The sequence below is a fragment of the Aldersonia kunmingensis genome (assembly GCF_001646865.1).
In the GTDB taxonomy this organism is placed as follows: domain Bacteria; phylum Actinomycetota; class Actinomycetes; order Mycobacteriales; family Mycobacteriaceae; genus Aldersonia; species Aldersonia kunmingensis.
The window spans coordinates 1-47,410 of sequence record NZ_LRRB01000269.1 but is presented as its reverse complement, the minus strand read 5'-3'; the positions used below and the strand labels follow the sequence as shown (position 1 = coordinate 47,410).

Sequence of the window (47,410 nt, the reverse complement as noted above, 5' to 3'; positions counted from 1 at the left end):
ATGCCTCGACTTATTTGCTGCGCGTACGTGCGCANCGAGGGGGTCCGACATCGCGGTTGGGTGCGTCGAGGTCGGTGGTGTACATGAGGATTCCGTCGAAGTCCTGGTCGAAGCTGACATGGGTGCTGAACATCCGATGATGGGTGGTGACGTCGTGGGGTGCCGAGTGGGCGAAGCGGACTTCCAGCGGGTGCCATGTGGGTTCGAGGAATCCACGCAGGAGTCCGTGCCAGATCCCGACGGCCAGTTCGATCGATTGCCGTGTTTCCCCCGGCCCGCCGAGGTCGAGGCTCGGGCGGATGGTGGCGATGGCGGCGTGTTCGGTGACTCGGGTGTGCAGCGCTTCGTTGTACATGTGCTCGTAACGGGTCATCGTCCGGATCGCGCTGCGGACGTCGGGTTCCTCGCGGACGACCAAGCTGAGCGGACCGAGATTGGCCAGGCGGCGACGTTCGGCCAGGCGTAGGCCGATGTCCTCACGCCCGGAGCTGATCGCGCACTGTTCGAGTAGATCGGCGACTGCGGCGGCGGGAACCCAACGGTCCTGCACGCTCAACCCGGCGGGGTCCAGTCCGCTCGCGCGCATCATCGCGGCCGGATCCAGGCCGAGCGAGCGGCCGAGTTCGATGAATCCGTGTACTGACGCATAGCGGGCGAGTGGTTTCACAGACGTCTTCCAATGTCCCGAGATGAACAGTATGTCGTCCCCGCAGGATAAGCATAGGCCAGTGACCGCAATTACAGTGGGTCGCATCACATTGATGGTGATCAGTGGTTAGGGACACGCGATCGGTGAGCGCACCCGGTTCGCCCTTCCGCTGAAAGCACACGATCGATGGTTAGCAGTGTGTATGCCGCAGCACGCCGCGGCATATTTGTACGCCCATTCATCGAGAACAACTGTCGATCGCACCGGAGATCCCGGTGGACCGAATAGGAGATTTGTTGTGGCACAAGCTGTTCGCTTCTACGAGACCGGTGGCCCGGACGTTCTGCGCTGGGAGGACGTCGAGGTAGGCGATCCGGGGCTCGGTGAAGTGCGCGTGCGGCACGAGGCCGTCGGACTGAATTTCGCCGATACCTACTTCCGTACGGGCCTGTACCCCGCGCCGCTGCCCGCGGGCATGGGTGTCGAGGCGGCCGGCGTGATCGAGGCGGTCGGCCCGGGCGTCGACGGCTTCAAGGCGGGGGATCGGGTCACCTACACCGGTAGCCCGCTCGGCGCGTACAGCACCGAACGCGTGATGCCGGCCGAGCACCTGATCGCCTTGCCGGACGGGATCGACTTCGACACCGCTGCATCGATGACGATGCGTGGACTGACTTCGGCCTACCTGCTTCGCCGCATCGCTCCGCTGCGCGAGGGCGACACCGTCCTGCTGCACGCCGCTGCCGGTGGCGTCGGGTCGATCTTCACCCAGTGGGCAAAGCTGTTGGGTATCAACGTGATCGGTACCGTCTCCACGGAGGAGAAGGCCGAAATCGCCCGCGCCAACGGCTGCGATCACGTGGTGATCTACACCCGCGAGGATGTCGCCGCACGCGTGCGTGAGATTACCGATGGCAAGGGCGTCCCGGTGGTGTACGACAGCATCGGAAAGACGACGTTCGATACGTCGCTGGATTCGCTTGCGCGCCGCGGAATGCTGGTGTGCTTCGGCACCGCGTCTGGACCGACTCCGCTGATCAATGCCATGCAACTGGCGATCAAGGGCTCGCTGTACGTGACCCGCCCCGCGCTCGCCGACTACATCGCCGATCCCGCGGAGCGAGCCGAGCTCGCCGATGAGCTCTTCTCGCATGTCGCCGCCGGTCGCATCCGGATCGAGATCAACCAGAGCTACAAGCTTTCCGATGCGGCGCAGGCCCACCGTGACCTGGAATCGGGCCGGAGCGTCGGCTCGTCGGTCTTCACTCTCTGATTTTCGTCGCCACCGCTGGAGGACAACCGTGACAACCTTTGCCCCATACCAAGATTCGGTGATCCGCGGCGCGATCACCGCACAGCCGCTCACCTGCTCGATCGGTGCGGAACTGATCGATGTCGACCTCGCGCAGATCGCACACGACGATGCACTGTTCGCCGAGTTGCGCGCCCTGCTACTCGAATACAAGGTGCTGTTCGTGCGCGACCAGGACATCAGTCGCGCCGATCACGTCGCGCTGGCGGAGCGGTTCGGCCCGCTGGAAGACCACCCGGTCCTGGGCAGCGACCCGGAGAACCCCGGACTCGTGCGCATCTACAAGGACCTCGACAGCCCTCCCGAGCACTACGAGAACGCCTTTCACTGCGATGCCACCTGGCGGGTCAACCCGCCGATGGGTTCGGTCCTGCGGTGCGTGGAGACTCCGCCGGTCGGCGGGGACACCATCTGGGTGAACATGGGCGAGGCGTATCGGCGTCTGCCCGAGCGGGTGAAGGATCAGATCGCGGGACTGCGTGCGCGGCACAGCATCGAAGCCAGTTTCGGCGCGGCGATGCCATACGAACGGCGTCGCGAGCTCGCGCATCGTTTTCCCGACGCCGAGCACCCCGTGGTCCGCACGCACCCCGAGACGGGCGAGCAGATTCTGTTCGTCAACTCCTTCACCACCCACCTGGTGAATTACCACACGCCGCAGAACGTGCGGTTCGGCGCGGACTACGCACCGGGTGCGGCCGAGTTGCTGCATTACCTGATGCGGCAGGCCACCATCCCGGAATTCCAGGTGCGCTGGCGGTGGACGAAGAACAGCTTCGCCATCTGGGACAACCGGTCCACCCAGCATTACGCCGTTCAGGACTACTGGCCTGCAGTCCGAAAGATGGAGCGCGCCGGGATCGTCGGCGACGCAACCTTCTGACGGTCATTCACCCACCTCTTCTAGATCCAATTCAGATCGGAGCATTCCCATGCATTTCCACGACGATTCGTTTTTCCCGGAGAACCAGGAAAAGCTGGTCATCACCGTCGCCCCTTACGGCCCGGAATGGGAACTGGACGATTTCCGCGAGGACCTGCCCCTGACCATGGACGAGCACGTCCAGGCCGCGGTGGACTGCTACGAGGCCGGCGCGACCGTGCTGCACATCCACGTGCGTGAACTCGACGGCAAGGGCTCGAAGCGACTGTCGAAGTTCAACGAGCTGCTCGGCCGCCTGCGTGAGGCCGTGCCGGAGATGATCCTGCAGGTCGGCGGTTCCATCTCCTTCGCGCCGGAAGGCGATGGCGCGGACGCGAAGTGGCTCTCCGATGACGCCCGGCACATGCTCGCGGAACTGGATCCGAAGCCGGACCAGGTGACCATCGCGATCAACACCAGCCAGATGAACATCGTCGAGCTGATGACCGAGAGCGACATCGCCGGCACCTCGTTCATGCGTCCGGAGGTGTACGACGCCTACCGCGAGATGGTCGTTCCGGCCGGCCCCGAGTGGGTCGAGGAGCACCTGAAGCGACTGCAGGCCAAGGGGATTCAGGCGCACTTCCAGCTGTCCAGCATCCCGCAGCTCGAGACCGTCGAGCGACTGATCCGTCGCGGGGTATACACCGGACCGCTCAACCTCACCTGGGTCGGCATCGGCGGCGGCTTCGACGGGCCGAACCCGTACAACATCATGAACTTCGTTCAGCGCGTGCCGGACGGCGCCGGGCTGACGCTCGAGACCCTGATGCGTAGCACCCTGCCGGTCAACACCATGGCCATCGCTATGGGCCTGCACGCCCGCTGCGGCAACGAGGACACCCTCTGGGGCCGCAAGGGCGAGAAGATGACCTCGGTGGAGCAGGTCAAGCAGCTCGTGCGCATCGCAGGCGAACTCGGCCGCGAGGTTGCGACCGGCAAGGAAGCGCGCGAGATCTACAAGCTGGACGAGTGGTACGCCGACGCCGACGAGACCTTGGCGAAGCTCGGCTACGCGCCCAACCGCCGTCCCGGCCAGGTCGGTTTCACTCAGCACGCCTGAGTGTCCGACGACGGGCGGGGGTACCCCTCCCCCCGCCGTCCCCTGGACGTAGCCGAGAGGTGAACGTCTTTCGAACTCCCCAGCCCCGACACCCTCTCGACGCATCCGATCTGTAGGAGCATCAATGTCGTTGCAAATGACCATCACCCGGGCGGACGAACACATGGACGCCGCCCCGGTCCAGGCGGACGGAAACTCCCAACGCAGTCGCCGGTACCCGTGGGTCGTCTTCGCCTTGGCGTTCGGTCTGCTGCTGGCCGATTACATGTCCCGGCAGGTGCTCAGCGCCGTCTTTCCCTTCCTGAAAGAGGACTGGGCGCTGTCTGATTCGCAGTTGGCGTCGCTCACCAGCGTCGTCGCGCTCATGGTCGGTGTACTCACCCTCCCGCTGTCGATCCTGGCCGACAGGTGGGGCCGCGTGAAGAGCCTGGTGCTGATGGCGGTGCTGTGGAGCCTGGCGACCCTGCTGTGCGCCATCGCGGCGAGTTACGAGCAGATGCTGGCCGCTCGCTTCCTGGTCGGCGTGGGCGAAGCTGCCTACGGCAGCGTCGGAATCGCCGTCGTGATCAGTGTTTTCGCACCCCGGCTGCACGCCGCGTTGAGTGGCGCGTTCATGGCCGGCGGATCGTTCGGATCGGTTCTCGGTGTCGGCCTTGGTGGCGTCATCGCAACGCACTTCGGATGGCGTTCGTCGTTTGCCGTCATGGCGATCTTCGGTCTGGTGCTTGCGGCACTGTTCAGCTTCATCGTGAGTGAGGCAAAGCTTCGCCGGAACGCTGCCGACCAGCACACCGAAACCGGCCCGCATGTCGAAGGTTTCCGCGCGCCCGTTTCGACGCTCTTCACCAACCCCGCCGTTGTGTGCGCCTACATCGGTAGTGCCCTGCAGATCTTCACGGCCGCCGTGCTGCTGTCGTGGTTGCCGAGCTTCTTCAACCGCGCCTACGGTCTGGCCCCGGACCGGGCGGCCGGCGTTGCCGCAGTGTTCGTGCTGCTCATCGGTGCCGGGATGGTCGTCTGCGGCATGATCACCGACCGCGTCGGGCGCGTCGATATGTCCCGGAAGTGGTCCGCAGCGATCGCGTTCTGTTGCATCTCGCTGGTGTGCCTGGTTGCCGGGTTCAGCCTCGGAAACGGTCCGCTGCAGTTGCTGCTGATCGGTATCGGCGCATTCTTCTCCGGCGGTTCCTCCGGACCGACTGCGGCCATGGTCGCAAACCTGACCCATCAGTCGGTGCGGGCATCCGCGTTCGGCACGTTGACGCTGGCCAACAGCCTGCTCGGGCTCGCTCTCGGTCCGTTCGTCGTCGGCGTCCTCGCCGATCACATCGGGTTGGTGTCCGCACTGAAGCTGGCGCCCCTGGCCTACCTGGGTGCGATCGCAGCACTGCTGCTCGGCAAGCGTGTCTACCCCGCAGGGATCCGGAAGCTCGCCACCGTCGCCCCGCAGCCCGCGAACTGAACACCTAGCACCGCAGCGCGAACCGACCGCGAAAGGAACCAGTGCACACCATGTCTGACACCGTCGAACCCACCATCGTGATCGTGCCGGGATTGCGCGACCATGTCGCCGACCACTGGCAGACCCTGCTGGCCGAGCGCCTGGACAAGGTCCGCACGGTCCCGCCGCTCGAGTGCGACAAGCTCAGCCTCGCTGCCCGCATTGCCGCACTCGATGCGGTGATCGCGGATATCGACGGTCCGGTTGTACTGGTCGCCCACAGCGCCGGTGTCATGATCACGGTGCACTGGGCGCAGCAGACACGGCGACCCGTGCGTGGGGCGCTGCTGGCGGCGCCGGCCGACGTGGAAACACCGATGCCGAGCGGCTATCCGACTCTTGCAGAACTGGACGCGAACGGCTGGAACCCGATTCCCCGTGGTCGACTGCCGTTCCCGGGCATCGTGGCTGCCTCCACCACCGACCCGCTCGCGTCGTTCCGGCGAGTGGCGGGGATGGCCGAGGGCTGGGGCAGCCGCCTCGTGGATGTGGGCGACGTCGGGCACCTCAATCCGGCAGCCGGCTACGGCGAGTGGCCGCGCGCGGAGGAGCTGCTCAACGAGTTGCTCGCCGCCACCGCGCCCGACCTGGCGGCAGTCCGGTGAGCAAGCTCTGCTCCTCGGCCGCGGACGCTGTCGCTGATGTGGTCTCGGGGTCGAGCCTGGCTGTCGGTGGGTTCGGAGTATGCGGTATCCCCGACGCGCTGATCGAGGCGTTGGCCGACCGCGACATCACCGACCTCGAGGTCATCTCGAACAACTGCGGCATTGAAGGTGTTGGCCTGGGGATTCTGCTGAACAACAAGCAGATTCGACGGGTTGTTGCCTCCTACGTCGGGGAGAATGCTGAGTTCGCCCGGCAGTATCTGGGCGGAGAGATCGAAGTCGAGCTCACGCCGCAGGGCACCCTCGCCGAGAAGCTGCGTGCGGGCGGAGCCGGTATCCCGGCGTTCTTCATCCCCGCCGGTGTCGGTACTCCCGTCGCCGAGGGCGGCCTGCCCTGGCGGTACGCGGCCAACGGTTCGGTCGCTGTGGCCTCGCCGGCCAAGGAGGTGCGCACCTTCGGCGGCACGTGGGGCGACCGCCGCTACGTGCTCGAGGAAGCGATCACGGCCGACTACGCCCTGGTGCACGCCCTCATCGGCGATACCGACGGCAACCTGGTGTTCGACAAGTCGGCCCGCAACTTCAATCCGCTTGCCGCCACGGCCGGACGCATCTGCGTCGCGCAGGTGGAAGAACTCGTCCCTTCGGGGGAGATCGACCCGGGCGCCGTCCACCTGCCGGGCATCTTCGTCGACCGCATCGTGCACACCGGCCGGCAGACCAAGCACATCGAGAAGCGCACTATCGCCCAGGAGAGCTGATATGAATACTGCGACAACGGTTCTCGGATGGTCCCGCTCCGCCATGGCCGCCCGCGCCGCGCGTGAACTGCGGTCCGGCGAGTATGTGAACCTCGGTATCGGTCTGCCGACCCTCATTCCCAACTACCTGCCCGAGGGCGTGCACGTCACCCTGCACTCCGAGAACGGCATCCTCGGCACCGGTCCCTACCCGGATGCGGCCGACGTCGATGCCGATCTGATCAATGCCGGGAAGGAAACCGTCACGGTGTTGGCAGGGGCGTCGTTCTTCGACTCCGCAACCAGCTTCGGCATGATCCGCGGCGGCCATATCGACACTGCTGTCCTTGGCGGAATGCAGGTCTCTGCCACCGGCGATCTGGCCAACTGGATGGTTCCGGGGCACATGGTCAAAGGCATGGGTGGGGCGATGGATCTGGTGCACGGCGCACGACGGGTCATCGTTCTGATGGAGCACACCGACAAGAACGGTGCGCCGAAAATCGTCTCCCGCTGCACGCTTCCGCTCACCGGCGAGCGGGTTGTGCATCGCATCATCACCAATCTGGCCGTCATCGACGTCACCCCAGCCGGGCTGGCGTTGCGTGAATGCGCGCCCGGAGTCACCGAGGCCGAGGTCCAGGCGGCAACCGCTGCGCCGCTGATCGTCGCCGGCTGATTCAGCCGAGCATCCCTCAACGCCGGTGCGATATCGGCTCGGACAATCCCGAAAGGTCAATCGTGTTCAATCTCGCTGTTCTGCTGGAGGATTCGGCGCGCCGGCTTCCGGGCAACGATGCGATCGTGCTCGGCGCCGAGCGCCAGAGCTACGCCGAACTCGACGCCCGGGCCAATCAGGTAGCGAACATGCTCACCGCACGCGGCGTGCAGCCCGGCGACAAGGTGGCGCTGTCGTGCCCGAACGTGCCGGAGTTCGTCTATGCGTACTACGGCATTCTCAAGGCAGGCGCGGTCGTCGTTCCGCTCAATATTCAGCTGCGGTCGAGCGAAATCGCCTACCACCTCGACGATTCCGATGCGAGTGTGTACGTCTGCTACGAGGGCACCGACGAGCTCCCGATGGGGGAGTTCGGCCACGAGGGGTTCGTGGCGGCGCCAGGGTGCCGGGACATGGTTCTGATCACCGACGATAAGCGAACCCGCGCACCGTACGCCGGGGTCGACACCCTGTCACAGGCCGTGGCTGGAGCACCGAGCACTTTCGACACCATTCCTCGCAATCCCGATGACACCGCGGTCATCCTGTACTCCAGCGGTACCACCGATCGCCCCAAGGGTGCCGAACTCACCCACGCCAACATGGTGATGAACGCGCATGCTGCGAATCGGCTGTTCGACAACCGTTCCGACCGCCATGACACCCACCTGGTGAGCCTGCCGCTGTTCCATTCATTCGGCCAGACCATCAACATGAACGCCGGTCTCTCGGTCGGTGCCACCCTGGTGCTCCTGCCACGCTTCGATGCGGTTACGGCACTGCGGACGTTCGAAGACGAGGGCATCACGTTCTTCGCCGGAATGCCGACCAGCTACTGGGGACTGCTGAACGTGCTCGACGACACCGTCGACATCGACCGGATCGCCGGCACACTCCGCAAGGCCGTTTCCGGCGGCACAGCGCTTCCCGTTGAGATGCTGTCGCGGTTCAAGGAGCGTTTCGGGGTTCAGATCCTGGAAGGCTATGGACTGTCGGAGACCTCCCCGCTGGCGATCTTCGCCGATCCCGGCCGCGAGCCGCGGCCCGGATCCATCGGAATTCCGGTGTGGGGCATCGAGGCTCGCCTGATCGACCACGAGTGGAACACGGTCAGCGCGGTCGGGGAGGTCGGCGAGATCGCGCTGCGCGGGCACAACGTCATGAAGGGCTACTACAACCGAGCCGCCGCGACCGCCGAGGTCATGCGCGACGGATGGGTCCGCACCGGCGACCTCGCTCGCCGGGACGTGGACGGGTTCTATTACATCGTCGACCGGGCCACGGACATGATCGTGCGGGGCGGGTTCAACGTGTACCCCCGCGAGATCGAGGAAGTGCTGCTCGCCCATCCGGCGGTATCGCTGGCCGCGGTCATCGGAGTTCCCGACTCGCTCTACGGCGAGGAGATCAAGGCTTTCGTCGTGCGGGAGCGGGAAACAGCCGCCACCGAGGACGATCTCATCGCCTGGTGCCGGGCCCTGATGCCGTCCTACAAATACCCGCGCGACATCGAATTCGCCACGGCACTGCCGATGACCGCCAGCGGCAAGATCCTGAAACGCGAACTCGCCACGCGAGCCGAGCTCGCGACGACAGGTGGCGGGATCACAGTCTCCGGTAGCTGATCGAGCGCCGGCACCGGGGTGCTCCGAGCCCCCGGCAGAACGAACGCGGCCGCCCGGGTGGTGGCCGGATTTCAACCAATGAGAATGAGGATCCAAAATGCGTATCAAGTCAGCGGCTGCGACCGCCGTGTTGGCCGCTGTGGCGGTTGCCGTCACTGCGGGGACGGCGAATGCCGCTCCGTCGCCGGCCGTGCCGGCTCAGTCAGCGCAGCCGGCCCCCCAGGCGTCCGAGGTCTCCTACGAGGTCACCAAGAGCGGCGACGCGGCGGTGCTGAATATCTTCGGCGGCAAGATCCAGCAGCTCGATTCGCAGCTGGTGATCAGTGACGCCGCCGACCACCAGATCGCCGTGCTTCCGTTGCGCGTTCAGATCGACGACATGGCGTACCCCGTTGCCGCACAGGTCGACGGTTCGACGGCAACCCTGACCCCGTCCAAGGTCGCCGGTGAGCGCGTGGCCGCTCCGGTGTCGCAGAACCAGGTCATCCCAGTCCAGCAGGCCGCGGCGCAGGGGGGCGAGTCGTTCATGCCGCGTGACGCTCAGGCGCTGGGTGCCTTCGCGCAGCGTGCCGGCGTCGGCACGGCTGTCAGCGCCGTGCTCGGCGCCGTGCTCGGCGCCGGTACCGGTTGCCTGATGGGCGCAGCGGTCGGCGCCACTCTCACCAGCCCGCTCATTCCGTTGCTCGTACCGTTTGTCGGCGGTGCAATCGCGGGCTGCCTGGTTGGCATGGCCTTGATGGGTCCCGTGGGCTCGATCGTCGGAACGGTGTTCGCGGGCGGTCCGATCATCGCGTTCTCGGCCTTCCAGTACTTCTCCACCATCCTTGCTCCGTGCCCGCCGCAGCTGGCGTACTGCAAGGATCCCGCCACGGTTCCGGCCCCCGCGGCGCCGGCCCAGCCCGCGGCCAAGTAGTCGAAGCCTCTTCAGCACAAAATGCGGATCCCTCGGGATCCGCATTTTGCGTTTCCGGACAGCGAGTTGAAGAGCGTGCGCCGCACTGTCGGGGTATCAAGAAGCGCATGACCGCTACCCAGTCCGTTCCGCTGCCCACCACCCGGCCAAGGACGTTCGCTCGGCTCGCGCTTGCCGGGGCGATGATCTTCGCCGGCTTCAGTCACTTGTTCTGGGGGCGCGAGGAGTTTCAGGCGCAGGTCCCGGAGTCGGTCCCGCTCGATGCCGACGGCGTCGTGATGGCCTCGGGCGGCGTGGAGATCATGCTCGGCCTCGGACTGGCGACGCTGAGCCGCGATCGGGTCCGCATGGGCAGGTTCCTCGCGGCATTCTTCGTCGCGGTCTTCCCGGGCAATATCGCGCAGTTCCTCAACAAGCGCGACGCGTTCGGGCTGAACACCGATCAGAAGCGTCTCGCGCGGCTGTTCTTCCAGCCGGTGCTCATCGCTTGGGCGCTGTGGTCGACGGCTGTCCCGCGCGCGAAGAACTGACCCGTACCCCACCTTTCAACCGAGCAAATTGTGTTCGTGGGGGCGAAGTTTTGCGCCCACGGAGAAGGTTCGCACCCGTGAGCGTGGTGTTCGGGCTCGTGTTTGTGTGCGCCCGGACCCGCGCTGGCAACTGCCGACGATTCGGAGAACACTGGATCCGTACATCGAGGGAGAAATCCGGGGCGCGTTCGATCCCATGACCGTCCCGTCGAGTACGGAGATGTCGAGATGATCATCGAAGGCGCGATCGAGCGATACAACTTCGACTGCCGCAATTGCGGGCACTCCTGGGCGGACGATTACACCGTCCAATACGTCGAGGACACGGAGGGCGGCGTCTGGTCGTTCTACCGGTTCCAGGGATCGGCCGTCCCGTCCCCGGGCGCAGGCGACCTCATCTGCCCGCAATGCCATCACGCGACGGTGTCCGGGAAGCTTGTCGGCCGCCACGAAGTGCCGTTGGCGACCTTGGCGGGCGACGCGCCGAGGCAGCGGGTGAGTAGCACCGCCGAAGAGCGACGCGAAGCCGCACCGGACCTGCCCGGGACGGTCGGGTTGACCGGGACGGAGCCGAGCGAGCGGTGACAGCGCCGCGTTAGTGCGCCGCTAGTGCGTCCCGACACGATCGGATCACACCGAACGTGAAGGGAGGTCGACCATGAACGACACCGCATCGGCCGTTGCCGGACTCGGCACCATCCTCGGCATCTGGGCGCACCCGGACGACGAGGCGTATCTGTCCGGCGGCGTGATGGCACTCGCCCGCGACCTGGGATCGCGCGTCGTCTGCGTGACCGCGACGCACGGTGAACGCGGTACCGACGATCCGCAACAGTGGCCACCGGAACGGCTCGCGGCGCAGCGCACGCAGGAGCTCGCGGACTGCCTCGCGATTCTGGGTGTCACCGAACATGTGTGGCTCGGCTACCGCGACGGCGAGTGCGCATCCGTCGAGCCGTACGCACCCATCGAACAGCTGTCCAGGGTGATCGATCGGGTGCAGCCCGACACGGTGCTCACCTTCGGCCCCGACGGCGTTACCGGCCACCCCGATCACCGTGCGATATCGGCGTGGGCGACCGCGGCGTTCGGGCGTGCGGCACCGGCGCACGCACGCATGCTCTATCCGACGGCGGCGCCGCGCCGCGAACAGCGCTGGTCCGCACTCAACGACAGCCTCGGTATCTTCCCGCCCGGGCTGCCCGTCGTCACACCGGACAACCGACTCGCCTTAGACCTGGTACTCGATGGCGACATCCTGACCCGGAAGGTCGCGGCCCTCAGAGCGCAGGAAACGCAGACCCGCGGCGTGATCGAGGTCATGGGGCCGGATCGCTACAACGCGTGGGTGGCCGACGAGTCGTTCGTCGACCACAGCGACGTCCCGGCTGCGGTCAGTGTGTGGTGAGGTGCCGCGCGATCGCCTGCCGAGCCAGACCGAGCACTGCCGCCCGACCGATGTCCGGCCGCGGGGCGGCCGTGGATGGTCGCTCCGCAACGGCCGGCGCGTCGGGCGCGGCGTCGGCGGCCGCATCGATCCGGTCCGCCACCTCATGGTCGCCGAGTGTCCGCAGCAGTCCAGCAAGGTTGCGCAAGGTCGTCCACAAATGCGTCCAATTGCCGGTGCGCGCGAAAGAGTCGATCACCTCGCGGTAGCCGGCGAGCGCCTCGGAAACCCGGCCGCCCCCGGCGCGGACCGACAGCATCCCTACGGTGGCCACACCGACGAGGAACGTCGCGCCGCTGCCGCGGGCCAGCTCGATGGCGAACTGGTAGTGCCGCTCCGCATCGTCGAGATTGCCTGCCAGACTGTCGATCTCGCCGTAAACGTACGCGCCCCACGAGCGCATCGACGGTGACTGCGCCCCGGCGAGCCCGCGGTCGTTCAGGGCTCGGGCGCCGGTGAGATCACCGGCGTACGCAGTGGCGAGCGCGGCAATGCCCAGGTTCTCGCGGTTGGTGCGCACCGCGGCCGAAAGCGAATGTTCGACGACATCGTCGAATGCACCGCGGGCCAGATCGGCAACCGACAGCGCCATCAGGCAATGCCAGGACGTGGCAGCGTCCGGCATTGCCAGGCCGGATCGGGCCAGCTGATCGGCACGAAGATAGTCACCGCGGTGATAAACGGCCTCGGCGGCGATACCGAGCAAAGTGGCGGCCTGCGGATGCGTGGCCACGCGCGGATCGTCGGCCAATTCGATTGCCCAGTCCCGGAGTTCGACGAGATTGCGGTAGGCGACGGCATCGAAGAGTCCGATGATCATCGCGGCGGCGTCATCGAGCGCGCTCCCTGCGCGGGCGAGCCGCCAGGCCGTGCGCAGGTTCCCCAACTCGCGGCGCAACACCGCGTCGGCGTCCGGTTCGCGGTCGGTACTCATCTGCGCGCCGATCACCGTGCACAGGTCGACGGCCCAGTGCACCAGATTCCGTTCGGCCGCAGCCGATTCGTTGGCGGCAGCGAGCCGGTCGCGGCCGAACGCCCGCAGAGTCTCCAACATTCGGTAGCGGGTGGCGCTCGCGAACGTCACGTCGATCATCGACGTGTCGACCAAACGCGCCAGCATCCGGCCCGGGTCGTCGGCCGAGCCGAGATCGGCGGCGATCCGCTCGGCTGTGCCGAGGTCGAAGCCGTCGGTGAATACCGCGAGGTTGCGGAACAGTTGTCGCTCGTCCTCGTTCAGCAGCCGGTAAGACCATTCGACGGTGGAGCGCAGCGTTGCGTGCCGGGACCCTGCTGCCTCTGCACCGAGCAGATCGAGGGATCGGTCGAGGCGATCGCGCAGGTCGCTGAGCGAGAATGTCGACAGTCGCCCCGCGGCGAGCTCGATGGCCAGCGGCATGCCGTCGAGACGGCGGACGATATCGGCGATCATCGGCGTGTCGGTGGGCGTGGCTGAGCTACCGGGGCGCACCCGCCGGGCGCGCTCGACGAACAGCGCCACGGATGGAGCCGCGGAGGCGTCCCGGTCCGGTTCGGGCAGTGCCAACGGCGCGAGCCGATGGACGTATTCGACGGCGAGACCGAGCGGTTCGCGGCTTGTCGCCAGCACCGTGACCGCAGGGCAACCGGCGAGGATCGCCTCCACCATGCTGCGAGCACCGGCCAGCACGTGTTCGCAGTTGTCGACTACGAGCAGCCCGGGCCGATTGCCCAGCAGTGCAACGCAAGCCGCCAGCACATCACCCTGTTCGACTTCGAGTTCGAGTGCGCCGGCAACAGCGAGGGGGAGCGCGGCCGGATCGGTTATCGGTGCGAGTAACACGACCGTAGAGCCGTCGAGTGCGGCGGCGAGCTCGACGCCGATGCGGGTCTTGCCGACCCCGCCGGGCCCCACGATCGTGACGAGTCGTTCGTTCTCCAATAGTGAACGTAATAGGGCGATTTCGTCGTCGCGGCCGATCAGCAGCCCGGTCGGCGGCAGAGATCCCGAAAGCGCGGGCGCGGGAGCGGATGCCGTGCCAACGGCGATGTCGCGCTCGAGCGCAGCCAGCGCTGCGGTCGGGTCCAGGCCGGTTTCCTCGGCGAGCCGGCGGCGATACTCGCGGCCGATCCGCAGTCCCTCAGCACCATCGCCGGTGGCGGCAAGCGCGCGCATGTGGAGCCGGACGGCGTTCTCGCGCAACGGGTCAGCCGCGGCGGAGGTGGCCGCCATGCCCACGATTTCATCGGCCTGACCAGCGACGACCGCCGCGTCGATGAGCGCGTCGACGACATCGCGATGCAGCCGCTCGTACTCCTCGGCGGCGTTGGCGACCGCATCGATCGTGACGAGGTCGGCGAGCACCGGCCCGCGCCACAGCTGGTGTGCTTCGCGCAGGGCGGTGAGCGCACGGTCCGAATCCCGTTGCGCCGCAGCGAGTGACATGCGTGCCTCCGTCACATCCAGCTCGGCGGGATCAAGTATCAGCCGATATCCCTCGTGTCCGGTCTCGAGTCGTTCCGCTGCCGGGCCCAGCTGGGCGCGCAGCCGGGAAACGTGATTGTGCAATGCTTGACGGCCCGAGTCGGGCACCTGCGCGGGCCACAGTGCGTCGATGAGGCGGTCGACCGTGACGACGCGTCCCTCGGCGATGGCGAGTAGTGCGAGGACCGCCCGGCGTTTGGTGCCCGAAACCTCGATGGCGGCACCATCGACGAGCAAACGAAGCGGGCCGAGCAGCTCCACCCGAATCGGTGGCGAATGGGCCATCACACCCCCGTGACGAGGTCGTACTCGTGCGCGTTAGCACGACGATAGCCGATGTCAGCGCCACGACAGCGGGCGAACGGACCCTTTCGACAGGACCGGGATTGCCGGTGGACGGAAGGAGAAGCAGGAGATGATTCAGGACAAGGTGACCGAGTTCCTCGGCCGATTCGCGGCTGATCTCGCGGCGACCGAAGCTGCCGGTTCGGTGGCTGTCGGGTACCGGCTGGGCCTTTATCAGGCACTCGCGCAAGGCCCGGCGACTCCTGCCGCATTCGCCGCGCGGACCGGCTGCAACGAGCGCTACCTGACCGAGTGGCTGCGCGGGCAGGCGGCGGGCGGGTACGCCAGCTATGACCCCGCCACCGAGGAGTTCTCGCTTACCGAGGAGCAGGCGTTCTGCCTCGCGGATCCGAATGGCCCCAACGTCTCGGCGGCATTCCTCGCCGCGCTGGGCATGTTGCGGGCAGAACCGAAGATCAGCGCGGCGTTCCGGACCGGCGAAGGGGTGGGCTGGCACGAGCACCACGAGGACGTATTCGTGGGCTGCGATGCGTTCTACCGGCCGGGATATGTCGCGGATCTGGTGCCGAACTGGATTCCCGCACTCGACGGTGTAGAGGCCAAGCTTGCGCGCGGCGCTCGGGTCGCGGACGTCGGCTGCGGGCTCGGCTCGTCGTCGCGGTTGTTGGCCGAGGCTTTTCCGAACAGCATCGTGACCGGTTTCGATTATCACGCGGAATCGATTGCGCTGGCTCGCAAGCAGGCTGCCGAGGATGGTCTCGCGGACCGGGTGGGCTTCGAGGTTGCCGCTGCGCAGGATTTCGCCGGAACGGGTTATGACCTGGTGGCGATGTTCGATTGCCTGCACGACATGGGTGACCCCCTCGGCGCTGCACGGCACATCCGCGACGCGCTATCTCCGGATGGCACCTGGCTGCTCGTCGAACCGAACTCCTCGGATCGCGTCGAGGAGAACTTCACCACTGTCGGCAGGCTGTACTACAGCGGGTCCACGTTCCTGTGCCTGCCCAACAGCCTGTCCCAGCCGGGCGGCTACGCCCTCGGCGCGCAGGCGGGCGAGTCCGCGGTCCGGGAACTCGCCACCGCGGCGGGATTCGGTTCGTTCCGGCGGGTCGCCGAGAGCGCGTTCAACGTGGTGTACGAAATTCGCCTGTGACAGGTGGCGGGGATCCGCATCGGGGCCGGAGCGCATGCTCCGGCCCTATCGCAGGTCCGACCCGAGTTGCCGCAGCAACTGGTCGATCCGCTGCCGCACTCCACCGGTCGAATCGTCGGGTGGCAGGACACTCGCAAACATCGCGGCGCCGGAGGCGATGACCAGGATCGCGAAGGCGTCGATCTCGGTCTCCGCGCTGTGCGTGTGGTCGAGATTGTCGGAGACGGCGTTCGTTGCCGGGCGCACCAGGTGATCCCACAGGCGGTGCCGTAGTTCGGGGTCGTGCTCGAGTGCGGTCAGGATGCCCGGCAGGGCCGAACGGATGTCGGGGCGCTCGAACAGTGCCCGGCTGACCGTGATGACGGAATCGACCCAGCCTGCCGAAGTGGTACCGACGACAGGGTCAACCGTCGCTAGATCGCCCAGCGCGGCATCAAGCACCAGTTCTGCCTTGGATGCCCAGCGGCGGCTGATGGTCGCCCGTCCGACGCCCGAACGCGCCGCGACGGCCCGCACGCTCAGCTCGTTCCAGCCCACGTCAGCCAGCATTTCTCGCACGACGGGCAGTACGCGTCCCTCAACCGTCTCGTCCCGGGGGCGACCGCCGCGTGCGCGCACGTCGGAGTCAGCGCTCCGCGCAAGCGCATCGATCGCCACGCTCCCGGATTTCGTCGTGCTCAACTCTTGACCTCCATTGTAGTGCCATTGGTATCGTAACCAATGGCACCGTTACTTAGCGGTGTACCGACGAAACGCATCCTCGAATGCGATCCGGCGAAGGTGACGACATGACGATAAGCGCCAGCGACGACGCCGTACGCGCGTCCACCAATCCCCAAGCGTGTCCTTTCATGCATGACGGATTCGATTTCACGGATCCGGACATGCTCCTGAACGGGATACCCCTCTCCGAGTTCGCGCAACTCCGCAAGGCCGCGCCGATCTGGTGGAACGCGCAGCCCGATCTGGACCTGTTCGACGATGACGGCTATTGGGTGATCAGCAAGCACGCCGACATCCGGGCTATCTCCAAGGATCCGCAGCTATGGTCGACGAACAAAAAGGGCGTCATCATGCGGTTCCCCGACGAGATGCTGAAAGAGCAGCTCGAGATGACGAAGGCCCTGCTGATCAACCACGACCCGCCGGAGCACACGCGGCTGCGCAAGCTCATCTCGAAGCTGTTCACCCCTAGGGGTGTCGCGGGGCTGCACGAAAAGCTCGACATCGCGGCCCGGAAGCTGGTCCAGGAGGCCGTCGAGCGCGGTGAGGGCAACTTTGTCGACGAGGTTGCCGCACAGCTCCCGCTTCTCGCGATCGCCGATCTGATCGGTGTTCCCGAGGAAGACCGCGAGAAGCTGTTCCACTGGTCGAACTCGATGATGAACACCGACGACCCGGATTGGGACGACGACCCGGCGCAGGCCAACGCGGAGGTCCTCGCCTACGCGTACAACATGGCCGAGCAACGTCGGAAGTGCCCGGCCGACGACATCGTCACCACACTGGTCAACGCCGATATCGACGGCGAGCATCTCGACGAGGCGGAATTCGGCTTCTTCGTCATCCTGCTCGCTGTGGCCGGCAACGAAACGACTCGAAATGCCATGGCGCAGGGCATGAATGCCTACTTCGAGAACCCGGACCAGTGGGAGTTGTTCAAGCGCAACCGCCCGAAGACTGCCGCCGACGAGATCGTTCGGTGGTCCACCCCGGTCAACGCGTTCCAGCGAACCGCGTTGCACGACACGGAACTCGGCGGCGTCACCATCAAGGAAGGCCAGCGGGTCGGACTGTTCTACGGATCGGCGAACTACGACGAGGATGTCTTCGATCGTCCGTTCGAATTCGATATCACCCGCGACCCGAACCCGCATTTGGGCTTCGGCGGCATGGGTACGCACTACTGCATCGGTGCGAACCTTGCCCGGATGGAGATCGACATCATGTTCAACGCGATCGCCGATATCGCGCCGGACATCTCGAAATTGGCTGAGCCGCAGCGCTTGCGGTCCGGCTGGATCAACGGCGTGAAGAACCTGCAGGTGCGGTATACGCCCTGAGCAGCTGAACGTCTTCGCCCACTTTTCGTGACTTCGCGCGGGATCCGGCGCACGGAAGCGAAAAGTGGGCGCTCGCGTCGGTGCGAAAAAGATGGACGCTCGCGTCCGCGCGCGGCGACCCAGAATTGTCGGACCCTTCCGCAATCATGTGCTGTTCACCACCCGGAAATTTCGGTGGTGCGGAAGGGAAGACGATGGGCGAGAGATTGCCCGAGGAGCGACCGAAGCCGCGGTGGCGCCCCGCGCGGATCGACGTGGTTCCGGCGACCGCGCGCCCGATCATGTCTATTGCGGTTGCCCTCAGCCCCGCCGATCTATCCGGACGGTTCCATTTCATTGCGCAGACAACCGGGGCGAGTCTGTCCGGTGTGATCGCCGCCAATTCCGCCGAGGACGCGGTCATCGAGTTGATTCACCGCGTGCGGCGCGGAGCACGCGTGCACCGGATCCGTTTCGTCGTCGCCCTCCCGCATCAAAGCCCGATGTGGCGGATTGCGGATGAGGTGCCGATCCTGTTGCCCGGTGTGACGGTCGATCGGCCGGCTCTGTTGGATCTACCGCTGATCGACGTGGCGAGGAGTCGGGTAGCGGCGGCCGCCGCTGCGAGTCGAGCACTGCCACAGGCGAAACCGATCGCGATTCTCCGTGCGGTCGACACCTCGCCGGTCACGGTCGCCACCGACGGATCGGTGCGCGGCAGCTACACGGGCTGGGGCTGGCTCGCATCCACCGGAGATTTCGGCCTTTTGGGTTTCCGGCACGACACCCGGCAGGTCGGAACGCGCGTCGTGCTGATCGCGGAACTGCGTGCGATCGGTGACGCGATCCGTCGCCTGAAAGGGCGGAAGCTGACCATTCTCACCGACAGCCGCCAGGCGTTGAACATGATCAGCGACTGGATGAACGGCTCCGACAGGCTCCCGAGCGGCTACACCACCGATCGCGCCAATGGCGAGTCCGGGCTGATCAAGATCCGCAGGCTCGTCATCTGCGAGCGGGACAATCTGACCCTGCGCTGGGTGCCCGGGCACGCCGGCGAGCCGCTGAACGAGGGCGCCGACGCGCTTGCTCGGCTCGCCTCGCGTTATGCGCGCGGCGACAGCGAACTCAACGGTATGGACTACCCCGTCCGCGCTGCCGGTCTGGCTCGGGCGTTCGCCGAGCACTACAACCGGCAGTGCGGCACCGCATAGTGCTCACTCCTCGCGCGGCGAGCGGGCCACCAGGACCGGGCAACGCGCATGCGCGACAAGAGCATTGGAGACCGAGCCGAGCAGCAGCCCGCGGAAGCCGCCACGACCGCGGCTGCCAACGACGAGCAGCTGTGCCTCGTCGGACAGTTCGAGCAGCCGATCGCGCGGCGCGTCCGCGTACACGCGACGCTCGACGTTGACATCGGGGTACTTCTCCTGCCATCCCGCAAGGCGCTCGGCCAGCATCGCGCGCTCGATGACCTCGTAGTCGATGGGCGGGGTCAAGTGCCCGGAATCGCCGGCGTACTTGGCGGTGGAAAGTCCGATATCGCTCCAGGTGTGCAGGGCGATCAGCGGCGCGTTGCGGCGCGATGCCTCGTCGAACGCGAGGGCGATGGCGTGATCGCTCAACGCGCTGCCATCGACGCCGACGACGACCGGGCCGGTGCGCGGCGGAAGGTCGGAACCGCGTGCGTTGCGCACCACCACGACCGGGGCATGCGCGTGGCTGGTGACTGCGACCGCGGTGGATCCGATCGCGCCCAGCCGGCCAGCTCCCGATTCTCCGATGACGACGAGTTGCGCCTCGTGCGATAGCTCGACGAGCACGCGGGCCGGCGGCTGCCGGGATACCTCCGCGCTGATCTCGAGTCCTCTGTCGACCTCTTGGGCCAGTTGCGCGGCGGCGCCGACGATGGTCTTGCCCTCGGCGAGTAATTGGTCCTCGAAGCCGGGGGCGGCGTCGAACGCATTGCCGTAAACCCAGGTCATGTCAGCCAATCCAATGGCGTACACGATCCGGAGAGGACGGTTGCGAGTCGAGGCGAGCTCGGCGGCATAACGCACGGCGGCGTTCGCGGCGGCCGAACCATCGGCTCCGACGAGGATGTGCGCTCCGCTGGTGGGCAGGTTCGCGGTCATCGTGCTCCTCCTCGAGCGGGTGATGGTCACGGTGATTGGTGACCGATCCGCTTCACCCGCTCCACCCACGATGTTTCGCCCGTCCGGTGCCGGCCGAAAGGGGCGGAAGACACCAGGAAAAGGGACCTTCGCCGACGCGCCGTTCCGTCGTTATCCTAATCGGACCGCAGGCGACGACAGGCGAATCCATGACAGTGCAGTTCGGGGTATTCGTTCCACAGATCCGCATCGACCTGGCCGGCATGCGTGCGCGGGCCGTGGCCGCCGAGGATGCCGGATTCGACTCGTTCTGGCTGGCGGACCACCTGTATTCGCCGGGGACCCGGCCGGTGGACGTGTTGGAGAGCTGGACTTTGCTCACCGCACTGGCGGGTGCGACCTCAAACGTACGGCTTGGACATATGGTGGCCTGCAACCCGTTCCGACACCCAGCCGTCATGGCGAAGACGGCTGCGACGCTCGATCAGGTCAGTGGTGGCCGATTCGAGCTCGGTATCGGCTGGGGTTCGGTCGAGCCGGAATTCGAAACGTTCGGTATTCCAGTGGGTTCGCGCCGCGAACGAGCCGAGCAACTCGGCGAGACGCTGGAGATTTTCCGGGCAATGTGCACGGGGGAGGTGTTCGACTACTCCGGCAAACACTTTCAACTTCGCGGCGCTTACGGCCTACCGGTACCTGTGCAGGAGCGGATTCCGGTGCATATTGGTGGTGGCGGTGCGCAATTGACGATGCCGCTCGTTGCGCAGCATGCGGACTGGTGGAACTGCGTCGGCTATGCGCGAGACCGGTTCGATGAGCTCGCCGCGCTGCGCGGCAGCGCGCGGATCTCCGGGCAGTATCCGGTCGGGCTGGCTGCCACCGCTGCGGAGGTCGACGAGGTACGCGCGGTTATCGACCGGCGGATGCCCGAGGGCGGCTGGGGCACACCGATTCTGGGCACAGCAGATGCCGTGATCGAGCAGTTGGTCGCAGAGCACGAGCGCGGCGTCGAGCTGTTCGTGCTGCGGTTCCACGATTTCGGTGAACCCGAGACACTCGGGCGGTTCGGCCGCGACGTCATCACGCCGTTGCGCGTAGCGCTCGCAGGCTGAGGCTCGGTCGGGTTACGCGTCGCCGCGCAGCCCAGGCATGACAAACCGGCGTAGGTGGCGGAGCACGGCCACCGGGTCATCTGGGTCGAGCGTGTGGCCGGGCACGGTGGCGAGGCTGATCAGGATGCGCGCAATCCACTCGCTCACCTCGGTGTCATCGCCGGTCGCATCGATCTCGCCGCGCTCACGCGCTGCCGTGACATACGGCAGCCAGAACAGGGCCAAGTCGGGCACCAGGCCCTGCACGCCTGCACCGGCGCACGCCGCGAATTCCTCCGGTTCGGTCATGCGCAACCGCATGACCAGCGCGCCGGGGGAGTCGTAGGCGGAACGCCCGAGTCGAACCCCTGCCGCGAGTTGCTCCTCGAAGTGCTCTACCTCGTCCAGTTCGCGATGCGAGCGCGCCCAGTACTCGTCGTTGAGGCGCACGATTGCCGCGCCGAGCAGCGCCTGCTTGTCGGGAAAGTGGCGGTAGAGCCAGGCCCGGGACACGCCGGCTTCCTCGGCGACCTGCAGCATCGTGGTGGCGCGGATTCCCTTGGTCGCGAGCAGCGTTTCGGCGGCATCGAGCAGGCGCTCGGTCACCGTCGGCGCAGTGGCGTCGGTGTGGCTGTCGGTTTCGGTCATCGCGGTCCTCGTCTGCCCTGTGGAAAGTGTCTTCGGCAGGTCCCCCGAGGGACTTTAACAGGTTCTAGACAGATTCTAGAAAGTGTGTACTGTCCTCGGTAGACAGATCTTGAACTCTGTGCACCGCGCTGGTCATCGGCCGTGCGGGCAGGCAAGGAGTGGGCATGGCACTTCCGGTCACCGCCGTCATCGGCGCGGGCATCAGCGGTTTGACGGCGGGCAAGATGCTCGCGGACTACGGCGTCCCGTACGTGTGCTTCGAATCGTCCGACCGGATCGGCGGCAACTGGGCCTTCGGCAACCCGAACGGGCACAGCAGCGCGTACCGGTCGCTGCACATCGACACCTCGAAGCATCAGCTTTCGTTCCGCGACTTCCCGATGCCGGACCACTTCCCGGACTTCCCGCATCACACGCAGATCAAGCAGTACCTCGATTCCTACGCCGAAGCGTTCGACCTCGAGCGGAATATCGAGTTCCGCAACGGCATCACCCACGCCCAGCGTCTCGAGGGTGGTGGATGGAAGCTGGAAACCGAGACCGGGCAGACCCGATTCGCCGACCTGCTCGTCGTTGCCAACGGCCACCACTGGGATCCGCGCTACGCCGATTTCCCGGGCGAGTTCACCGGCGAGAGCATTCACGCGCACCACTACATCGATCCGCAGACGCCACTCGACTTCTCCGACAAGCGAATTCTGGTTGTCGGGCTCGGCAACAGCGCCGCCGATATCGCGGTCGAGTTGTCCTCGAAGGCACTGCGCAACCACGTGACGCTGTCGACCCGGTCGGGCGCCTGGATCGTGCCCAAGTACATCGCAGGCCGTCCGGCGGACAAGTACTACAAGACCAACCCGCACATCCCGCTGGCGTGGCAACGGAAGTTCGTCCAGACGTTTCAGCCCCTGACCGCCGGGCGACCCGAGAACTTCGGGTTGCCGACGCCGAATCACAAGTTCTTCGAGGCGCATCCGACGCAGTCGGTGGAGTTGCCGTTGCGGCTCGGCTCGGGCGATGTCATTCCGAAGCCGAATGTCAGCCGACTCGACGGCGCCACAGTCCATTTCGATGACGGCACATCCTCCGACTTCGACGTCATCATCTACGCGACCGGGTACAACATCACGTTCCCGTTCTTCGACGAGGACTTCATCAGCGCGCCGGACAACCGGATCGATCTTTACAAGCGGATGTTCTCGCCGGGCATCGACGACCTGATCTTCGCCGGCTTCGCCCAGGCGACGCCCACGCTGTTCCCCTTTGTGGAGAGCCAGGCGCGGCTCATCGGCGCATACGCGGTTGGGCGCTACCAGTTGCCGTCCGTCGCGGAGATGCACGACACCATCGCGGCCGATATGCAGAAGTACACCGGGCACATGCTCGACCGCCCCCGGCACACCCAGCAGTTGGACTACTTTCTCTACGAACACGACATGCGGACCCGAGAGATTCCGACGGGTGTGCTCCGGGCCGAGAGGCAGGGACCACCGACCTGGGCTGGAGTCGCGGATGACGCCGAAGGCGAAGGCATGGAACTGAAGGCAGGTGCCCGCTGATGCGTAGGACAATCGAGTTCGTTGCCCAGGGTGTGCCGTGCGAGGCGTGGTTCTACCCGGCCGCCGACGGGGTGGCCCCGGAACTCGAGGGCCCCGCTGGTCGACCGGTGGTCGTGATGGCGCATGGCCTCGGCGGCACCAAGGATTCCGGGCTCGAGCCGTTCGCGGAGCGATTGGCTGCGGCCGGGCTGCCGGTGTTCGCATTCGACTACCGCGGTTTCGGTAGGTCGGCGGGTACCCCGCGTCAATCCGTCTCGGCGCGCGGTCAGATCGACGATTACCGCGCCGCAATGGTTGCGGCTGCCGAACAGCCCGGTGTTGACCCGAATCGTCTTGTGCTGTGGGGAGTTTCGCTTTCCGGCGGACACGTCCTGATGGCCGGCGCGGATCGGAACGACGTTGCCGCGGTTGTGTCCGTCACCCCATTGGTGAATGGGCTCTCCGCCGCGCGGCTGGCGTTACAACACCACAAGGTCGGTTCGATCGCTCGGTCCAGCTCGGCTGGGTTCGCGAGCTCGATCGCCAAGCGACTGCGCAAGCCCGCCGTGATGATGCCGCTCGTGGCTCGGCCGGGTGAGGTCGCGGCGCTCAGCCTCGACGGGTACTACGAGGGCTACCTCGCGATCGCGGGGCCCACTTGGCGCAACGAGGTCGATGCGAGCCTCGGCAGCCAGCTCGGCGCCTACCGCGCCGATAAGGCCGCTAGCCGGCTCGGCTGCCCCGTGCTCATGCAGATCGCCGATTTCGATCGCGGCGCCCCGCCGCAGGCCGCTGCGAAAGCGGCCTTCAAGGCGCGGGCCGAGGTGCGGCACTACCCGTGCGATCACTTCGGTGTGTACGCCGGCCAGCAGTTCTTCGAACCGGTGGTGAAGCACCAGATCGCCTTCCTGCTCCGCCATCTCGCCCGGTCCACCGCGTCCGCGACGCCTCGCTGAGGAGAACCACTTCATGGCCGACACAATTCAGCAGTTGTTGCGCGAGCGCGCCGAAAGCGATTCGACCGCAATCATTTACGGCGATCAGCGAACCACCTGGCGGGAGTATGTCGCCGACGCGTCGGCTGAGGCGGCCGCGCTGATCGCGATGGCCGACAAGGACCGGCCGCTGCATGTGGGCGCGCTGCTGTCCAACTCGCCCGACATGCTCGTCGCGATGGCCGCGGCGGGTCTCGGTGGGTTCGTGCTGTGCGGAATCAACAACACGCGTCGGGGTGAGAGCCTCGCCCGCGATATCGCCAAGGCGGACTGTCAGATCCTGCTTGTGGATGCCGCGCACCGTGACCTGCTCGACGGTCTCGACCTGCCCGGTGTCACGGTCATCGACACCGCGGATCCGGCTTGGCGGCAACGCAAGAGTGCTGCCGGACCGCTCGTGCCGCACGCCGAGACGACTGCCACCGACACGTACATGATGATCTTCACCTCGGGGACCAGCGGTGACCCCAAGGCCGTGCAGGTCGCAAACCTGATGATCATGTTCGCCGCCGACATGCTGGCCAACAGGTTCGGGCTGACACCCGACGATGTGTGCTACCTGTCGATGCCGTTGTTCCACTCCAATGCGGTCGTTGCGGGATACGGGGTGGCACTGGCCGCGGGCGCGGCGATGGTGCCGACGAAGTTCTCCGCGTCGCGCTTCCTCGACGATGTGCGCGGCTACGGGGTGACGTACATGAACTACGTCGGCAAGCCGCTCGCGTACATCCTGGCCACGCCGGAGCAGGACAACGACCAGGACAACACCCTGCGCGTGGCGTTCGGCAACGAGGCGTCCGACCGCGATATCGCCGAATTCTCGCGGCGATTCGATACGAACGTGGTCGACGGGTTCGGTTCCACAGAGAACGCCGTCATCATCGCGCGTGATGCCGACACGCCGCTCGGCTCGGTCGGCAGGGGCCTGCCCGACGTGGGCATCTACGATCCGGTCACAGTAACTGCTTGCGCAACAGCAGAATTCGATGAACACGGTGCGCTGACGAACGCGGACGAAGCGATCGGCGAGCTGGTCAACACGCAGGGCAGTGGGTTCTTCTCCGGCTACTACAACGACACCGCGGCCAACGATGACCGGCTGCGTGGCGGCATGTTCTGGTCCGGTGACCTCGCGTACCGCGATGCGGACGGCTGGATCTACCTCGCCGGCCGCACCGCCGACTGGATGCGGGTGGACGGTGAAAATCTCGCCGCGGCACCGATCGAACGGGTGCTGCAACGCCTCGGCGCGGTTAGCCGCGTCGCGATCTACGCGGTGCCGGACGCGAATATCGGCGATCAGGTGATGGCCGCAATCGTGTTGCGCGACAACACCACACTTCGGCCCGAAGAGCTGGAGCAGTTCCTTGCCGAGCAGGAGGATCTTTCGCCGAAGGCGTGGCCGCGCTACGTGCGGATCGACGCCGATCTGCCCACCACGGCGACCAACAAGATCCTCAAGCGCGAACTGGCTGCACAGGGTCCGACCGCCGGCGGCGGCGTGTTGTGGGTGCGCGAAGAGCGCGGAACCGCATATCGCCCGGACGATGTCGCGGCCGCGACAACGTAAGCGCCACAACACCGTAAACGAATAGCTCGGGCCGAATCGAAGAGGTGCAATGCCGGAGTCAACTTCGGAGGCGAAGTCTCCTGATGTGTCGGAGGCGAAGTCTCCTGCAGTCGTGTACCGCGAGATCGAGGCGGCGCTGACGGCCACCGGAGCGCCATTCGAGATGGTCGACGCGCAGGTGCGCGGCGACACCATCCGCACCTATCGGCATGCCGCGCCGACGCTGTACGAGGTCGTATCCGAGTTCGAGGACCGGTTCGCCGACAACGTGCTCACTGCTGGTGTCGGCGGCGAGCGCAGCTACCGGGACGTCTTCGAGGACGCTCGTCGATTCGGTGCCGCGCTGCGCGAGGACTTCGGTGTCGAGCCGGGCGATCGCGTCGGCATCATGATGAACAACCAGGCGGCGTACCTGATCGCCTTGTTCGCCATCACGCGGATCGGCGCGGTCGCAGTGCTCCTCAATAGCCGTTCGGTTGCCGCGGAGATTGCGGTCGCTCTCGACGAGGTGCCGTGCGCGGTTGTCGTCGCGGACGCGAAGTCGGCGAGCGTCCTGTCCGAGGCCGGTGTCGACGCGCCCATCGTGCTGACCGAGACCGACACGCCGGGAGTTGCGAGCCTTGCCGAACTCACTGCTACACCGCGCAGCGCGCCCGATCCGTATGCACCAGATACTGATTCGGTCTGTCTGATTCTGTTCACCTCCGGCACGTCCGGGCGACCGAAGGGTGTGCTGCTCACGCATCGCAATATCTGCAACGTCGTAATGAACATGCGCTACGTCGCGGATACGAACCTCGAATTCGCTTCGCGCACTTATGGGATCGCCGTCGATGACCTGCGGGCGATGATGCCGATGGTCTCCGCGCTGCTCATCTTCCCGTTGTTCCACGTTTCCGGCATTGCGGCGCTCATGGCAACGATGAACTCCGGCGGCCGCGTCGCGACGCTACCCCGCTGGGACGCGTCTGCGGCGGCGGACCTCATTGCCGAGTACCAGCTGAGCCTGATGGCCGGGCCGCCGATGACGGTGGACGACCTGCTCGCGTTGCCTGATGGCGCCGAGCGGCTCGGCACTCTGCTCAACGTCGTCCCGGGCGGTCAGGCGACACCTCCGAACGTCACTGCCCGCATTGCCGATCGCCTGCCGAATGCCCGGCGCAGCGCTGGTTGGGGCATGACCGAGGTAGGCGGCAGCGTGTGCACGGCGGGCGGGGACATCCTCGCCGCGCACCCGACCACCTCCGGTGCGATGAGCCCGACAATGGATGTGCGCGTGGCGGATCCGGACGGCACCGAGCTGCCCGCCGGGCAGGTGGGGGAGCTGCAACTGCGTGGTGCCCTGGTGATGGCGGGTTATGCGGGCCGCCCTGACGACACCGCCGATGCGTTCGATGGCGCCTGGCTGCACACCGGTGATCTCGGCTTCCTCGACGAGCACGGCCTGGTCTACATCGTGGATCGTGCGAAGGATCTGGTCATCTCGGCGGGCGAGAACATCTCGTGCGCAGAGGTGGAATCCGCGCTGTCGCGGTCCGATCGTTTCGTCGAGGTCGCGGCATTCGGAGTGCCCGATGAGCGCCGTGGCGAACGCCTGATCGCGGCAGTCACCGTTCGCGACGATGCGCCGGCCCTCGAGGCCGAAGATGTTCGGGAACTCGCACGCGAGGTGCTGCCCGAATACAAGTTGCCCGCCGAGATCGTGTTCGATCTCGGCCCGCTGCCGCGGACCGCGTCCGGCAAGGTCATCAAACGCCAACTGCGCGAACGTTATTTGGCGCGCTGATCCACCACCCAAAGGAGCACAGGATGTCGCAGCGGAAGGTCGCCGTGGTTACCGGCGGCGCCTCGGGAATCGGACTCGCCACGGTGGCGACGCTGTCACAGCAGGGCGACATCGTCGTGCTCGCCGACGTGAACGAGGCGGCTGCACGCGAGCGCGCGGCCGAGTTCGGTGACGCTGTGACGGCCGCGCACCTCGATGTCACCGTGGAGGACTCGGTCGCCGAGCTTTTCGCGCACACCCTCGCCGAGCACGGCCGCATTGACACGGTGGTGAACTGTGCGGGCCTGTCGATTCCGGGCGCGATCGCTGATCTCGAACTCGCGGACTGGGAAACGACGATCGGCGTGTGCCAGACCGGGACATTCCTGGTTCTGAAGTACGCCGCGCGGCATGTCTCCGATGGTGGTTCCGTGGTGTGCATCGCTTCGTTGAACGGCCGCCAGCCCGGAACAGGCCTGGCCGCCTACTGCGCGGCGAAGGCAGCGGTACTGATGCTGACCGAGGTCGCCGCAATGGAACTCGCGCTGCGCAAGATCCGCGTGAACGCCATCTCCCCGGGACTGGTGGAGACGCCGCTGGTCGCCGGAATCGCGTTCGTGCCGGGCCTGCACGACGAGTACGTCGAGAACACCCCCCTCGGCCGGGCCGGAACGGCGGAGGAGGTCGCCGACGTGGTCGCCTTCCTCGCGTCGGACAAGGCGGGCTGGATGACGGGTGCGGCTATCGACCTCAACGGTGGCGCACACACGAAGCGGTATCCGGATGTGCTCGGCCGCGTCCGGGCAATGGCCAATCAGTCATAGCTCCTTCTATGAAGGCAGTGACGGGGCGTGTGGACGGCTGGCTATGATCCGACGGTGGTAGTCAGCGCCAAGGGGACCCGTCTCAATCGGCGCGGTATGCAGACGCGGCTGCACATGATCGATGTCGCCATCCGTTGCCTTGCGGCCCCGCGCGAGGGTGAGCAGGTCAGTGCGAATCTCGTCGCGCGCGAGGCCGGGGTCACATGGGGCACCGTGCAGCATCAGTTCGGCGATGCCGACGGACTGTGGGCTGCGGTGCTCGAGCACATCCTCGATGAATGGCAACCAGTCAAGGCGCCCGCCGAGCAGAGCGAGTCGTTGGAAGAACGCGTCGAGACCATCGTGACGCGGTTCTGGCGATCGCTCGGGGCGCCGCAGGCCCGGGCCGTCGGCAACCTGCGCCAACTGCTCCCGGGCAACCGCACCGATCTCGAAGCCTCGTTTCCGCGCAGCGCTTCCGCGATCGCCGCCTGGGACCGTGCGTGGACCGACGCGTACGAGGGCGCGCTGGCCGATCTTGCCGTTGATGAGGTCAAGCTGCGGCGGGTGCGGATCTTCCTGCCGGGCGCCCTGCGCGGCATGCGGGCGGAATCGGAACTGACCACGTACTTCGATCTCGATGAAGGCCGCCGCGGCATGGTCGACGCGATCGTGGCCTACCTGCGCTGATTCGATTGACCGCCCCCACCGGTGTGGAGTACAAGGACTGGCGGCACCGACTGCGATCGGTATTGTCGGCGAAGGTTGTCACACGAGTAACGGCCATCCCGGCCGTCGCAAGGTGACGTGGAGGACGTGGTGACGATGACTGCCCGGCGCGATTCGGATGCAGGTCCGGTACCCGGCCTCGTCGGCGCGCCCACAGCCCATTGGGAGCAGTTGAACCTGCTGTTGGTCGAGGATGACCGAGCGGATGCTCTGCTCGTCGAAGAGTTGATCGTCGACGCAGGCACCAACCGCGGAATGACCTGGGCGCCGTCGATGGCACGCGCCGAACTTGCCGTGACGAGTTCTCGGCCGGACTGCGTCCTGCTCGATCTGAACCTGCCCGACGCGCACGGCATGGACGCGCTCGACCGGATCGGCAATCTGGATCCGACCATTCCGATCGTCGTGCTCACGGGCCTCAACGACGAGCACTTCGGCGTGAGCGCTGTCGCTGCGGGAGCGCAGGACTACTTGGTCAAGGGGCGCGTAGAGCCCGAAACGCTGCGTCGAGCGGTGCTGTACGCCATCGAACGCAAGCGCGCCGAACTTACCGCGGTCGATTTGCACGCCAGCCGCCTGCATGCGCGCGAGAATGCCCGGCTCGAGCGCGGTCTGCTCGCAACGCCACTGCTGCATGAGGATCCGGGCGTCGAGATCGTCACCCGGTATCGGCCGGGCCGCGAGAACTCACTGCTCGGTGGCGATTTCTTCGATGTCATCCAGACGCCGGACCGCACTGTTCACGTGCTGATCGGGGATGTCTCCGGACACGGTCCCGACGAGGCCGCACTCGGTGTGGCGCTGCGAATTGCCTGGCGGGCCCTTACTTTTGCGGGTTTGCATGGATCGGCGCGCATGCGCGAGCTGGAACGCATCCTGCGCACCGAGCGTGCCAGCACCGGCATTTTCGCGACCGTGATCAGCCTCGCGATCCGCGAGGGCAGGCCCACGATCACGTCGGTGCGGGCGGGGCACCCAGGGATGCTGTTGCACGGTCCGGACGGAACCGTGGAGTGGGTCGAACCGCCGGGCGGTCCAGCGCTGGGCCTGAACACCTCGGAGTGGGAGCCGCAACAGGTGGAACTGCCGGCGGGCTACGGGCTGGTGCTGGTGACCGACGGACTGTTCGAAGGGCACTCCGGCGAAGGCAACGAGCGGCTGGGTGAGGACGGCCTGCTGGAACTTGCGCGGTCCGTCGCCGAACTGCAGGGCCCGGAGTTCGTGGATGCGCTGATCGATGGAGCTGACGAGCGCGCGCAGGCCCAGGGTGGATTGCGAGATGACGTCGCTGTAGTCCGGGTTGAGCGGAAACCGTGGTGAGCGCGGACTTTGGCGCCGAGCCCACTAGGCGGCGCGGCTCGCCACTGACGGTCCAGGGCTGGCTTTTGCTCGTGCTCTCGATCATGAGTGTGGTGGTGCTCGCCGGTGCGATCGTCGGCGGCGTGTTGCTCGACCGCACCGACGATGTGTCCGACGAGTTGATCGACGACATTCAGCCGGCCCGGGTCGCCGCTTACGCGCTGCAGGCGGCACTGCGCGATCAGGAGACCGCCGCGCGGGGCTACGCGATCGCGGCGGACGCACAGTTCCTCGAGCCGTTCTACACCGGACAGGCGTCCGAAAACATAGCGGCACAGAACATTCGAGAGCTGGTCGGGGATCGACGCGAGTTGGTCGCCGATCTGGAGGCGATCGAGCAGGCGAGCGAGTTGTGGCGGACGAACTATGCCGAACCGCTGATCGCCAGCGTTGTGGCCGGTGAGCCGGAGCTGGTGGACGGCCAGACGGCCTTGCAGGGCAAGGCCGAATTCGACCGGATGCGAACACTGTTCGACAAGCAGAACGAGGACCTGCGCACGGCGCGATCGGATGCGGTCGACGATCTCGAACAAATCCGCGGCTGGCGCAACATGGTGCTCATCGCCTTGGTGATGGTCTTCTTCGTCACAATGCTCCTGCTCGCGGTGCTGGTGCGCTCCGCCGTCACGCGTCCGCTCGGAGCATTGGCGGCGGCCTGTCGGCGCATCACCCAGGGCAACTTCGGCGAGCGAATCGTCCCGCAGGGCCCCAAGGACATTCGTGCCATCGCCACCGACGTGGAGAACATGCGGCAGCGGATCGTGGACGAGCTCGATGCTGCCCGGCAGGCGCGGGAGCGCCTGGCCGAGCAGGCCGACGCACTCGACGAGCAGGCGATCGAACTGCGACGAAGCAATGCCGAACTCGAGCAGTTCGCCTACGTCGCATCGCATGATCTACAGGAACCGCTGCGGAAGGTGGCCTCGTTCTCTCAGCTGCTGGAGAAGCGCTACGGCGACCAGCTCGACGATCGTGCACATGAGTACATCGGCTTCGCGGTGGATGGCGCGAAGCGGATGCAGGTCCTCATCAACGACCTGCTGACGTTCTCACGGGTGGGACGGCTCAATGTCGCGACCAGCGACGTCGACCTCGACTCGGCCGTGAACACCGCGCTCGACAACCTCTCGACTACGATCGAGGAGAACGGCGCACAGATCGTGCTTCCGGAGGGACCGCTTCCGCACGTGAGCGGTGACCCGACCCTGTTCGTGATGCTGTGGCAGAACCTCATCGGGAACGCGGTCAAGTTCCGCCAGCCCGACACGGCGCCCCGGATTGTGGTCGAATACGAGCCTGGACCCGAGAACGATGGCGAGTGGCTGTTCAGTGTCACCGACAACGGCATCGGCATCGGCGAAGAGTTCGTCGACAAAGTCTTCGTCATCTTCCAGCGATTGCACGGCCGCGACGTCTATACCGGCACCGGTATCGGGTTGGCGCTGTGCAAGAAGATTGTCGAATATCACGGCGGCACGATCTGGATCGACAGTTCCTTCACCGAAGGAACTCGGTTCCATTTCACGCTGCCGGTGGCGGTGGAGAACCACTCCGCGTCTGTTGTGGAAGGAACACACGTATGACTCCGACCAGTCGAGCAATCGACGTCCTGCTCGTGGAGGACGATCCGGGAGACGAGCTGATCACGCGAGAAGCCTTCGAACACAACAAGATCAAAAACTGTCTCCACGTTGCCCATGACGGTGAAGAAGGTCTCGACTTTCTGTACAAGCGCGGCGCTTTCGCTGACGCGCCCCGCCCCGACCTGATCCTGCTCGACCTGAACTTGCCGAAATACGACGGGCGGCAGTTGCTCGAGACGATCAAGTCCGACGCCGACCTGTGCCATATCCCCGTGGTCGTGCTCACCACCTCCTCGGCGGAGGAGGACATCCTGCGCAGTTACAAGTTGCATGCCAACGCCTACGTCACGAAGCCGGTCGATCTGGATCAGTTCATGAGCGCGGTACGTCAGATCGACGAGTTCTTCGTGCAGGTGGTCCGGCTCCCGCAGTTCTGAGCGCGGGCCGATCGATCAGGGCGCTCACGCCGCGCGGCGTGCACCGACGAACTGGGTGATCCCGCCGGCCGCCACAGGCGCTCGTAACATGCGGCCACTGTCTTGCTCTGCATCGCACGTTGAGCGAGGGTGGGCCGCGCCGGCGCCGCGGGCGGCAATAAGTCGATGAAGCCGGCGTCGGTGCAATCCGTCGAATATGTCGCGCACTCGCGAATGAGCCCGCGCGCGATCGATGTCGACCAAACACCGCCGGGCTGAACGGGCGAGCAGTATTCCTGCTCGGTCATGGTGTGATCACGATGACCGAGCAGGAACGGTTCACGGGCGAGAACTGCGCCTGGCGGCGAGGAAGTCGTCCACGATCTGTGCGTAGGCCGGGGCGTCCAGCGATGGCAGCCCGGCGATGCGCGGGAAGACGATCGGCCCGATCAACTGGTTGACGGCGAGGGCATCATCGAAGTCACCGAGCTCGGCCCGGTTCGCCGGATCGCCGAGCAACTGATCGAGTGGCGCACGGTACTGCTGGATGATCCGGTTTCGCAGCGCGGCGATCGCCTCGATCTGGCGTGGATCGGTCGCGCCGAGCGCAAGCCACGCGATCGTCGTCATGACCGGTACATCGTCGATGAGTGCGGCCTGGCGGGTGAGTAGCGCGACGAGGCGGTCTCGCAGCGACCCGATATCGGGCGGCGGGGACACCGGCGGAATCAGGCGCTCGAAGGCCGCGGCGAGCAGTTCGGTACTGCTGGGGAAGTGCCGATAGAGCGTGGTGCGCGCGACCCCGGACACCCGGGTGACTGCGTCGATGGTCACCGCGTCGATACCGCCACTGAGCAGCAGCTCCGTGGTCGCATCGAGCAGTCGTGCCCGGGAGCGTTGCCGCCGGGGGTCGACGCTCACCGGCTCCTCGGTCTTGGTTGTCGTCTTCGAGTTATCGCTCATTGCCTGCCTTGGAGATGTGTTGCATACAACAGTCGGGCGGACGCGCGGAGTCTATCGCGGTCGCGGGCTCGAGTGATATCGCTAGTAGCGAAGCGATACCACCGGTACACATTTGTTTGGGAGAGTTAGTGACTGTCATAGAAACGATTACCGCGGAAACCCGCGCAGACTCGAATCGCGCGTCGATGCGGCAATGGTGGACCGTGGCAGTCGTCTGCTTCGCTCTAGCGCTGGTCATCGCCTCGATGGTGGCGTTCTACAGCGCATTGCCGGAGATGGCGCGCGAGACCGGAGCGACGCAGGCGCAACTGACCTGGATCGTCGACGGCTACACCGTGGCGCTGGCCTGCCTGGTGCTGCCCGCGGGTGCGATCGGGGACCGGTTCGGCCGGCGACAGACACTGATCGCCGGACTCGCGATCTTCGCCGCGGCGTCGGTCATTCCGCTGCTAGTGGATCAGCCGTTGTGGCTCGTCGTGTCCCGCGTTATCGCCGGCGTCGGCGCGGCGTTCGTTATGCCGTCGACGCTCTCGCTGATCACGTCGACGCTGCCCGAGCAGCAGCACGGCCGTGCGGTCGGCCTCTGGGCGGGTGTGGCCGGCTCGGGTGCGGCGATCGGAATGGTCGGCTCGGGACTGCTGCTGAGTTGGTGGTCGTGGCAGTCTCTGTTCGTCTCATTCGCCGTTGGCTCGTTGGTCCTGACGGCGCTCGCATTCGCGCTCCCGGAGTCACGCGACGAATCCCCGCACCGGATCGACGTCGCCGGTGGCTTCGCCGTCACGATTGCGGTCGGATCGCTCGTGATAGCGCTTACCGAGGGACCCACACACGGCTGGTCCTCGCCAATTGTGTACGGCGGATTGGTTATCGGGATTGTCGCGACCGCGGTGTTCATCGCGATCGAGTTGCGCGTCGAGCACCCGCTGCTGCCGTTGGAGCTCTTTCGGGATCGGGGCTTCTCTGCCGCGGCACTGACACTCACGGGCCAGAACGCCGCGATGTACGCGATCTTTTTCGTGTTGGTCCAGTACCTGCAACTCATTCTGAGCTACGGCCCGCTCCTATCGGCTGTCGCCCTCGGTCCGATCGTCGGACCAATCGTGTTGATCGGGGTTGTCGCCCCGTGGCTGTCGGACAAGATCGGCCTGCGTGCGATGTGCGCGAGCGGGATGGCTGCGCTGGGGATTGGGCTATGGCTGATCAGCCGCACGACCGTGGAATCCGACTACGGCGATCTGGTGTGGGGGTTGCTCGTGCTTGGCATCGGGGCGGGCCTGTCCGCGTCCCCGGCGACCACGGCGATTATGGGCGCCACGCCTGCCGAGAAACACGGCGTCGCAGCCGCCGTGAACGACGTGACCAGGGAATTCGGTGCAGCCATCGGTATTGCCATCACCGGTAGTGTGCTCGCCGCGGGATATGCCGACAAGATCGCACCAGCGCTGCCGCAACTACCGGCCGAGGCCCGCGGCCCTGTGTCGGATTCGCTTGCGGCAGCACTCGAGGTTGCGGACGCAGCAGGCCCGGCCGGGAATTCGCTCGCGGCTTTTGCCGATAGTGCGTTTCTGTACGGCGCGGAACGGGCAAGCGTAATACTGATGCTGGTCACTCTCGCGATAGCGGCTGCTCTGGTGTTCCTTGCACCGGGTCGGGTGCGCCGACATGACCTTCCGAAGAATGGTACAAACGCCTAGTTTTTTCTTCCGTTGCTTTGGGGTGGCAAGCCGAATCGCCGGAAGTTTGCTCCGGGTCTGGTTACCGTGGCGGACAGCGTCGTGTAACAGCCCACCACGAGCAAAGAAGGCTCTCATATGGCGAAGCTCAGGCCCTTCTATTCAGATGTTCAGGCGCACTACGACCTCTCCGACGATTTCTTCGCGCTCTTCCTCGATCAATCGCGCACCTATAGCTGCGCGTATTTCGAGCGCGACGATATGACGCTGCACGAGGCTCAATTGGCGAAAGTTGATCTGGCGCTGGGCAAATGCGATCTTCATCCGGGAAAGACCCTGCTCGACGTCGGCTGCGGTTGGGGCTCCACAATGGTCAGGGCCATGGAGAAATACGACGTCAATGTCATCGGTCTAACGCTGAGTGCGAACCAATACGAACATGACAAGGAATTGCTCGAAAAGCATGCGGGCGACCGCCAGGCCGAGGTGCGGCTGCAAGGTTGGGAAGAGTTCAATGAACCGGTCGACCGAATAGTTAGCATTGGTGCTTTCGAGCATTTCAAATATGAGAGATATGCCGACTTCTTCGATCGTTGTCGCACGATACTGCCCGAAGACGGGCGAATGCTGCTACACACGATCACCCGGTACAACCGACACGAGATCCGGGACAAGGGTCTGCCGTTGAACCGTGAAGTCCTCCAGTTCCTGCGGTTCATCGCGACGGAGATCTTCCCCGGCGGGCAGTTGCCGGAGCCGGAGCACGTTGTGCGGTACGCGGAGGCCGGCGGCTTCACTTGCGAGCGGATCCATCCGCTGCAACAGCATTACGCCCGCACACTCGATACCTGGGCGAGGAACTTGACCGCACATCGTGACGAGGCGACCGCGATCACCTCGCAAGACACATACAACACCTACATCAGGTACCTCACCGGCTGCGCGGATTACTTCCGCAAGGGCTACATCGACGTGATGCAGTTCAGCCTCGCGAGGAGCGCCTAGTCGTGACGTCCGAGGTGCTCGACGCGCCCGGCAAGGATCTTGCCGCCATCGATGCGGCGGCGATGGTTGGCCGTCGATATCGCATCGTCGACTATTACGAGGTTGGGCGGGAGAAGATCCGCGAGTTCGCGGAGGCGGTCAAGGCCGGCGACCCGGCGCATCACGTCGAACACGAGGCGCGGGCAATGGGACACGCGGGACTCGTTGCCCCGCTGACGACCACGGCCATTCTCGGCGCGATCATCCAGAAGCGGATCTTCGAGGAATTCCTCCCGCGATACGACCTCAGCCAAGTGCTGCACACCGAGCAGCGAATCGTGTCGCATCGGGCGATTGTCGCCGGGGATCGGTTGGGCTGCGTCGTCTGGCTCGAGTCGTTCCGACAGGTGCACGGTCAGGACACCTTCGTCTTCGCAGTCGACCTCACCGACGGTGACGGCGGCGCGGTTCAGTCCAATTGGACGACGGTGGTGGCCCGCAGTGGCGGCGAGATCGACGAGGACCTGGTGCGTGCGGTCGCCGGTGTTTCGGGGACGGGAATCAGTAGCGGGTTCCGCTGCGAATTTGCGCCGATACGTGACTATTCCGGTCCGGCACCTGCTGCGCCCATGGTGATTTCGCCGGATCGCCGGTTCGAGAGCGTGTCGGTCGGGGATCCGCTCCCGGCTCGCTCGTTCGAGCTGACGCGTGGCGACCTTGTTGCGTACTCGGGCGTATCCGGCGATCCGAATCCGATCCATTGGAGCGATCGGGTCGCGTCGATGGTCGGGCTCGACAGCGTGGTGGCGCACGGAATGTTGAGCATGGGGATCGCCGCGAGCTATGTCGGGGATTGGCTCGGTGATCCGGGCGCCGTCGGCGAACTCTCGGTTCGCTTCAGCAGTCCGGTGTTCGTCCCGGCTGAATCCCGGGCAGCCATCGAGTTGACCGGCAAGGTTCGCTCGATCGACGAGGAGAACCGCACCGCGGTCATTGCGCTGACCGCAATGTCGGCGGGACGCAAAATCTTCGGCCGTGCGGTCGCCACCGTACGGCTGGGGTAGGCGTTCGGCTCCGGCGACCGAACCGGTCCGGGCGATCGCCGGTTGAACGAAACATCCCGGCGGGCTCTCGCGAGCCCGCCGGGATGTTCTTGTGTTGCTGGGTGTTTCGTTACTACTTCGCGGCGGCCGGCGGCGGTACGAACGGCACTGCCTGGGTCTGCACCAGGTAGTTGATACCGAGGCCAGCGGCAACCGGCAGAGTGATCAGCAGGCCGACACCGGCGGCGCCAAGGGCGCCGAGCGCCGCGGCACCCGCCGCGCACCCGATAATCGGAGAGCCCAGGGCGGCGAGCGGACCCGTGATCGGGACTGCTGCCGCTGCACCAACGGCACAACCGGTGACGCCACCGATGGCCGCGCCGGTCGCCGAAGCGATCGTGCCGGTCATCGAGACGCCGTCCTTCAGGCGGTTGAATTCCCACTGCTCGCGCTCTTGCCACGTCTTGAAACGTGCGTCGGCAACCTGGTGCACGCCGGGGACGGTGGCGGCCGCCGCGACCGGGGTGGCGGCAGCAGGGGCTGCGGCCGGGGCCGGCAGCGCCGAATCAACGGTGCCGAGCAGGGCCGGAGCAACTGGGGCCAGCGCGGCCGACACCGGCGCGAGCGGGGCGCCGACCGACATGGTGCCGCTCGGGCCGGTCATACCGATCTGGCCGCCACCAACGGTGACGGTCCCGGTCGGGAGCACCAGGGCAACAGGCTGTGCAGAAGCGGCCGCGGGGTCCAGCACCTGATGTGCGACGGCACCGAGGAAATCGGTGGCGTTGGTCACAACGGGCTGTGCGGGATCGGCAGTGGGCGCAGGGGCCGCAGTCGCGGTGCCTGCAGCGGAAGCAACCGCGGTGGCAGCCAACGCCGCAGCGGCGACGTAGTTCCTCGTCCTCATGTTCGTGTTCGACCCTTCTGTGTCTTGCTCTAGCGGGAGGTGTTGGAGCAGAACGTGTTTCGACCAACCGGGACGTTCCGGGTGGCGGGATTTCGTTCAACCGGAGCAAGAGTGCGCTGGGGTGATGACGAATTGGCATCGAAATGGTTGCGAGAAGTTAAACGTTACTTGACGGTATTCTCTCGGTCTGGTTGACGATTCGGACATCTCTCCGAAACCTCGAGCTCCCGGGCGGGTGATGCCGGGAAGTGAATCGCTGTTGTTTAACGTCGGATGAACGGCTGGGATACTTCGCTTGTGGAGCTTTCATTCGATGAGGAACGAACGATGGCGGTCGTTGCTGAGCGGCTCACCGGCCGGTACCCGCAGCTGTCGACGACCGTCGTGGCTGAGGTTGTCGCCGCGGCCTATGCGCAGTACGCCACGTCGTCCGTGCGCGTGTACATCCCGATGCTCGTCGAGAAGGACGCCGACGAAGAGCTCGCCGAGCGCGTTCGGTTGGCCGGAGAGCCCGGATCGCGGTAGTCCGCTAAAGCTGGACACCGTAGGACTCGGAGAAGAACGCGTCCGCAATGTACTGCGGTGAGACGTAGGCGAAGCCCTTGTCACCCCAGTCCGTGCCCCAGCTGTTGCGGACGATGAACCTGCCGTCTGCGCGGTAACCGACCACCGTGACGGCGTGGCCGCCGCGTGGATCGCCGCGGTAGGCGTCCACGATGCCGCCGTTGGCTGTCGCACCCATCCACTCCGAGTCGACCTGCAGTGCGACGAGAATCGGCCCGGTCTTGACCAGCCATTCCTTCCAGCGGTCCAGGCTCTTGTCGAGGTTGTAGTAGCGGATCCGGCGCTGCGCCGCCGCGGCCCAGAATGCCTGCTCGTCGCCGGTGTACATCTTGGTCGCGATGTGGAAGGGCAGTAGTTCCTCGGTGACCACCCCGTACTTGCGGCAGACCTCCATCGCCGCCTTCAGTGAGGTGCCGCCGCTCTCGATGAATGTGCCGGGGAACGAGCTGAACTCGTCGGTCTCCTTGGAACTCATCCAGATGAACCTTGGCGAGATGCGCTCGTTCGAACCGATGCGGGCGGCCTTCACCAGGGTGTAGCGCATCACCCCGTCCCCGGTGGCCCAGCCGACGCAGGACCCGGTGTCTTCCTGGTCGCCGATGGTCCACCACGGCTCGCGCAGATCGTGCGCCGACGGCAACGCGGCGGCCCGAGCGATTTCGCCGGCGGCCAGGGCAGTGGTGAACTGCCAGTCGGTCTCGGTGCCCTTCGACGGGATGATGTTGAGCACTCGGTCGAAGCCTTGATCGTCGCGTTCGGTGAGGTGCTCGGTCGTAATCGTGGTCATGGTGACTCCTCGGTCGAGTTGGCTGTGCCGTCGAGGATGCGGCCGTGGGGCGGCCCGGTCGCCCGTAGTCGGCTACTCGAATCGCAGGTGGGCGGTACCTATCCGTGCTGGAAGACCACGCAGCGCGGGGTGCGGGCGCCCGCGTCGGGCGTCGGGCGGAATCTCGTCAAATTGATGTACCGCAGGTCGCACGGCGATAACATTCGCCTTGCGAACGATGTTGGACGCTGGACCTAAATGTGATTCTCGTCCTATAATGCGCTACCCGATTCAATCGGGGGAATGAGGAGCGTATTTTGTGGTGGCTTGAGGTCGAAGACCCCCCGATTGCAGGCGACGGTCGGCCGAATTCCCTGCAAACACAGACCGCAGTCGCGATGCACACCGTGATATCGGTGCCGACCGAGCCCGACCGCCTTCCTCCCGATTTCGCCATAGCCGAACGGCCGGACCGGTCCGGCCTCGGTCCTGTTACCGACGATTCCGAGCCGGACGAAGATCTTTTTGTCGACGTGGAGGCCAAGCGCCTCGCCGAGCTCGACAGTCTGGTCGAGCCCGCCGGCAAGGGTGACCGCAACGCGCTCGCCCGAATGCTCGAGATCGTGCGCCCGATCGCGATGCGATACAGCCGCGGCAAGCTCGGACTCGGGGACCGGGGTGGCGCCACGGCCGACGACGTGGCACAGGAGATCTGCCTTGCGGTGATCACTGCGCTGCCGCGCTACCGCGACGAGTCCCGGCCGTTCATCGCGTTCGTGTACGGCATCGCTGCGCACAAGGTCGCCGATGTACATCGCTGGGCCGCCCGGAACAGAGCCGATTCGATGGCCGACGTCCCTGATGCGGTCGACACAGATACCGGCCCCGAGGACAAGGTGCTCGCGTTCGAGGCCAGCGAAGAGGTTGGCAGGCTGTTGGCGACGCTGCCGGAGAAGGATCGGGATGTGCTCATTCTCCGACTGGCGCTCAGCATGTCGGCGGAGGAAGTGGCCGAGACGATCGGCAGCACACCCGGCGCCGTTCGAGTGGCGCAGCATCGCGCGCTGACCAAGTTGCGTGCGGCGCAGGCACGCCTCGCGGCCGGCGAGCCACTCGAGCCAGCGGGCAAACGCAAGCGGCGCGGGCGCAAGCCAAAGCACGCGATGGCGGATTAGCGCGCGCCCACCTCGACCGCCAATACCGTCGGATCGTCTGCGATCGCACGCAGCACCGTCTCGATATCGCCCGCTGACGCATCGCGATGGGTGACGAAGCGGAGCTTGCCCGCGGTGACGCTTGCGCCGATACCCAGCGCTGCTAGCCGAGTTGCGGCGGCCACGGGGTTCGGCAGATCGACGAGGACGATGTTCGTATCCGGCTCGAGCGCGTCGAAGCCCAGTTCACGCAGGCCTGCTGCGAGGCGGGTCGCGTTGGCGTGATCATCGGCCAGGCGGTCGATCGATCCCACCGCGACCAGGCCTGCGGCGGCGAGTACGCCGCCCTGGCGGACACCGCCGCCGAGCATCTTCCGAATGCGGCGTGCCTCGGCGATGCGATCGGCGTCGGAGGCGAGCACCGATCCGACGGGCGCGCCCAGCCCCTTGCTCAGGCACACCTGCACCGTGTCCGCGCCTGCCGCTAGCGCTGAAGGTGAAACATCAAGGGCGACAGCGGCATTCCAGATTCGAGCACCGTCGAGGTGTACGAGCAGGCCGCTGTCACGTGCCGCGGCACCGAGTGCAGTCCATTCGTCCTGCGGGATCACGGCGCCGCCGGAGAAGTTGTGCGAGTTCTCCAGGCACAGCAGCCGGGTCGTCAGCGTGTAATACGGACCGGCGCCGCCCGCGACCCGGCGAACGGTGTCGGGCGTCGGGCGGCCCGGCCCGGCGTCATGAGGGAGTGCCTCGGGCATCCCGTTCGCGATCCATGCCGCAGTACCGAGTTCGGAGCCGAGGACATGTGCGTGTTCGGGTGCGAGAAACCGGTCACCTCGCCGGAGGTGCAGCATGAGCGCAATGAGGTTGCCCATCGTGCCGCTCGGCACCCACAGGGAGGCCGGCAGCCCGACTAGTTCGGCGACGCGCTCCTCGAGCCGGGCCATCGTCGGGTCGTGGTCGAGGACGTCATCCCCGACCTCGGCCGCGGCCATCGCCGCCCGCATCTCGGGGTCCGGCATGGTGACCGTGTCGGAACGCAGGTCGATCTTCGGCGGCGCGGCGGAAGTCATGGCTGCTCCGGTCAGCTCTGTTTGAGGGCGCCCCAGCCGTGCCAGGAGTCGATTTCGATCCAGGCGCTGACCCTGGGACGGCTGCGGACGACGTACGGCTTGCCGGTGTAGTGCTCGGCGATGCGATCGATATCGGCGAGACTCTCGTCCTCGACCCACTCGACGACCCGCCCCTGGACGGACAGGTGCGTGATCCAGTCCGCGGGATCCATCGCGGTGAGGCTGATGCGCGGGTCCTTGCGCAGGTAGTCGATGCGCTTGCGGCGGTTGTCCATGTTCACCAGAACGCGGCCGCCCTCGTACATGTACCAAGTGGCCACCGAGACCGGCTGACCGTCGGGCCGGACCGCGGTGATCGTTGCGTAGTTCGGGCGCGCGAGCATCTCGGCGGCATCCGCGGGCAGGGGAGTTTTCGGCATGTGTGACCTCGTGGACGGCGGTTCGGGTACTGGTTGCGAGATTACCGACTTCGTGCGCTCGAGGCCGGTGCGCGCTGGTGAGACGGACGGCACTGCGCGTAAGCGATGCGCGCCGGGCGCGGGAAGCGCTATGTGCCGAGCGTGCGCAGTTGTTTCTCCAGCGGTGTGACGAACGTCGGTACGACCGCTCTGCCTTCGAGGCGCGGGCTCAACGCCTCCGCCGCGTCGGCGACCGCTCGTTGCGCCGCCTTGCCGCGGTCTTCGAGCAGTTGGAACGCGATCGAGGCGTCCGGGCGCACCGCCCACCCGCCGATCACCTCGCCGCCCCACCAGATGGTCGGCCCGATATTGCCGTTCCGGTCGAACAACGGAGTGATGTCCTCCGGCAGGTACCAGTCGCGTTGTTTCCAGCCCATCGGAGTCGGGTCCAGTGTGGGCAGCAGGGCGACGGTGGGTTCGATGGGCTCGTCGGGATGCGCGTCGTCGGCAAGTACGAGCCCACACCCGACATCGACCGTATCGAGTGCCGCGATCGCCTTTCGGGTCGTACCGAGGGCCCACCCGGTCCACCACGCGACGTCGGCCTCGGTCGCGGGACCGAAACGGCGCAAATACATTTCGACCAATCGGGCCCTTGCGTTGTCGACGGATGTGATCCCGCCGGGCCACCAGGCCTCGCCCGGCTCCCACGTGTGCGCGCGGGATGTCCAGTCGCCGCGCGGCGCGGCCCGCACGATCCGGCCCTCGGCAGAAATCAGCACGAGCACCTGGGTTGTGATGTTGCGCTTGACGTCCCACTTCTTATCGGTCGTGGGCAGCAGTGCCGTGCGCAGGCGCGGCTCATCGGTAGAGAGTTGCGCGGCGGACGCGGAACCGCGGGCAACCAACGCACGCTCAACCGACGATTCCACCGATTCGAGCCACCCTTCGAGATCGTCCGGCAGCTCCGGCTCGGTGGGCAGCGTCCGCAGCTGGGTGAGCAGTCGCTTGCGTTGCTGTGCAGCGATATCGAGCGCGGCCGCGTGGTGGACGATCGGCACCTCGTCGGCGGGCACGACGAACAAGGTGCGGCGCATGGCCATCATCCGCACGAGGCTCCGGTCGTCGTGCAGCACCCGGGAGATATCGGTGATCGATACGGATGGGCAGCGGGCGAGGATCGACAGGTAGACCGACGCGGGTTCGGTCGCATGTAGGACCGCGACGCCGCTGGCCGCGTCGACCGGGTTGGCCGCCGTGCCGGCCAGGTGGTGCCGCGTGACCAGTCGAGCCCGGCGGTGTGCGGTCGAGAACTCCATATGCCAATTGCTACCAGGCCACCCGGACACCACCGGCGAATCGGTCAGGTCGGCTTGGCGGTGCGCGCGAGGACGAGGCCACGGGCAATACCGGCATCGACACGGTCGATCTCGTCCACAAGATGCACAGCCTGCGGACGGCGAGCGTCGGCCTCGCCGAGCAGTTCGATGGCCGCGTCGGTCCGGCCATCGTCGGCCGCGATCCGGGCCAGCGCATCGAGAGTGAGCACCTCGGTCTCGGCGTCACCGGCGCTGCGCGCCGCGGCGAGAACGGCGGTCAGCCGCGCGGCCGCGCGTGCCGGTTTGCTGTCGGTGGCTGCGGCGCGGGCGCGTTCCAGTGTCGCGCGGGCAGCGGCATCGCCGCTCTGTTGCTGCACCCGCCCGAGGCTGGTCCGGTGGTAAGCCGCCTGGCCCGCGAAACCGAGGCGATCCGACTCGTCCGCTGCGGTCGCCAAATATTTTGCGGCGGAATCGAATCGGCCTTCAGCCTGCGCGATGGCGCCCAGGATCGCCTGGCCGTGCACCATGCCCCACGCGTCGTCGAGCGGCCGGAGTTCGGTGACCGCGCGTTCGGCTGTGTGGGCTGCCTCGATGGAATCGCCGAGCATCATGGCCGCCGACGCACCGAGCAGCAGGCTCGCTGCCTCTTCCCATGGTCGTCCCAGCGCGACATTGACTGCTTCGGCGCCCTCTGCCAGGACGAGAGCATCGGCGAATTGGCCCTGCATCAGCCTTTGGAAGGCCAAGTGCCGCTCGACATCCGCCACCAACGTGACATCCCCGACAGACTCCGCGAGGCGCAGTGCTTCATCGAGTTCGGCGCCCGCGCGTTCCACGTCACCGGCCGACGCCTCCAGCCAGCCCGACAGGGACAATGCCAGGACACGGTCACGCGGGTCGGCCTGGCCGTCCGCCGCGTCGAGCGCGTCTCGCACCCGCACCGCGCCGGCGACGCCGTCGCCGAGAACGACCCAGGCCCAACCGAATCCGTTCGCGATCCGCAGTCCGAGCAGAGGGTCGTTATTCGCGCACCAGCCGAGTGCCGCATCGATATTGAGGCGCTCCTCACGGGCGAGGACGACGCGTTGTGCCTGCGCCGGTCCGCGCACGGTGGACACTGTCTCGTCGGCGACTTCGGCGAGCCAGCCGGCATGCGCGGCCGAAATTTCGGCGTCGCGGCCGGCGGTGCGGGATGCGTCGAGTGCGAATTCCCGGATGCTGTCGAGTAGTCCGTAGCGGGTGGTGCCGGTGCCGGATTCGGTGACGGTCACGAGGGACCGGTCGACCAGTCGCGCAACGACATCGAGCGCTGCCTCATCCACGTCGAGCGCCGGGAGCACGTGTTCGAAAGCGTCGAGCCGTGCCCCGCCAGTGAACCCGGCCAAAACCCACAGACCGTGCCGGTCGGACTCGTCGAGCAGTTCGTAACTCCACTCGATCGTCGCGCGTAGCGCCCGGCGGCGTTCGGGCTTGGTGCTCGAAGGATCACGCAGCAGGGTGAAACGGTCGCCGAGCAGTTGGGCGATGTCGGTGAGCGAGAGCGTCCTGATCCGCGCCGCAGCGAGTTCGATGGCCAACGGGAGCCCGTCGAGGTAGCGGCAGATATCGGCGACCGCGGGATCTGCGGGATCGAGGCCGCGCGCTATGTCGCTGGGCCACTGCGCCGCCCGTGCCGCGAAGAGCTCGACCGCCTCCGCGGGCGGAAGCGGGTCGAGGCCGACCACATGCTCGCCCTCGGCACCCAGACGATGCTGGCTCGTCGCGAGTAGTCGCAGGCCCGGCGCTGCGTCGAGCAGTCGGTCGGCGAGTTCGGCGACAGCGTCGGCGACCTGCTCACAGTTGTCGAGGACGAGCAACGTCGCCGCACCCGCCAGTCGGTCAGCGAGCTGCGAAGTGCCGGACAGTCCGAGCGTCTCGGCGACGAGCAGTTCCAGGTCGGTGGAGGGATCGGCGTGCTCGAGGCGGATCAGCCATGCCCCACCGGAAAGATCGGCGGTACGAGCGGTTTCGATGGCAAGCCGCGTCTTTCCGATACCGCCGGGCCCGAGAAGTGTGACGAGCGAACCGGGTTCGAGCACGCGGTGCAGCAGGCCGAGCTCGGTCCCGCGACCCACGAGATCGGTCCCGATCCGGGGCAGATTGCCGATCCGCGGCCGCGGATGTGGCGTTGTGGCAAGCAGGCTTTCGTTGTGCCGCAACACTCCTCGTTCGAGTTCCTGCAACTCCGGGCCGGGATCGACACCGAGTTCACCGGCCAGGATCGCGCGGATCTTGGTGTAGGCGGCAAGCGCGTCGGCTTGTCGGCCCGCACGATAGAGCGCAGTGATGAGCGAGTGCCACAGACGTTCGCGCAGTGGGTTTTCGGCGACCAGCGCCTCGAGCCGGCCGATGACCGCACCGCCGCCGCCTAGTTCGACCTCGGCCGCGAGTTGATCCTCGAGCAGGCCGAGCCGGATCTCGGTCAGCCGGGCGCGTTGCGGCGCCAGCCAATCGCCCTCGCCCGCGGAAGCGAGCACGGGGCCGCGAAACAGGGCCAGGCCCGCGGCCGCGGCGTCGGAGGCCGACGCGGGGTCGCTTCGGAGCAAACCGGTGGCCGTCTCAGCGAGGTGGGCGACGCGCAGCGCATCGATCGCATCGGGGGAGACCGCGAGGGTGTACCCGCCGTGTTCGGCGCGGATCGCGTCGCCGAGCACCTTGCGCAACTGCGACACCTTCGATTGCAGCGTGTTGCGACCGGTGCGGGCTGCGGACTCGCCCCACACGTCGTCGATCAGCTGTTCGGCGCGCACAGGGGTACCGGCATCGAGCGCGAGCCGAACGAGCACCTCGGTGCTTTTGCCACTCGGCACGGCGACGCGCATACCGTCGCGGAACACCTCGACAGGGCCGAGCACCGCGATGGTCAGCACGATTGCGAGCCTATGCCGTCAACGCGGCGTCAGCGGATCGTCAGCGGTACTCGTCACCGTCGTGTCATGACCACTTACGCGCACACCGATGGCTCTGCCGCTCGCCGCGTCGCGGCTGTCGCGATGATCGGGGCAGCCGGGCTCGCCATCGCCGGGTTCACCGCGCTCGGCTCGATCTTCCAATATCCCGACATCCTCGCCGAGCCGGCGGCGGACATTCTCGAGCTCTACCGGGCCAATCAGGCGGCGGTCTCCGGTTGGTTCTTCGTACTGCTCCTTGGTGCGGCGATGCTCGCGCCGATCGGCTACCTGCTCGGCAGGCTCGCGGGTGGAGTCGTTGGTCGCTGGATTGCCGGACTCGGCATCGCGGCCGCTGCGGTTCAGGTGATCGGGCTCTCGCGCTGGATCCTGTTCGTGCCCGGCCTCGCCGCCGACGCGCAACACCCCGACCGTGCAGCGGCAGCCACGGACACCTTCGAGACGCTGCACGTGTGGCTGGGCACCGTGGTGGGCGAGACCATCGGCTATGCGCTGACCGCCACGTTCACCGTCCTGGTAGCCGGAACCGTCGCCCGTGGGGTGGGCGGCCGCTGGCTGAGCTACCTCGGCTTCGGCTCGGCCGCACTCATCGCCACCGGGGTCGTCATCCCGCTCGGCGTCGAGCTGGCCGATCTCGCGAACTTCGCCGGCTATGTGCTGTGGTGCGGCTGGTTGATCGCGATGGGCGTCGCGCTGCTCAGGGGGACGGGATCGGCGCCGAGCGCCGTGGTCGAAAGCGGGCTCGACCTGCACCTGCGCCGCCAAGCAGGTGAAAGCTAGTCGGTATCGATCAGTTCACGAAGGGCTGCGATGATCGGCCGCTGCCCCTTCACCAATTTCGTCTCTGCGACCGCGAAGGAAAACCACCGCGCATCGTCGATTTCCGGGAACTCCTGTCGTTTGCCCGAACGCGGCGGCCATTCCATCTCGAAGGTGTTGCTCGAGACGAACGCCAGTTCTCCCGTGAACTCTGCGGCGAAGACGGTGATCGCCTTGCGTGACGGCTGGGTGAAAACACCG

General features: G+C 66.3%; 43 protein-coding genes and 1 pseudogene. 31 read left to right on the top strand and 13 right to left on the bottom strand.

What is annotated here, in order from left to right; genetic code table 11:
- Positions 1-10 precede the first annotated feature (10 nt).
- Complete coding sequence (locus A8G08_RS21300) at positions 11-586, bottom strand: AraC family transcriptional regulator (RefSeq protein ID WP_425394588.1); 576 nt, start codon at positions 584-586, stop codon at positions 11-13.
- A gap of 361 nt (positions 587-947) precedes the next feature.
- Between A8G08_RS21300 and A8G08_RS21295 the strand changes: the two genes are divergently transcribed.
- The 12 genes from A8G08_RS21295 (at position 948) to A8G08_RS21240 (ending at position 11,986) form a co-directional block, all read left to right on the top strand.
- Positions 948-1,922: a quinone oxidoreductase family protein gene (locus A8G08_RS21295; protein WP_068278583.1), complete on the top strand. Its 975-nt coding sequence runs from the start codon at positions 948-950 to the stop codon at positions 1,920-1,922.
- A 28-nt stretch (positions 1,923-1,950) separates the two neighbouring features.
- Entirely contained in the window at positions 1,951-2,844 is an 894-nt protein-coding gene (locus tag A8G08_RS21290; RefSeq protein ID WP_068278581.1) for a TauD/TfdA dioxygenase family protein, read from the top strand.
- Between the two features lie 49 nt (positions 2,845-2,893).
- Entirely contained in the window at positions 2,894-3,946 is a 1,053-nt protein-coding gene (locus A8G08_RS21285) for a beta-keto acid cleavage family enzyme (RefSeq protein WP_068278579.1), read from the top strand.
- 163 nt (positions 3,947-4,109) lie between these two features.
- Complete coding sequence (locus A8G08_RS21280; RefSeq protein ID WP_068278604.1) at positions 4,110-5,408, top strand: MFS transporter; 1,299 nt, start codon at positions 4,110-4,112, stop codon at positions 5,406-5,408.
- Positions 5,409-5,458: 50 nt separating this feature from the next.
- On the top strand, positions 5,459-6,052 hold the full coding sequence (locus A8G08_RS21275) for an RBBP9/YdeN family alpha/beta hydrolase (RefSeq protein ID WP_068278578.1): 594 nt from the start codon (positions 5,459-5,461) through the stop codon (positions 6,050-6,052).
- A complete protein-coding gene (locus A8G08_RS21270) occupies positions 6,049-6,813 on the top strand; it encodes a CoA transferase subunit A (RefSeq protein ID WP_068278576.1) in 765 nt (254 codons plus the stop codon). The genes A8G08_RS21275 and A8G08_RS21270 overlap by 4 nt, the downstream gene beginning before the upstream one ends.
- Before the next feature lies 1 nt (position 6,814).
- Complete coding sequence (locus tag A8G08_RS21265; RefSeq protein ID WP_068278573.1) at positions 6,815-7,471, top strand: 3-oxoacid CoA-transferase subunit B; 657 nt, start codon at positions 6,815-6,817, stop codon at positions 7,469-7,471.
- Positions 7,472-7,533: 62 nt separating this feature from the next.
- Positions 7,534-9,135, top strand: coding sequence for a long-chain-fatty-acid--CoA ligase (locus A8G08_RS21260; protein WP_068278571.1), 1,602 nt, complete (start codon positions 7,534-7,536; stop codon positions 9,133-9,135).
- A 97-nt stretch (positions 9,136-9,232) separates the two neighbouring features.
- Complete coding sequence (locus A8G08_RS21255; protein WP_068278569.1) at positions 9,233-10,048, top strand: DUF8020 domain-containing protein; 816 nt, start codon at positions 9,233-9,235, stop codon at positions 10,046-10,048.
- A 107-nt stretch (positions 10,049-10,155) separates the two neighbouring features.
- Complete coding sequence (locus A8G08_RS21250; protein WP_084436673.1) at positions 10,156-10,578, top strand: DoxX family protein; 423 nt, start codon at positions 10,156-10,158, stop codon at positions 10,576-10,578.
- Positions 10,579-10,806: 228 nt separating this feature from the next.
- Positions 10,807-11,163, top strand: a complete 357-nt coding sequence (locus A8G08_RS21245) for a hypothetical protein (RefSeq protein ID WP_068278567.1) — start codon at positions 10,807-10,809, stop codon at positions 11,161-11,163.
- 73 nt (positions 11,164-11,236) lie between these two features.
- Complete coding sequence (locus tag A8G08_RS21240) at positions 11,237-11,986, top strand: PIG-L deacetylase family protein (RefSeq protein ID WP_068278565.1); 750 nt, start codon at positions 11,237-11,239, stop codon at positions 11,984-11,986.
- On the opposite strand, the gene A8G08_RS21235 is transcribed toward A8G08_RS21240, so the two are convergent.
- The gene (locus A8G08_RS21235) at positions 11,973-14,771 is read right to left on the bottom strand and encodes an AfsR/SARP family transcriptional regulator (RefSeq protein WP_068278563.1); all 2,799 of its coding nucleotides are present in this window, start codon (positions 14,769-14,771) and stop codon (positions 11,973-11,975) included. The genes A8G08_RS21240 and A8G08_RS21235 overlap by 14 nt on opposite strands.
- 130 nt (positions 14,772-14,901) lie before the next feature.
- Here A8G08_RS21235 and A8G08_RS21230 point away from each other — a divergent pair, with 130 nt between their 5' ends.
- Positions 14,902-15,948: a class I SAM-dependent methyltransferase gene (locus A8G08_RS21230; RefSeq protein ID WP_068278561.1), complete on the top strand. Its 1,047-nt coding sequence runs from the start codon at positions 14,902-14,904 to the stop codon at positions 15,946-15,948.
- A 45-nt stretch (positions 15,949-15,993) separates the two neighbouring features.
- Here the strand turns inward: A8G08_RS21230 and A8G08_RS21225 are convergent, their stop codons facing one another.
- Complete coding sequence (locus A8G08_RS21225) at positions 15,994-16,629, bottom strand: TetR/AcrR family transcriptional regulator (RefSeq protein WP_157108718.1); 636 nt, start codon at positions 16,627-16,629, stop codon at positions 15,994-15,996.
- Positions 16,630-16,736: 107 nt separating this feature from the next.
- Between A8G08_RS21225 and A8G08_RS21220 the strand changes: the two genes are divergently transcribed.
- Positions 16,737-18,011, top strand: a complete 1,275-nt coding sequence (locus A8G08_RS21220; protein WP_068278598.1) for a cytochrome P450 — start codon at positions 16,737-16,739, stop codon at positions 18,009-18,011.
- Between the two features lie 194 nt (positions 18,012-18,205).
- Complete coding sequence (locus A8G08_RS21215; RefSeq protein ID WP_068278559.1) at positions 18,206-19,204, top strand: ribonuclease HI; 999 nt, start codon at positions 18,206-18,208, stop codon at positions 19,202-19,204.
- A gap of 3 nt (positions 19,205-19,207) precedes the next feature.
- On the opposite strand, the gene A8G08_RS21210 is transcribed toward A8G08_RS21215, so the two are convergent.
- A complete protein-coding gene (locus A8G08_RS21210) occupies positions 19,208-20,125 on the bottom strand; it encodes a universal stress protein (protein ID WP_068278558.1) in 918 nt (305 codons plus the stop codon).
- A 188-nt stretch (positions 20,126-20,313) separates the two neighbouring features.
- Between A8G08_RS21210 and A8G08_RS21205 the strand changes: the two genes are divergently transcribed.
- Positions 20,314-21,216, top strand: coding sequence for an LLM class flavin-dependent oxidoreductase (locus A8G08_RS21205; RefSeq protein ID WP_068278556.1), 903 nt, complete (start codon positions 20,314-20,316; stop codon positions 21,214-21,216).
- A 12-nt stretch (positions 21,217-21,228) separates the two neighbouring features.
- On the opposite strand, the gene A8G08_RS21200 is transcribed toward A8G08_RS21205, so the two are convergent.
- A complete protein-coding gene (locus A8G08_RS21200) occupies positions 21,229-21,843 on the bottom strand; it encodes a TetR/AcrR family transcriptional regulator (protein WP_068278554.1) in 615 nt (204 codons plus the stop codon).
- A 164-nt stretch (positions 21,844-22,007) separates the two neighbouring features.
- On the opposite strand from A8G08_RS21200, the gene A8G08_RS21195 reads away from it, so the two are divergent.
- From A8G08_RS21195 to A8G08_RS21155, 9 genes are all read left to right on the top strand, one after another.
- On the top strand, positions 22,008-23,399 hold the full coding sequence (locus A8G08_RS21195) for a flavin-containing monooxygenase (RefSeq protein WP_068278553.1): 1,392 nt from the start codon (positions 22,008-22,010) through the stop codon (positions 23,397-23,399).
- Positions 23,396-24,334, top strand: a complete 939-nt coding sequence (locus A8G08_RS21190) for an alpha/beta hydrolase (protein WP_068278551.1) — start codon at positions 23,396-23,398, stop codon at positions 24,332-24,334. Before A8G08_RS21195 ends, A8G08_RS21190 begins: the two co-directional genes overlap by 4 nt.
- Before the next feature lie 13 nt (positions 24,335-24,347).
- Positions 24,348-25,943 (top strand): fatty-acid--CoA ligase FadD1, encoded by a 1,596-nt coding sequence (gene fadD1, locus A8G08_RS21185; RefSeq protein WP_068278549.1) that lies wholly within the window; start codon positions 24,348-24,350, stop codon positions 25,941-25,943.
- 49 nt (positions 25,944-25,992) lie between these two features.
- Entirely contained in the window at positions 25,993-27,729 is a 1,737-nt protein-coding gene (locus tag A8G08_RS21180) for a class I adenylate-forming enzyme family protein (RefSeq protein WP_068278546.1), read from the top strand.
- A 23-nt stretch (positions 27,730-27,752) separates the two neighbouring features.
- On the top strand, positions 27,753-28,532 hold the full coding sequence (locus tag A8G08_RS21175) for an SDR family NAD(P)-dependent oxidoreductase (protein ID WP_187344505.1): 780 nt from the start codon (positions 27,753-27,755) through the stop codon (positions 28,530-28,532).
- A gap of 54 nt (positions 28,533-28,586) precedes the next feature.
- Positions 28,587-29,201, top strand: a complete 615-nt coding sequence (locus A8G08_RS21170) for a TetR/AcrR family transcriptional regulator (RefSeq protein ID WP_157108716.1) — start codon at positions 28,587-28,589, stop codon at positions 29,199-29,201.
- A 135-nt stretch (positions 29,202-29,336) separates the two neighbouring features.
- Positions 29,337-30,560: a PP2C family protein-serine/threonine phosphatase gene (locus A8G08_RS21165; RefSeq protein WP_068278594.1), complete on the top strand. Its 1,224-nt coding sequence runs from the start codon at positions 29,337-29,339 to the stop codon at positions 30,558-30,560.
- Positions 30,561-30,643: 83 nt separating this feature from the next.
- Positions 30,644-32,182, top strand: a complete 1,539-nt coding sequence (locus A8G08_RS21160) for a sensor histidine kinase (protein ID WP_068278592.1) — start codon at positions 30,644-30,646, stop codon at positions 32,180-32,182.
- Positions 32,179-32,619, top strand: a complete 441-nt coding sequence (locus A8G08_RS21155) for a response regulator (RefSeq protein WP_068278542.1) — start codon at positions 32,179-32,181, stop codon at positions 32,617-32,619. The genes A8G08_RS21160 and A8G08_RS21155 overlap by 4 nt, the downstream gene beginning before the upstream one ends.
- Before the next feature lie 318 nt (positions 32,620-32,937).
- On the opposite strand, the gene A8G08_RS21150 is transcribed toward A8G08_RS21155, so the two are convergent.
- Positions 32,938-33,561 carry a TetR/AcrR family transcriptional regulator gene (locus A8G08_RS21150; protein ID WP_068278540.1) on the bottom strand — a complete coding sequence of 208 codons (624 nt, stop codon included), beginning with the start codon at positions 33,559-33,561 and terminating at the stop codon, positions 32,938-32,940.
- A gap of 128 nt (positions 33,562-33,689) precedes the next feature.
- Here A8G08_RS21150 and A8G08_RS21145 point away from each other — a divergent pair, with 128 nt between their 5' ends.
- The 3 genes from A8G08_RS21145 to A8G08_RS21135 all read left to right on the top strand — a co-directional run bounded on the left by A8G08_RS21145 (position 33,690) and on the right by A8G08_RS21135 (position 37,282).
- Positions 33,690-35,255, top strand: coding sequence for an MFS transporter (locus A8G08_RS21145; protein ID WP_245672935.1), 1,566 nt, complete (start codon positions 33,690-33,692; stop codon positions 35,253-35,255).
- 117 nt (positions 35,256-35,372) lie between these two features.
- Positions 35,373-36,239: a cyclopropane mycolic acid synthase family methyltransferase gene (locus A8G08_RS21140; RefSeq protein ID WP_068278535.1), complete on the top strand. Its 867-nt coding sequence runs from the start codon at positions 35,373-35,375 to the stop codon at positions 36,237-36,239.
- 2 nt (positions 36,240-36,241) lie between these two features.
- The gene (locus A8G08_RS21135; RefSeq protein WP_245672934.1) at positions 36,242-37,282 is read left to right on the top strand and encodes a fused (3R)-hydroxyacyl-ACP dehydratase subunits HadA/HadB; all 1,041 of its coding nucleotides are present in this window, start codon (positions 36,242-36,244) and stop codon (positions 37,280-37,282) included.
- 112 nt (positions 37,283-37,394) lie between these two features.
- Here the strand turns inward: A8G08_RS21135 and A8G08_RS21130 are convergent, their stop codons facing one another.
- Positions 37,395-38,168: a hypothetical protein gene (locus A8G08_RS21130; protein ID WP_068278533.1), complete on the bottom strand. Its 774-nt coding sequence runs from the start codon at positions 38,166-38,168 to the stop codon at positions 37,395-37,397.
- 327 nt (positions 38,169-38,495) lie between these two features.
- On the opposite strand from A8G08_RS21130, the gene A8G08_RS21125 reads away from it, so the two are divergent.
- Positions 38,496-38,693 (top strand): three-helix bundle dimerization domain-containing protein, encoded by a 198-nt coding sequence (locus A8G08_RS21125; RefSeq protein WP_157108715.1) that lies wholly within the window; start codon positions 38,496-38,498, stop codon positions 38,691-38,693.
- A gap of 4 nt (positions 38,694-38,697) precedes the next feature.
- On the opposite strand, the gene A8G08_RS21120 is transcribed toward A8G08_RS21125, so the two are convergent.
- Positions 38,698-39,519 carry a C1 family peptidase gene (locus A8G08_RS21120; protein ID WP_084436668.1) on the bottom strand — a complete coding sequence of 274 codons (822 nt, stop codon included), beginning with the start codon at positions 39,517-39,519 and terminating at the stop codon, positions 38,698-38,700.
- Between the two features lie 512 nt (positions 39,520-40,031).
- Between A8G08_RS21120 and shbA the strand changes: the two genes are divergently transcribed.
- Positions 40,032-40,673, top strand: coding sequence for an RNA polymerase sigma factor ShbA (shbA, locus tag A8G08_RS21110; RefSeq protein WP_245672936.1), 642 nt, complete (start codon positions 40,032-40,034; stop codon positions 40,671-40,673).
- On the opposite strand, the gene A8G08_RS21105 is transcribed toward shbA, so the two are convergent.
- From A8G08_RS21105 to A8G08_RS21090, 4 genes are all read right to left on the bottom strand, one after another.
- A complete protein-coding gene (locus A8G08_RS21105; RefSeq protein WP_068278525.1) occupies positions 40,670-41,725 on the bottom strand; it encodes a threonine aldolase family protein in 1,056 nt (351 codons plus the stop codon). The two genes, shbA and A8G08_RS21105, sit on opposite strands and share 4 nt — an antisense overlap.
- A gap of 11 nt (positions 41,726-41,736) precedes the next feature.
- Positions 41,737-42,144, bottom strand: a complete 408-nt coding sequence (locus A8G08_RS21100) for a pyridoxamine 5'-phosphate oxidase family protein (protein ID WP_068278524.1) — start codon at positions 42,142-42,144, stop codon at positions 41,737-41,739.
- 128 nt (positions 42,145-42,272) lie between these two features.
- Positions 42,273-43,442 carry a winged helix DNA-binding domain-containing protein gene (locus A8G08_RS21095; RefSeq protein ID WP_068278522.1) on the bottom strand — a complete coding sequence of 390 codons (1,170 nt, stop codon included), beginning with the start codon at positions 43,440-43,442 and terminating at the stop codon, positions 42,273-42,275.
- A 44-nt stretch (positions 43,443-43,486) separates the two neighbouring features.
- Entirely contained in the window at positions 43,487-46,351 is a 2,865-nt protein-coding gene (locus A8G08_RS21090) for an AfsR/SARP family transcriptional regulator (protein ID WP_068278521.1), read from the bottom strand.
- Positions 46,352-46,417: 66 nt separating this feature from the next.
- On the opposite strand from A8G08_RS21090, the gene A8G08_RS21085 reads away from it, so the two are divergent.
- The gene (locus A8G08_RS21085) at positions 46,418-47,170 is read left to right on the top strand and encodes a DUF4386 family protein (RefSeq protein ID WP_068278519.1); all 753 of its coding nucleotides are present in this window, start codon (positions 46,418-46,420) and stop codon (positions 47,168-47,170) included.
- Here A8G08_RS21085 and A8G08_RS27650 read toward each other — a convergent pair.
- Positions 47,167-47,410, bottom strand: a pseudogene (locus A8G08_RS27650) (DNA mismatch repair protein MutT); the annotation flags it as partial. The gene A8G08_RS21085 and the pseudogene A8G08_RS27650 sit on opposite strands and share 4 nt — an antisense overlap.

Excerpts from the sequence above, each read along its gene's own strand:
- A8G08_RS21095 (WP_068278522.1), bottom strand. The coding sequence starts at position 43,442 with ATGGAGTTCTCGACCGCACACCGCCGGGCTCGACTGGTCACGCGGCAC.
- A8G08_RS21195 (WP_068278553.1), top strand. The coding sequence starts at position 22,008 with ATGGCACTTCCGGTCACCGCCGTCATCGGCGCGGGCATCAGCGGTTTG.
- A8G08_RS21280 (WP_068278604.1), top strand. The coding sequence starts at position 4,110 with ATGGACGCCGCCCCGGTCCAGGCGGACGGAAACTCCCAACGCAGTCGC.
- A8G08_RS21205 (WP_068278556.1), top strand. The coding sequence starts at position 20,314 with ATGACAGTGCAGTTCGGGGTATTCGTTCCACAGATCCGCATCGACCTG.
- A8G08_RS21150 (WP_068278540.1), bottom strand. The coding sequence starts at position 33,561 with ATGAGCGATAACTCGAAGACGACAACCAAGACCGAGGAGCCGGTGAGC.
- A8G08_RS21210 (WP_068278558.1), bottom strand. The coding sequence starts at position 20,125 with ATGACCGCGAACCTGCCCACCAGCGGAGCGCACATCCTCGTCGGAGCC.
- A8G08_RS21215 (WP_068278559.1), top strand. The coding sequence starts at position 18,206 with ATGGGCGAGAGATTGCCCGAGGAGCGACCGAAGCCGCGGTGGCGCCCC.
- A8G08_RS21100 (WP_068278524.1), bottom strand. The coding sequence starts at position 42,144 with ATGCCGAAAACTCCCCTGCCCGCGGATGCCGCCGAGATGCTCGCGCGC.
- fadD1 (WP_068278549.1), top strand. The coding sequence starts at position 24,348 with ATGGCCGACACAATTCAGCAGTTGTTGCGCGAGCGCGCCGAAAGCGAT.
- A8G08_RS21125 (WP_157108715.1), top strand. The coding sequence starts at position 38,496 with ATGGCGGTCGTTGCTGAGCGGCTCACCGGCCGGTACCCGCAGCTGTCG.
- A8G08_RS21120 (WP_084436668.1), bottom strand. The coding sequence starts at position 39,519 with ATGACCACGATTACGACCGAGCACCTCACCGAACGCGACGATCAAGGC.
- A8G08_RS21245 (WP_068278567.1), top strand. The coding sequence starts at position 10,807 with ATGATCATCGAAGGCGCGATCGAGCGATACAACTTCGACTGCCGCAAT.
- A8G08_RS21265 (WP_068278573.1), top strand. The coding sequence starts at position 6,815 with ATGAATACTGCGACAACGGTTCTCGGATGGTCCCGCTCCGCCATGGCC.
- A8G08_RS21085 (WP_068278519.1), top strand. The coding sequence starts at position 46,418 with ATGACCACTTACGCGCACACCGATGGCTCTGCCGCTCGCCGCGTCGCG.
- A8G08_RS21235 (WP_068278563.1), bottom strand. The coding sequence starts at position 14,771 with ATGGCCCATTCGCCACCGATTCGGGTGGAGCTGCTCGGCCCGCTTCGT.
- A8G08_RS21165 (WP_068278594.1), top strand. The coding sequence starts at position 29,337 with ATGACTGCCCGGCGCGATTCGGATGCAGGTCCGGTACCCGGCCTCGTC.
- A8G08_RS21275 (WP_068278578.1), top strand. The coding sequence starts at position 5,459 with ATGTCTGACACCGTCGAACCCACCATCGTGATCGTGCCGGGATTGCGC.
- A8G08_RS21200 (WP_068278554.1), bottom strand. The coding sequence starts at position 21,843 with ATGACCGAAACCGACAGCCACACCGACGCCACTGCGCCGACGGTGACC.
- A8G08_RS21285 (WP_068278579.1), top strand. The coding sequence starts at position 2,894 with ATGCATTTCCACGACGATTCGTTTTTCCCGGAGAACCAGGAAAAGCTG.
- A8G08_RS21180 (WP_068278546.1), top strand. The coding sequence starts at position 25,993 with ATGCCGGAGTCAACTTCGGAGGCGAAGTCTCCTGATGTGTCGGAGGCG.
- A8G08_RS21220 (WP_068278598.1), top strand. The coding sequence starts at position 16,737 with ATGACGATAAGCGCCAGCGACGACGCCGTACGCGCGTCCACCAATCCC.
- A8G08_RS21240 (WP_068278565.1), top strand. The coding sequence starts at position 11,237 with ATGAACGACACCGCATCGGCCGTTGCCGGACTCGGCACCATCCTCGGC.
- A8G08_RS21105 (WP_068278525.1), bottom strand. The coding sequence starts at position 41,725 with ATGACTTCCGCCGCGCCGCCGAAGATCGACCTGCGTTCCGACACGGTC.
- A8G08_RS21255 (WP_068278569.1), top strand. The coding sequence starts at position 9,233 with ATGCGTATCAAGTCAGCGGCTGCGACCGCCGTGTTGGCCGCTGTGGCG.
- A8G08_RS21155 (WP_068278542.1), top strand. The coding sequence starts at position 32,179 with ATGACTCCGACCAGTCGAGCAATCGACGTCCTGCTCGTGGAGGACGAT.
- A8G08_RS21160 (WP_068278592.1), top strand. The coding sequence starts at position 30,644 with ATGAGTGTGGTGGTGCTCGCCGGTGCGATCGTCGGCGGCGTGTTGCTC.
- A8G08_RS21140 (WP_068278535.1), top strand. The coding sequence starts at position 35,373 with ATGGCGAAGCTCAGGCCCTTCTATTCAGATGTTCAGGCGCACTACGAC.
- A8G08_RS21250 (WP_084436673.1), top strand. The coding sequence starts at position 10,156 with ATGACCGCTACCCAGTCCGTTCCGCTGCCCACCACCCGGCCAAGGACG.
- A8G08_RS21130 (WP_068278533.1), bottom strand. The coding sequence starts at position 38,168 with ATGAGGACGAGGAACTACGTCGCCGCTGCGGCGTTGGCTGCCACCGCG.
- A8G08_RS21230 (WP_068278561.1), top strand. The coding sequence starts at position 14,902 with ATGATTCAGGACAAGGTGACCGAGTTCCTCGGCCGATTCGCGGCTGAT.
- A8G08_RS21175 (WP_187344505.1), top strand. The coding sequence starts at position 27,753 with ATGTCGCAGCGGAAGGTCGCCGTGGTTACCGGCGGCGCCTCGGGAATC.